Origin of the sequence: Kitasatospora sp. NPDC008115, from assembly GCF_042957205.1 — a bacterium.
GTDB lineage: Bacteria > Actinomycetota > Actinomycetes > Streptomycetales > Streptomycetaceae > Kitasatospora.
Window position 1 is genome coordinate 1 of record NZ_JBIBHU010000042.1, and the last position, 47,611, is coordinate 47,611.

22 protein-coding genes and 1 pseudogene are annotated in these 47,611 nt (G+C 74.3%); 17 read left to right on the forward strand and 6 right to left on the reverse strand.

The window, feature by feature from the left end:
* Positions 1 to 3: 3 nt before the first annotated feature.
* The 4 genes from ACFZBX_RS34640 (at position 4) to ACFZBX_RS34655 (ending at position 27,511) form a co-directional block, all read left to right on the forward strand.
* Positions 4 to 23,970: a non-ribosomal peptide synthase/polyketide synthase gene (locus ACFZBX_RS34640; RefSeq protein ID WP_391537780.1), complete on the forward strand. Its 23,967-nt coding sequence runs from the start codon at positions 4 to 6 to the stop codon at positions 23,968 to 23,970.
* 196 nt (positions 23,971 to 24,166) lie between these two features.
* Entirely contained in the window at positions 24,167 to 25,021 is an 855-nt protein-coding gene (gene ddaH / locus ACFZBX_RS34645) for a dimethylargininase (RefSeq protein WP_391537801.1), read from the forward strand.
* A gap of 272 nt (positions 25,022 to 25,293) precedes the next feature.
* A complete protein-coding gene (locus tag ACFZBX_RS34650) occupies positions 25,294 to 26,376 on the forward strand; it encodes a methyltransferase (protein ID WP_391537781.1) in 1,083 nt (360 codons plus the stop codon).
* A 37-nt stretch (positions 26,377 to 26,413) separates the two neighbouring features.
* A complete protein-coding gene (locus ACFZBX_RS34655) occupies positions 26,414 to 27,511 on the forward strand; it encodes a prephenate dehydrogenase (RefSeq protein WP_391537782.1) in 1,098 nt (365 codons plus the stop codon).
* A gap of 49 nt (positions 27,512 to 27,560) precedes the next feature.
* Here ACFZBX_RS34655 and ACFZBX_RS34660 read toward each other — a convergent pair whose 3' ends face one another.
* A complete protein-coding gene (locus ACFZBX_RS34660; RefSeq protein ID WP_391537783.1) occupies positions 27,561 to 28,637 on the reverse strand; it encodes a transcriptional regulator in 1,077 nt (358 codons plus the stop codon).
* 394 nt (positions 28,638 to 29,031) lie between these two features.
* Positions 29,032 to 29,346, reverse strand: coding sequence for a hypothetical protein (locus ACFZBX_RS34665; protein WP_391537784.1), 315 nt, complete (start codon positions 29,344 to 29,346; stop codon positions 29,032 to 29,034).
* A gap of 350 nt (positions 29,347 to 29,696) precedes the next feature.
* Here ACFZBX_RS34665 and ACFZBX_RS34670 point away from each other — a divergent pair, with 350 nt between their 5' ends.
* On the forward strand, positions 29,697 to 30,146 hold the full coding sequence (locus ACFZBX_RS34670; RefSeq protein WP_391537785.1) for a universal stress protein: 450 nt from the start codon (positions 29,697 to 29,699) through the stop codon (positions 30,144 to 30,146).
* Between the two features lie 12 nt (positions 30,147 to 30,158).
* Here the strand turns inward: ACFZBX_RS34670 and ACFZBX_RS34675 are convergent, their stop codons facing one another.
* Positions 30,159 to 31,208 carry a lactonase family protein gene (locus ACFZBX_RS34675; protein ID WP_391537786.1) on the reverse strand — a complete coding sequence of 350 codons (1,050 nt, stop codon included), beginning with the start codon at positions 31,206 to 31,208 and terminating at the stop codon, positions 30,159 to 30,161.
* Between the two features lie 278 nt (positions 31,209 to 31,486).
* Between ACFZBX_RS34675 and ACFZBX_RS34680 the strand changes: the two genes are divergently transcribed.
* From ACFZBX_RS34680 to ACFZBX_RS34695, 4 genes are read left to right on the forward strand one after another with little or no spacing between them, the layout of a single operon-like run.
* Positions 31,487 to 32,536 carry an NAD(P)-dependent alcohol dehydrogenase gene (locus ACFZBX_RS34680; protein ID WP_391537787.1) on the forward strand — a complete coding sequence of 350 codons (1,050 nt, stop codon included), beginning with the start codon at positions 31,487 to 31,489 and terminating at the stop codon, positions 32,534 to 32,536.
* A 42-nt stretch (positions 32,537 to 32,578) separates the two neighbouring features.
* Positions 32,579 to 34,408, forward strand: a complete 1,830-nt coding sequence (locus ACFZBX_RS34685; RefSeq protein WP_391537788.1) for a glycoside hydrolase family 15 protein — start codon at positions 32,579 to 32,581, stop codon at positions 34,406 to 34,408.
* A complete protein-coding gene (locus ACFZBX_RS34690; RefSeq protein ID WP_391537789.1) occupies positions 34,405 to 35,772 on the forward strand; it encodes a glucose-6-phosphate dehydrogenase in 1,368 nt (455 codons plus the stop codon). The genes ACFZBX_RS34685 and ACFZBX_RS34690 overlap by 4 nt, the downstream gene beginning before the upstream one ends.
* 10 nt (positions 35,773 to 35,782) lie before the next feature.
* The gene (locus ACFZBX_RS34695; RefSeq protein ID WP_391537790.1) at positions 35,783 to 36,334 is read left to right on the forward strand and encodes a gluconokinase; all 552 of its coding nucleotides are present in this window, start codon (positions 35,783 to 35,785) and stop codon (positions 36,332 to 36,334) included.
* A gap of 50 nt (positions 36,335 to 36,384) precedes the next feature.
* Here the strand turns inward: ACFZBX_RS34695 and ACFZBX_RS34700 are convergent, their stop codons facing one another.
* Positions 36,385 to 36,840: an SsgA family sporulation/cell division regulator gene (locus ACFZBX_RS34700; protein WP_391537791.1), complete on the reverse strand. Its 456-nt coding sequence runs from the start codon at positions 36,838 to 36,840 to the stop codon at positions 36,385 to 36,387.
* Positions 36,841 to 37,156: 316 nt separating this feature from the next.
* Here ACFZBX_RS34700 and ACFZBX_RS34705 point away from each other — a divergent pair, with 316 nt between their 5' ends.
* The 4 genes from ACFZBX_RS34705 (at position 37,157) to ACFZBX_RS34720 (ending at position 41,217) form a co-directional block, all read left to right on the forward strand.
* Positions 37,157 to 38,404, forward strand: a complete 1,248-nt coding sequence (locus ACFZBX_RS34705; protein ID WP_391537792.1) for a PucR family transcriptional regulator — start codon at positions 37,157 to 37,159, stop codon at positions 38,402 to 38,404.
* Between the two features lie 217 nt (positions 38,405 to 38,621).
* A complete protein-coding gene (locus tag ACFZBX_RS34710) occupies positions 38,622 to 39,452 on the forward strand; it encodes an alpha/beta fold hydrolase (RefSeq protein ID WP_391537793.1) in 831 nt (276 codons plus the stop codon).
* A 122-nt stretch (positions 39,453 to 39,574) separates the two neighbouring features.
* Positions 39,575 to 40,423, forward strand: a complete 849-nt coding sequence (locus ACFZBX_RS34715) for a helix-turn-helix domain-containing protein (protein ID WP_391537794.1) — start codon at positions 39,575 to 39,577, stop codon at positions 40,421 to 40,423.
* Positions 40,424 to 40,512: 89 nt separating this feature from the next.
* Positions 40,513 to 41,217, forward strand: coding sequence for an alpha/beta fold hydrolase (locus ACFZBX_RS34720; protein ID WP_391537795.1), 705 nt, complete (start codon positions 40,513 to 40,515; stop codon positions 41,215 to 41,217).
* Between the two features lie 80 nt (positions 41,218 to 41,297).
* Here ACFZBX_RS34720 and ACFZBX_RS34725 read toward each other — a convergent pair whose 3' ends face one another.
* Together ACFZBX_RS34725 and ACFZBX_RS34730 are read right to left on the reverse strand one after the other, a co-directional pair.
* Positions 41,298 to 42,134, reverse strand: coding sequence for an alpha/beta fold hydrolase (locus ACFZBX_RS34725; RefSeq protein WP_391537796.1), 837 nt, complete (start codon positions 42,132 to 42,134; stop codon positions 41,298 to 41,300).
* Between the two features lie 99 nt (positions 42,135 to 42,233).
* Complete coding sequence (locus ACFZBX_RS34730; protein ID WP_391537797.1) at positions 42,234 to 42,896, reverse strand: hydrolase; 663 nt, start codon at positions 42,894 to 42,896, stop codon at positions 42,234 to 42,236.
* A gap of 159 nt (positions 42,897 to 43,055) precedes the next feature.
* On the opposite strand from ACFZBX_RS34730, the gene ACFZBX_RS34735 reads away from it, so the two are divergent.
* The 4 genes and pseudogenes from ACFZBX_RS34735 (at position 43,056) to ACFZBX_RS34750 (ending at position 46,718) form a co-directional block, all read left to right on the forward strand.
* Positions 43,056 to 43,541, forward strand: coding sequence for a GNAT family N-acetyltransferase (locus ACFZBX_RS34735; RefSeq protein WP_391537798.1), 486 nt, complete (start codon positions 43,056 to 43,058; stop codon positions 43,539 to 43,541).
* Between the two features lie 17 nt (positions 43,542 to 43,558).
* Positions 43,559 to 43,762, forward strand: coding sequence for a hypothetical protein (locus ACFZBX_RS34740; protein WP_391537799.1), 204 nt, complete (start codon positions 43,559 to 43,561; stop codon positions 43,760 to 43,762).
* A gap of 133 nt (positions 43,763 to 43,895) precedes the next feature.
* Positions 43,896 to 44,158: pseudogene (locus ACFZBX_RS34745) on the forward strand (hypothetical protein); the annotation flags it as partial.
* Between the two features lie 205 nt (positions 44,159 to 44,363).
* Positions 44,364 to 46,718: an ATP-binding protein gene (locus ACFZBX_RS34750; RefSeq protein WP_391537800.1), complete on the forward strand. Its 2,355-nt coding sequence runs from the start codon at positions 44,364 to 44,366 to the stop codon at positions 46,716 to 46,718.
* Positions 46,719 to 47,611: the final 893 nt, after the last annotated feature.

The following is a 47,611-nucleotide window of genomic DNA, read 5'->3' on the forward strand; positions in this document are numbered from 1 at the left end:
ATTGTGAATACGCGGGTTTATGTGTTGGATGATGCGCTTGTTCCGGTGCCGGTGGGTGTGACGGGTGAGTTGTATGTGTCGGGTGTGGGGTTGGCGCGGGGGTATTTGGGTCGTCAGGGTTTGACGGCGGAGCGTTTTGTGGCGTGTCCGTTCGAGTCCGGTGAGCGGATGTATCGGACGGGGGACCGGGTTTCCTGGGATGCGGAGGGGAATCTGGCGTTTGCGGGGCGTGTGGACGATCAGGTGAAGATCCGCGGGTTCCGGGTGGAGCTCGGTGAGATCGAGGCCGTTTTGGCGGCGCAGGCTGCTGTCTCCCAGGTGGCGGTGGTGGTGCGGGAGGACGTGCCGGGGGACAAGCGTCTGGTGGCGTACCTGGTCGCGGACGGCGAGGTCGATGTCGATGGTCTGCGTGCGGTGGCGGGGCAGCGGCTGCCGGGGTACATGGTGCCGTCGGCGTTCGTCGTTCTGGACGTGCTGCCGTTGACGGTGAACGGGAAGCTGGACCGCAAGGCGCTGCCGGCGCCGACGTATGAGACGGGTGGCGGGCGCGCCCCGGCGGATGCTCGTGAGGAGCTGGTCTGCCGGGCGTTCGCGGAGGTCCTGGGTCTGCCGGTGGTCGGTGTGGACGACGACTTCTTCGCCCTGGGCGGCCACTCCCTGCTGGTCGTCTCCCTGGTGGAGCGGCTCCGCGCCCACGGCATGTCCGTCCCCGTCCGCGCGCTGTTCGCGACCCCCACGCCCGCCGGGCTCGCCGCCGAAGCGGGCGCGGCCCGCATCGTGGTGCCGCCGAACCCGATCCCGGCCGGTGGCGTGGACGAGCTGACGCCGGAGCTGCTGCCGCTGGTCGACCTGACCGAGGCCGAGATCGCCCGTGTCGCGGCGGCCGTCCCCGGCGGTGCGGCGAACGTGGCGGACGTGTACCCGCTGGCGCCCCTCCAGGAGGGCATGTTCTTCCACCACCTGATGGCGGACCGCGAGGGCACCGACGTCTACGTCACGCCCACGCTCCTTGAGTTCGAGTCCCGCGAGCGGCTGGACGCCTTCCTCGATGCACTGCGCTGGGTGGTCGCCCGGCACGACGTCTACCGGACCGCCATCGTCTGGGACGGCCTGCGCGAGCCCGTCCAGGTCGTGCTCCGCGAGGCCGAACTGCCGGTCACCGAGGTCGAGCCGGACCCGTCCGGCGCGCCGGTGGGCGAGCAGCTGGAGGCCGCCGCCGGTTCCTGGATGGACCTCGACCGGGCACCGCTGATGAGCGCGCACGTCGCCGCCGATCCGGGTGCGGACCGCTGGCTGGCGCTGCTGCGCATCCACCACCTCGTCCAGGACCACACCGCCCTGGAGATCCTGCTGGACGAGATCCGGGCGTTCCTCGCCGGCCGGACGGCGGAGCTGCCGGAGCCGCTGCCGTTCCGCGAGTTTGTCGCCCAGGCCCGCCTCGGCGTCTCCCGCGAGGAGCACGAGCGCCACTTCGCCGCCCTGCTGGGCGACGTCGACGAGACCACCGCGCCGTACGGGATCCTCGACGTGCACGGCGACGGCACCCGGGTCGCCCAGGCCCACCTGCGGGTCGACGGGGACCTCGCGGACCGCGTCAAGGACGTGGCGCGGGCGAAGGGCGTCAGCCCGGCCACCCTCTTCCACCTGGCCTGGGCCCGGGTCCTCGGCATGCTGTCCGGCCGCGACGACGTGGTGTTCGGCACCGTCCTGTTCGGCCGGATGGACGCCGGCGCGGGCTCCGACCGGGTGCCCGGCCTGTTCATCAACACCCTGCCCGTGCGCGCCCGCCTGAACGGGCCGCTGGTCGGCGAGGCGCTGGAGTCCATGCGCGGCCAGCTCGCCGAGCTGCTGGTGCACGAGCACGCCCCGCTCGCGCTGGCCCAGCAGGTCAGCGGGCTGCCGGGCGGCAGCCCGCTGTTCACCTCGCTCTTCAACTACCGCTACAACCAGACCGTTCCGCGCGAGTCGGGCTCGGCGCTGAGCGGCATCCGGCTGCGCTCGGTGCGCGATGTGACCAACTACCCGCTGGTGGTGTCGGTCGACGTCGACGGCACCGGCTTCGCGACCACGGTGGACGCGGTCTCGCCCGCCGACCCGGCCCAGGTGGCCGGTCTGCTGCACACCTGCCTGGACGCGCTGGTCGGCGCCCTCCGGGAGGACACCGGCGCCCGCCTGGCGGCCCTGAACCTCCTGGAGCCGGCCGAGCGCCACCGGGTGGTGCGCGAGTGGAACGACACCGCCGCCGCGCTGCCCGAGCTGTCGCTGCCGGAGGCGTTCGCCGCGCAGGTGGCCCGTACGCCGGAGGCCGTCGCCCTGGTCGGTGGTGAACTGTCGCTCTCTTATCGTGAGTTGGACGAGCGGGTTGACCGGCTGGCGTCGGTGCTGGTGGAGCGCGGTGTCGGTGTGGAGTCGCCGGTTGCCGTGGTGATGGAGCGCTCGGCCGAGTTGGTGGTCGTGCTGCTGGCGGTGCTGAAGGCCGGTGGTGCGTTCGTGCCGGTGGATGTGGCGTGGCCGTCGGCGCGGGTGGAGGCCGTGCTCGCGGACGCCCGCCCGGTGTGCGTGGTGACGACGCGGGACCGGGTGTCGGAGCTTCCGGCCGGTGTCCCGGTGGTGCTCGCGGACGCGGTGCCGGACGGTGCGGTCAAGTCCATTGCGCCGCTTGCCGGTTCGATCGACCGGGCGGCGTACGTGATGTACACCTCCGGCTCGACCGGCGTCCCGAAGGGCGTTGTCACGACGCAGCGGGACCTCGTCGCGCTGGCGCTGGACCGCTGCTGGGGTGCGTCGGCGGACATGCGGGTGCTGTTCCACGCCCCGCACGCCTTCGACGCGTCGTCCTACGAGCTGTGGGTGCCGCTGCTCTCCGGCGGGACCGTCGTCGTGGCCGAGCCGGCCGCGCTGGACGCCGCCGCACTGGCCGCCCTCGTCGCCCGCCACGGGCTGACGCACGTCCATGTGACGGCCGGCCTGCTGCGGGCTCTCGCCGAGCAGGCCCCGGAGTGCTTCAAGGGCCTCCGCGAGGTCCTGACCGGCGGTGACGTCGTCCCGGCGGCGTCCGTGCGGCGCCTGCTGGAGCACAACGAAGGCCTCGTCGTCCGACACCTCTACGGCCCGACCGAGGTGACGCTCTGCGCCACCCAGCACGAGGTCCGCGCCGCCGTCGGCGAGGTGCTGCCGATCGGCCGTCCGCTGGACAACACCCGCGCCTACGTCCTCGACGACGCCCTCACCCCGGTGCCCGTCGGCGTGACCGGCGAACTGTACGTCGCCGGTGCCGGGTTGGCCCGCGGCTACGCCGACCGGCCCGCCCTCACGGCGGAGCGCTTCATCGCCGACCCGTTCGGCTCCGGCGAGCGCCTCTACCGCACCGGCGACCGGGCCCGCTGGACCGCCGACGGCCGGCTCGTCTTCGCCGGCCGGGCGGACGCCCAGCTGAAGATCCACGGCCTGCGCGTCGAGCCCGGCGAGATCGAGGCCGTCCTGCTCGGCCACCCCGAGGTCGCCCAGGCCGCCGTGCTGCTCCGCGAGGACACCCCGGACGACGGGCGCCTGGTCGCCTACCTCGTCGGCCCGGCCGGCGGCCCGGACGTGGACGCCGTCCGCGCGCACGCCGCCGACCACCTGCCCGCCGCCGTGGTCCCGTCCGCGTTCGTGACGCTGGACGCGCTGCCGCTGACCGTCAACGGCAAGCTCGACCGCGCCGCGCTGCCCGCCCCGGCGGACGGCGCGCCCGCCGACCGCCGCCCCGCCGACGCGCGCGAGGAGCTGCTCTGCGCCGAGTTCGCGAGCATCCTCGGCGTCGAGCAGGTCAAGCCGGAGGACAACTACTTCCTCCTCGGCGGCCACTCGCTGCTGGCCACTCGTCTGGTGAGCCGGCTGCGCACCGTCCTCGGCGTGGAGATGCCGATCCGGGCGCTGTTCGAGAACCCGACCCCGGCCGCCCTGGCCGGCTGGCTCGTCGAGGCCGAGGCCGAGGCGGCGCCGAGCCGCGCCGGTCTGGTCGCCCGGCCGCGCCCGGAGCGCGTTCCGCTCTCCTTCGCCCAGCAGCGCCTCTGGTTCCTCGGCCGGCTGGAGGGTCCGAGCGCCACCTACAACACGCCCATGGCGCTCCGCCTCTCGGGCGGGCTGGACCGCGACGCGCTGGCCGCCGCCCTGCGTGATGTGGTCGGCCGCCACGAGGTGCTGCGCACCGTCTTCCCGATGGCCGACGGCCGCCCGTTCCAGCGGGTGCTCTCCCTGGAGGAGTCCGGCTTCGCGCTGACGGTCGCCGAGGTGGCGGCGGAGCAGTTGGAGGCCGAGGTGGCCCGCGCGGCCGGCCACGCCTTCGACTTCGCCGTCGAGGTACCGGTCCGGGCCTGGCTGTTCACCGAGGCGCCGCAGGAGCACGTCCTCGTCCTGGTGGTGCACCACATCGCCACCGACGGCTGGTCGACGGGCACCCTCGCCCGTGACGTCGCCCACGCCTACACCGCCCGGACCAGGGGCGAGTCCCCGTCGTGGGCACCGCTGCCCGTCCAGTACGCGGACTACGCGCTCTGGCAGCGCGAACTGCTGGGCGAGGAGAGCGACCCGGGCAGCGTGCTGTCCCGGCAACTGGCCTACTGGCGGCGGACCCTGACCGGTGCGCCGGAGGAGCTGGAGCTGCCCGCCGACCGGCCGCGGCCCGCGGTCGCCGGCCACCGCGGCCACCTGGCGGAGTTCAACGTCCCGGCCGAGGTGCACGCGCGGCTGGTGGAGCTGGCGCAGGCCGAGGGCGTGACGCTGTTCATGGCCGTCCAGGCCGCGCTCGCCGTGCTGCTCTCCAAGCTCGGCGCGGGCACCGACGTCCCGATCGGCACCACCATCGCGGGGCGCACCGACCAGGCGCTGGACGAGCTGGTCGGCTTCTTCGTCAACACCCTGGTGATGCGCACCGACCTGTCCGGCGACCCGACCTTCGGTGAGCTGCTGGCCCGGGTGCGGGAGACCAGCCTGGGCGCCTTCGCCCACCAGGACGTGCCGTTCGAACGGCTGGTCGAGGAGCTGGCCCCCACCCGCTCCACGGCGCGCCACCCGCTGTTCCAGGTGATGCTGGCCCTCCAGAACAACGCCACGGCCTCCTTCGAGCTGCCCGGCGTGCGGGTCGGCGGTGTGCACGCCGCCGGTACCGCGGCCAAGTTCGACCTGGACGTGGACGTCCGCGAGGTGCTGGACGCCGAGGGTCGTCCGGCCGGGCTGCGCGGCGCGGTGATCGCTTCGGCGGACCTGTTCGACCCGCGGTCGGCGGAGCGGATCTCGCGGCTGCTGACCACGGTGCTCACGGTGCTGGCCGAGGACACCGGCCGGCGGCTGAGCACGGTGTCGCTGCTGGACGACGCCGAGCGGCGGACGGTGCTGACCGAGTGGAACGAGCCGCCGGTCGACGCCCCCGCCGCGACGATCCCCGAGCTGTTCGAGGCCCGGGCCGCCCGGACGCCGGACGCCGTCGCCCTCACCGGCGAGGGCGTGCGGCTGACGTACGCGGAACTCGACGCGCGGGCCGACCGCCTGGCGCGGCGCCTGGCCGGCGCGGGCGTGGGCCCCGAGTCGCTGGTAGGCGTGGCGATGGAGCGCTCCGTCGAGCTGGTGGTGGCCCTGCTGGCCGTGCTCAAGGCCGGCGGCGCCTACCTGCCGGTCGACCCGGACTACCCGGCCGAGCGGATCGCGTTCATCCTGGCGGACGCGGCCGCGTCCTGCGTGCTCACCACGACCGCCGGCGCCGCCGTGGTGCCGGACGGCGTGCCCGTCCTGCTGGTGGACGGCCCGCAGCAGGCCGAGGGCGAGGCCGAGGGGCCGGCCGAGCGCCCGGCCCCGGCGCTGACCCCGGCGCTGACCCCGGACCACCCCGCCTACGTGATCTACACCTCGGGCTCCACCGGCCGCCCCAAGGGCGTCGTGGTGCCGCACCGCAACGTGGCGGCGCTGCTCGCCGCGACCGGGGAGCGGTTCGGCTTCGACGAGCGGGACGTCTGGACCTGGTTCCACTCCTTCGCGTTCGACTTCTCGGTCTGGGAGATCTGGGCCGCCCTGCTGACCGGCGGGCGGGTGGTGGTCGTCCCGTTCGCGGTGTCACGCTCCCCGGAGGAGTTCCTGGAGCTGCTGGACCGCGAGCGGGTCACCGTCCTCAACCAGACCCCGTCGGCGTTCTACCAGCTGATGGCGGCCGAGGAGCGCCGGCCCGGGGCGGGCGCGGCGCTGCGGACCGTGGTGTTCGGCGGCGAGGCGCTCGACCCGGCCCGGCTGGCCGAGTGGTGGGCCCGCCGGCCGGAGGGCGGGCCGCGGCTGGTCAACATGTACGGGATCACCGAGACCACCGTGCACGTCACCTACCAGGCGCTGGACGCGGACGACTGCGCCGACGGCAGCGTGATCGGGCGCGGCGTCCCCGGCCTGCGGGTGTACGTCCTGGACGAGTGGCTGAACCCGGTGCCCGCCGGGGTGGCCGGTGAGATGTACGTGGCCGGTGAGCAGCTGGCGCGCGGCTACCTGGGCCGTCCGGGCCTGTCGGCGGAGCGCTTCGTCGCCAACCCGTTCGGGTCGGGCGGCGAGCGCGTGTACCGCACCGGCGACCGGGCCCGCTGGGACGCGCAGGGCCGGCTGGTCTTCGTGGGCCGCTCGGACGCGCAGGTGAAGATCCGCGGCTTCCGTGTGGAGCCGGGCGAGGTGGAGGCGGTCGTCGCCGGTCACCCGCAGGTGGCCCAGGCGGCCGTGGTGGTCCGCGAGGACACCCCGGGGGACAAGCGCCTGGTCGCGTACCTCGTCCCCGGCGAGGGCCTGGACGTGGACGCGGTGCGCCAGTACGCGGCCGGGCACCTGCCGCAGCACATGGTGCCGTCGGCGTTCGTGGTGCTGGAGGCGCTGCCGCTGACGGTGAACGGCAAGCTGGACCGCAAGGCCCTGCCGGCGCCCAGCTACGAGGCGGGCGCGGGCCGGGCTCCGGCGGACGCCCGCGAGGAGCTGATCTGCCAGGCGTTCGCCGAGGTCCTCGGCCTGCCGCTGGTCGGCGTGGACGACGACTTCTTCGCGCTCGGCGGCCACTCCCTGCTGGTGGTCTCCCTGGTGGAGTGGCTGCGCTCGCGCGGCGTCGGCGTCTCGGTGCGCGCGCTGTTCGCGACCCCGACCCCGGCGGGTCTGGCGGCCGTCGCGGGCCCGGCCGAGGTCGTGGTGCCCCCGAACGGCATTCCCGAGGGCGCCACCGCCCTGACCCCGGCGATGCTGCCGCTGGTCGACCTCACCGAGGACGAACTCGCCACGGTCGTCGCCGCCGTCCCGGGCGGCGCGGCGAACATCGCGGACGTCTACCCGCTGGCCCCCCTCCAGGAGGGCCTGTTCTTCCACCACCTGATGGCCGGCCAGGACGCCGGTGACGCCTATGTGCTGCCGATGGTGCTCGGCTTCGACGACCGGGAGCGCCTGGACGCGTTCCTGGACGGTCTGCGCTGGGTGACGGGCCGGCACGACGTCTACCGCACGGCGATCCTCTGGGAGGGCCTGCGCGAGCCCGTCCAGGTGGTCGCCCGGCACGCCGAACTGCCGGTCACCGAGGTCGTGTTGGACCCGTCCGGCGCCGAGCCCACCGAGCAGCTGCTGGCCGCCGCCGGTTCCCGGATCGCCCTGGACCGGGCGCCGCTGCTGAGCGTGCACACCGCGGCCGAGGCCGAGGGCGGGCGCTGGCTGGCCCTGGTGCGCATCCACCACCTGGTGCAGGACCACACGACGCTGGAGGTGCTGCTCGGCGAACTGCGGGCGTACCTGGCGGGCCGGACGGCGGAGCTGCCCGAGCCGCTGCCGTTCCGCGAGTTCGTCGCCCAGGCCCGCCTCGGCGTGCCGCGCGAGGAGCACGAGCGCTACTTCGCGGAGCTGCTCGGCGACGTCGACGAGACCACGGCCCCGTACGGGCTGACGGATGTGCACGGCGACGGCGCCGACGGCGTCCAGGCGCACCTGGCGGTGGACGAGGAGCTGTCCGGCCGGGTCCGGGAGGCCGCGCGCTCGCTGGGCGTCAGCCCGGCCACCGTGTTCCACCTGGCCTGGGCCCGAGTGCTGGCGGCCGTCTCGGGCCGTGACGACGTGGTGTTCGGCACCGTGCTGTTCGGCCGGATGAGCGCCGGCACCGGCGCCGACCGGGTGCCCGGCCTGTTCATCAACACCCTGCCGGTCCGGGTGCGGCTCGGCGACGGCACGGTGGCCGGGGCGCTGGAGTCGATGCGCGGCCAACTGGCCGAGCTGCTGGTGCACGAGCACGCCCCGCTCTCGCTCGCCCAGGCCGCCAGTGGCGTGCCGGGCGGCGGCCCGCTGTTCAGCTCGCTCTTCAACTTCCGGCACAACCAGGCCGCCCCCGCCTCCGGTGAGGGCATCCAGGGCATCCGGACGATGTTCTCCCGCGAGCACACCAACTACCCGCTGGACGTCGCCGTCGACGTCGACGGCCCCCGCTTCGTGATCTCGGTGGACGCGGTGGCGCCGGCCGACCCGGAGCGGGTCTGCCGGATGGTGCGGACCTGCCTGGAGGGCCTGGTCGAGGCCCTGGAACTGGCCCCGCAGACCCCGCTGGGAGCGGTCGGGGTGCTGGACGACGCCGAGCGCGCCCTGGTGGTGCGCGAGAGCGCCGACGCCGTGGTGCCGGAGCTGTCGGTGCCCGGGCAGGTCACGGCCCAGGCGGCCCGGACGCCCGACGCGGTGGCCGTGGTGTGCGACGGGACCGAGCTCTCCTACGCGGAGCTGGACGCGTGGTCGGACCGCCTGGCGGGCCGGCTGCGCGAGGCCGGGGTCGGCGCCGAGTCGGTGGTGGCGCTCTGCCTGCCGCGCGGTGTGGAACTGGTCGCCGCGGTGCTGGGCGTCTGGAAGGCCGGGGCGGCCTACGTCCCGCTCGACGCCGAGTACCCGGTGGAGCGGCTGGCCTTCGTCCTGGCCGACAGCGGCGCCCGCGTGCTGCTGGGCCACCGCGAGCTGGTGGCCGGCCTGAGCGCCGAGCGGGTGGTCCTCCTGGACGACCCGGCGGTGGCGGCCGGGATCGAGGCCGCGCCGCGCCTGGCACCGGCCCCGGTGCTGCCGGAGCAGCTGGCGTACGTCATCTACACCTCCGGTTCCACCGGCCGCCCCAAGGGCGTGGCCGGCACCCACGGCGCCCTCGCGGCCATGAACGCCGCGATCACCCCGGTGATGGCCGTCGGCCCGGACGTCCCGGTGCTCCAGTTCGCCTCGTTCAGCTTCGACGCCTCGGTGCTGGACCTCGCGGTCACCCTCACCTCCGGCGCCACCCTCGTGGTCGCCGCCCCCGAGGAGCGCACCGACGGCGAGCTGCTGACGCGGCTGGTCCGGGACCGCGCGGTGACCACCACCAGCGTGGTGCCCTCCCTGCTGGCGACGCTGGACCCGTCCGGCATGACCGGCGTCTCCACCGTGCTGGTGGGCGCCGAGCCGATCAGCGCCCGCCAGGTCGAGGAGTGGGCTCCCGGCCGCCGGCTGGTGAACACCTACGGCCCGACCGAGGCCACCGTCATGGTGACCACCGGCCTGATCGGGCCGGGCGGCGACGAGATCCCGATGGGCGCGCCCAACCCCGGCACCCGGGCCTTCGTCCTGGACGACGCGCTGCGGCCGGTCCCGGTGGGCGTGGCCGGCGAGCTGTACCTCGCCGGGGCCCAGCTGGCCCGCGGCTACCTGGGCCGTCCGGGCCTGTCGGCGGAGCGGTTCGTGGCGAACCCGCTCGGGTCGGCCGGCGAGCGCATGTACCGCACCGGCGACCGCGCCCGCTGGACGCTCGACGGGCAGCTCGTCTTCGCGGGGCGCGCGGACGCGCAGGTGAAGATCCGCGGCTTCCGCGTCGAACCCGGTGAGGTGGAGGCGGTCGTCGCCGGTCACCCGCGGGTCGCGCAGGCGGCCGTGGTGGTCCGCGAGGACACCCCCGGCGACAAGCGCCTCGTCGCCTACGTCGTCCCCGCCGACGGCCTGGACCTGGACGCCCTGCGCGCCCACGTCTCCGAGCGCCTGCCCGCCTACATGGTCCCCTCGGCGTTCATGCTCCTGGAGGCGCTGCCGCTGACCGTCAACGGCAAGCTGGACCGCAAGGCGCTGCCCGCGCCCGGCTACGAGGCCGGCGCGGGCCGGGGCTCGGCCACCGCCCAGGAGGAACTGCTCTGCGGCGTGTTCGCCGATGTCCTCGGCCACCCGGCCGTCGGCATGGACGACGACTTCTTCGTCCTCGGCGGCCACTCGCTGCTGGCGACCCGCCTGGTGAGCCGGCTGCGCACCGTCCTCGGCGTGGAGATGCCGATCCGGGCGCTGTTCGAGAACCCGACCCCGGCCGGCCTGGCCGGCTGGCTCGCCGAGGCCGAGGCCGCGCCCGGGCGCACCGCCCTGACCCCGCGCCCCCGCCCCGAGCGGGTGCCGCTCTCCTTCGCCCAGCAGCGCCTCTGGTTCCTCGGGCGGCTGGAGGGGCCGAGCGCCACCTACAACATCCCGGTCGCCCTGCGGATCGAGGGCGGGCTGGACCGGGCGGCGCTGGCCGCCGCCCTGCGGGACGTGGTCGGCCGGCACGAGGTGCTGCGCACCGTCTACCCGGCGGCCGACGGCCGCCCGTACCAGCGGGTGCTGCCCCCGGAGGAGTCCGGCTTCGAGCTGACCGTCGCCGAGGTGGCGGCGGAGGACCTGGCGGCCGAGGTGGCCCGCGCGGCCGGTTACGCCTTCGACTTCGCCGTCGAGGCGCCGGCCCGGGCCTGGCTGTTCGCGGTCTCGCCGCAGGAGCACGTCCTCGTCCTGGTGGTGCACCACATCGCCACCGACGGCTGGTCGATGGGCCCGCTGGCCCGCGACCTGACCACCGCCTACACCGCCCGGCTGGACGGCGAGGCCCCGCAGTGGGCGCCGCTGCCCGTCCAGTACGCGGACTACGCGCTCTGGCAGCGCGAACTGCTCGGCTCCGAGGACGACCCGGAGAGCCTGATCGCACGCCAGGCCGGCCACTGGCGCCGGGCCCTCGCCGGAGCGCCGGAGGAACTGGTGCTCCCCGCCGACCACGCGCGGCCGGCCGTCGCCTCGCACCGCGGCCACGTCGTGCCGCTGGAGATCCCGGCGGACCTGCACCGCGCGCTCCAGGAGATGGCCCGCCGGCGCGGATTGACGCTGTTCATGACCGTCCAGGCCGCGCTCGCCGTCCTGCTCTCCAGGCTCGGCGCGGGCACCGACATCCCGATCGGCACCACCATCGCCGGGCGCACCGACCAGGCCGTGGAGGACCTCGTCGGGTTCTTCGTCAACACCCTGGTGATGCGCACCGACCTGTCCGGTGACCCGACCCTGGCCGAGGTCCTGGACCGGGTCCGCCGCAGCGGCCTGGAGGCCTACGCCCACCAGGACGTGCCGTTCGAGCGGCTGGTCGAGGAGCTCTCCCCGGCCCGCTCGCTGGCCCGGCACCCGCTGTTCCAGGTCATGCTGACGGTGCACAACACCGCCCCGGCGGGCGACACCCGGCCGCTCGGGCTGCCCGGGCTGCGCACCGCCCCGCTGGCCGCCGGCGGCACGGCCGCCAAGTTCGACCTCGACGTGAGCCTCGGCGAGACCTTCGACGGCCACGGCGCCCCGGCCGGGCTGCTGGGCTCGATCGTCGCCGCCTCGGACCTCTTCGACCCGGCCACCACCCGGCGGATCGCGGACGCCCTGGTGCGGGTGCTGCGCGCCGTCGTCACCGAGCAGTCCCTGCCGGTCGGCCAGGTGGACGTGCTGGGCGCCGAGGAGCGCCGGCTGCTCCTGGAGGAGTGGAACGACACCGCCGCCGCCGCCCCCGGGCCGCTGCTGCCCGCCCTGATCGAGGCCCGGGCCGCGCTGACGCCCGACGCCGTGGCGGTGCTGGGCGACGGGAGCGAACTGTCGTACGCCGAGCTGAACGCCCGGGCCAACCGCCTGGCGCGTCTGCTGACGGCCCGCGGGGCCGGCCCGGAGTCGCTGGTCGCGGTCTGCCTCGACCGCTCCACCGAGTTGCCGGTCGCCCTGCTGGCCGTCCTCAAGACGGGCGCCGCCTACCTGCCGCTCGACCCGGGCTACCCGGCCGAGCGCATCGGCTACATGCTGGACGACGCCCGCCCCGCCCTGGTGCTGACCGTCGCCCCGGTGCTCGCCCGGACGGCCGGCCTGCCGGCCGGGGGCCCGGCCGTCCTGGTGCTGGACGACGCCGGCACCGCCGCCGAACTGGCGGCGGCCGACGGCGCCGACCTGGCCGGGGCCGAGCGCCACGGCCCGCTGCTGCCCGCGCACCCCGCCTACGTCATCTACACCTCCGGCTCCACCGGGCGCCCCAAGGGCGTCGTGGTGCCGCACGGCGGCGTGGCGAACTTCCTGGCCGCGATGGACCGCAGGACCGGTTTCGGTCCCGCGGACCGCCTGCTCGCGGTCACCACCGTGGCCTTCGACATCCACGTCCTGGAGCTGTACCTGCCGCTGGTGGCCGGAGCCGCCGTGGTGATCGCCGGGGACGCCGTGACCCGTGACCCGGGCGCGGTGGCCGAGCTGGTCACGCGCCACGGCGTGACGGCCGTGCAGGCCACCCCGGCGCTCTGGCAGGGGCTGCTGCGCGAGCACACCGACGCCGTCCGCGGCCTGCGCATGCTGGTCGGCGGCGAGGCGCTCCCCGCGGTGCTCGCCGCCCGGATGACGGCGGCCGGCGCCTCGGTGACCAACCTCTACGGGCCGACCGAGGCGACCGTCTGGGCCGCCGTGGCCGACCTGGACCGCGAGCGCACCGGCCCGGTGCCGATCGGCCGCCCGCTGGACAACACCCGGGCGTTGGTCCTGGACGAGGGGCTGCGCCCGGTGCCGATCGGCGTCGCGGGAGAGCTGTACCTGGCCGGCGCCCAGCTGGCCCGCGGCTACCAGGGCCGTCCTGACCTCACCGCGGAGCGCTTCGTCGCCGACCCCTTCGGGCACGGCGAGCGCCTGTACCGCACCGGCGACGTGGTGCGCCGGCGGGCAGACGGCGACCTGGAGTTCCTCGGCCGCGCCGACGACCAGGTGAAGCTGCGCGGCTTCCGGATCGAGCTCGGCGAGGTGGAGGCCGTCCTGGCCGCCCGCGCCGAGGTCGCCCAGGCGGCCGCGGTGGTCCGCGAGGACGTGCCCGGGGACAAGCGCCTGGTGGCCTACCTGGTCCCCGCCGGGGACCTGGACGTCGACGCGCTGCGCGCCGCCGCCGCGCAGCGGCTGCCCGCCTACATGGTGCCCTCGGCCTTCGTCGTCCTGGAGGCGCTGCCGCTGACCGCCAACGGCAAGCTGGACCGCAAGGCGCTGCCGGCGCCCAGCTACGAGGCGGGTGCGGGCCGGGCTCCGGCGGATGCCCGCGAGGAGCTGATCTGCCAGGCCTTCGCCGAGGTCCTCGGCCTGCCGCTGGTCGGCGTGGAGGACGACTTCTTCGCCCTCGGCGGCCACTCCCTGCTGGCGGTCGCGCTGGTCGACCGGCTGCGCGAGTACGGCGTGCCGGTGTCCGTGCGGGCGCTGTTCACCACGGCCACCCCGGTCGGCCTGGCCGCCGCCGCGGGAACGGGTTCCGTCCTGGTCCCGGCCAACCCGATCCCCGCCGGGGGCGCGGCCGAACTGACCCCGGCGATGCTGCCGCTGGTCGACCTGACGGAGGACGAACTGGCCGCCGTCGTCGCCGCCGTCCCCGGCGGAGCGGCGAACATCGCGGACGTCTACCCGCTGGCCCCCCTCCAGGAGGGCCTGTTCTTCCACCACCTGATGGCGGACCGGGAGGGCGGCGACGCCTATGTGCTGCCGAACCTCCTCGGGTTCGACGACCGGGCGCGGCTCGACGGGTTCCTCGACGCGCTGCGCTGGGCGGTGGCCCGGCACGACGTCTACCGGACCGCGATCGTGGGGGACGGTCTGCGCGAGCCCGTGCAGGTCGTCCTGCGAGCGGCCGAACTGCCGGTCACCGAGGTCGTGTTGGACCCGGCCGGCCCGTCGGCGGGCGAGCAGCTGGAGGCCGCCGCCGGCGCCTGGCTGCCGCTGGACCGGGCGCCGCTGCTGAGCGTCCACATCGCGGCCGAGCCCGGCGGCGACCGCTGGTCGGCCCTGCTGCGGATCCACCACCTGGTCCAGGACCACACCGCCCTGGAGGTGCTGCTCGACGAGCTGCGGGCGTTCCTGTCCGGGCGCGCCGACGAGCTGCCCGACCCGCTGCCGTTCCGCGAGTTCGTCGCCCAGGCCCGCCTCGGCGTCTCCCGCGAGGAGCACGAGCGCCACTTCGCCGCCCTGCTCGCCGGCGTCGAGGACACCACCGCGCCGTACGGGCTGCTCGACGTCCACGGCGACGGTGCGAGTGTCGAGCAGGCACGGCTCTGGGCGGACGACGCCCTCGCCGCGCGGCTGCGCGAGGTGGCGCGGACGCTGGGCGTCAGCCCGGCCACCGTCTTCCACCTGGCGTGGGCGAGGGTGCTCGGCGCCGTCTCCGGCCGCCAGGACGTGGTGTTCGGCACCGTGCTGCTCGGCCGGATGAGCGCCGGCAGCGGTGCGGGCCGGGTGATGGGCCCCTTCCTCAACACCCTGCCGGTCCGGGTGGACCTCGCCGGGCAGGCGGTCGGCGAGGCCGTCGACGGCCTGCGGCGCCAGCTCGCCGAACTGCTGGCGCACGAGCACGCCCCGCTCGCGCTCGCCCAGCAGGCCGCCGGCCTGCCGGGCGGCACCCCGCTGTTCACCTCGATCCTCAACTACCGGCACAGCGGCCCCGCCGGCCCGCGCACCGAGGACGCACGCACCGAGGACGCACCCGCCGAGGACGCGTTCGGCGGCATCCGCCGGGTGATGTCCCGCGAGCGGACCAACTACCCGGTGACGGTGTCCGTCGACGACTTCGGCGACCGCTTCCTGATCACCGCCGACGTCTCGGCGCCGGCCGACCCCGGCCGGCTCGGCGACCTGCTGCACACCGCGCTGGAAGGCCTGGTCACCGCCCTGGAGCGGAACCCCGGCAGCCGGCTCACCGCGGTGGACGTGCTCGCTCCGGCCGAACGCCGGGCCCTGCTGACGGACCGCAACCGGACCGGTCGCGGCCTCGCGCCGGCCACCCTGCCGGAGCTCTTCGCCGCCCAGGCCGCCCGCACCCCGGACGCGCCCGCGCTGGCCGGCGCCGGCACCACGCTCGGCTACGCCGAACTGGACACCCGGGCCAACCGGCTGGCCCGGCTGCTCATCGGCCGGGGCATCGGCCCGGAGTCGGTGGTCGCGGTGCTGATGGACCGCTCCCCGGAGCTGGTCGTCACCCTGCTGGCCGTCACCAAGGCCGGCGGCGCCTACCTGCCGCTGGATCCGGCCCACCCCGCCGAGCGGCTCGCCCTGATGCTCGACGACGCCCGGCCGGTCCACCTGCTGACCTCGGCCGCGCACACCGCCGCCGTCCCGACGGCGGCGGGCCTGCCGGTGACCGTGCTGGACGCACCCGACACCGCCGCCGAACTGGCCGGCCACGACGGGCGGCCCGTCACCGACGCCGAGCGCACCGCCCGGCTGCGCCCGGCCCACCCGGCGTACGTCGTCTACACCTCCGGCTCGACCGGGCGCCCGAAGGGCACCGTGGTCCCGCACCGGGCCGTCGACCGCCTGGTCCGCGAGGCCGGCTTCCTCGACCTCGGCACCGAGGACGTGGTCGCCCAGCTCGCCTCCGTCTCCTTCGACGCGGCGACCCTGGAGATCTGGGGGGCCCTGCTGAACGGCGCCACCCTGGCCGTCGCCCCGGCCGGCCCGCTGCCGGTCGCCGAGCTGAGCCGCTTCCTCACCGGGCACCGGGTCACCGTGCTCTGGCTGACCGCCGGCCTCTTCCACGAGGTCGTGGACACCGACCTCGACGCGCTCGCGGGCCTGCGGGTGCTGCTGGCCGGTGGCGACGTGCTCTCCCCGGCGCACTGCCGGGCCGTCCTGGAGCGGCTGCCCTCGGTCCGCCTGCTCAACGGGTACGGACCCACCGAGAACACCACCTTCACCACCGTGCACGCCGTCACGGCCGCCGACCTGGCGGACGGCGGCAGCGTGCCGATCGGCGCCCCGATCGCGGAGACCCGGGTGTACGTCCTCGACGACGCGCTCGCCCCGGTGCCCGTCGGCGCCGTCGGCGAGCTGTACACGGCGGGCGCGGGCCTGGCCCGCGGGTACGCCGGGCGCGCCGCGCTGACGGCGGAACGCTTCGTCGCCGACCCGTTCGGCTCCGGCGAGCGGCTGTACCGCACGGGCGACCGCGTCCGCTGGACCGCCGACGGGCAGCTCGTCTTCGCCGGGCGTGCGGACGCCCAGGTGAAGATCCGCGGCTTCCGCGTGGAGCCGGGCGAGGTGGAGGCCGTCCTGGCCGCCCGCGCCGAGGTCGCCCAGGCGGCCGTGGTGGTGCGCGAGGACGTGCCGGGGGACAAGCGCCTGGTGGCGTACCTGGTCCCCGGCGAAGGCCTGGACGTGGACGCCGTCCGCGCCCACGTCTCCGAGCGCCTGCCCGCCTACCTGGTCCCGTCCGCGTTCGTGCTGCTGGACGCGCTGCCGCTGACCGTCAACGGCAAGCTCGACCGGCGCGCGCTGCCGGCGCCCGAGTACGTCACGGGCGCGGGCCGCGCCCCGGCGAACGCGCGTGAGGAGCTGCTCTGCCGGGCCTTCGCCGAGGTGCTGGGCCTGCCGCTGGTCGGTGTCGACGACGACTTCTTCGCGCTGGGCGGCCACTCCCTGCTGGCCACGCGCCTGGTGAGCCGGGTGCGGTCGGTGCTCGGGGCGGAGCTGTCCATCCGGGCACTGTTCGACGCCCCGACGCCCGCCGGGGTCGCAGCGCACCTGCTGAAGGCCGACCCGGGCCGGGCCGGCCTCGTCGCCCGGCCGCGCCCGGAGCGGGTTCCGCTCTCCTTCGCCCAGCAGCGCCTCTGGTTCCTCGGCCGGCTGGAGGGTCCCAGCGCCACCTACAACACGCCCGTGGCGCTCCGCCTCTCGGGCGGGCTGGACCGGGAGGCGCTGGCTGCCGCGCTGCGTGACGTGGTCGGCCGGCACGAGGTGCTGCGCACCGTGTTCCCGATGGCCGACGGCCGTCCGTTCCAGCGGGTGCTGTCCCTGGAGGAGTCCGGCGTCGCGCTGACGGTCGCCGAGGTGGCGCCCGGGCAGTTGGAGGCCGAGGTGGCCGGCGCGGCGGGTCACGCCTTCGACCTCGAAGCCGAAGCCCCCATCCGTGCCCGGCTGTTCGCCGTGTCGCCGCAGGAGCACGTGCTGGTCCTGGTGGTGCACCACATCGCCACCGACGGCTGGTCGATGGGCCCGCTGGCCCGGGACCTGTCCGCCGCCTACACGGCCCGGTGCGAGGGCCGGGCGCCGGAGTGGACCGCGCTGCCGGTGCAGTACGCGGACTACGCGCTGTGGCAGCGCGAGCTGCTGGGCTCGGAGGACGACCGCGAGAGCCTGGTCGCGCGCCAGGTGGAGTACTGGCGGGCGAGCCTGGAGGACGCGCCGGAGGAGCTGGCGCTGCCGCTCGACCACGCGCGTCCGGCGGTCGCCTCGCACCGCGGCCACGTCGTCCCGCTGGAGATCCCGGCGGACGTCCACCGGGGCCTCCAGGAGACCGCCCGGCAGCGCGGACTGACGCTGTTCATGACCGTCCAGACCGCGCTCGCCGTCCTGCTCTCCAAGCTCGGCGCGGGCAGCGACATCCCGATCGGCACGGCCGTCGCGGGCCGTACCGACCAGGCGTTGGACGAGCTCGTCGGCTTCTTCGTGAACACGCTGGTGCTGCGTACCGACCTGTCCGGGAACCCGACGCTGGCCGACCTGCTCGGCCGCGTCCGGGAGACCAGCCTGGAGGCCTTCGCCCACCAGGACGTGCCGTTCGAGCGCCTGGTGGAGGAGCTGGCCCCGGCCCGCTCGCTGGCCCGGCACCCGCTGTTCCAGGTCATGCTCACCGTGCAGAACACCGCCTCGGCCACCGACGCGCCGACCGGAGGCATGCCCGGACTGCACGCCGCCCCGCTGACGGCGGGCGGCATGGCGGCCAAGTTCGACCTCGACGTGACGCTCGGCGAGACCTTCGACGGCCAGGGCGCCCCGGCCGGCCTCAGCGGCTCGCTGACCGTGGCGGCGGACCTCTTCGACCGGGCGACGGCGGAGCGGTTCGTGGAGCGTCTGGTGCTGGTCATGCGGTCGATCACCGAGACCCCCGACGCCCCGGTGTCGGCGGTGGAGGTGCTGGACGCGGCGGAGCGCGCGCTGGTGGTGGGGGAGTGGAACGACACGGCTGCCGCGCTGCCCGAGCTGTCGGTGTCGGAGGTGTTCGCGGCGCAGGTCGCGCGCACGCCGGAGGCCGTGGCGCTGGTGGGTGGTGAACTGTCGCTCTCTTATCGTGAGTTGGACGAGCGGGTTGACCGGCTGGCGTCGGTGCTGGTGGAGCGCGGTGTCGGTGTGGAGTCGCCGGTTGCCGTGGTGATGGAGCGCTCGGCCGAGTTGGTGGTCGTGCTGCTGGCGGTGCTGAAGGCCGGTGGTGCGTTCGTGCCGGTGGATGTGGCGTGGCCGTCGGCGCGGGTGGAAGCGGTCCTCGCGGACGCTGCTCCGGTGTGCGTCGTCACCACGCGGGACCGGGTGTCGGAGCTTCCGGCCGGTGTGCCGGTGGTGCTCGCGGACGCGGTTCCGGGCGGTGCGGTCAAGTCCATTGCGCCGCTTGCCGGTTCGATCGACCGGGCGGCGTACGTGATGTACACCTCCGGTTCGACCGGCGTCCCGAAGGGTGTCGTGACCACGCAGCGGGACCTTGTCGCGCTGGCGCTGGACGGGTGCTGGGGTGCGTCGGCGGACATGCGGGTGCTGTTCCACGCTCCGCACGCCTTCGATGCTTCGTCCTACGAGTTGTGGGTGCCGCTGCTGTCCGGCGGGACCGTCGTCGTGGCTGAGCCGGTGGCGATGGACGCCGCCGTGCTGCGGGAGTCGGTCGCCCGGCACGGGCTGACCCACGTCCACGTGACGGCCGGCCTGCTGCGTGTCCTGGCTGATCAGGACCCGGAGTGCTTCAAGGGTGTCCGCGAGGTCCTGACGGGCGGCGATGTCGTCCCGGCGGCGTCCGTGCGGCGCCTGCTGGAGCACAACGAAGGCCTGGTCGTCCGGCACCTGTACGGGCCGACCGAGGTGACGCTCTGCGCGACCCAGCACGAGGTCCGCGACGCTGTCGGCGACGTGCTGCCGATCGGCCGCCCGCTGGACAACACCCGTGCCTACGTCCTGGACGACGCGCTCGCCCCGGTCCCGGTCGGCGTGACCGGCGAACTGTACGTCGCCGGTGTCGGGTTGGCGCGTGGCTACGCCCACCAGGCCGTCCTGACGGCGGAACGTTTCATCGCCGATCCCTTCGGTTCGGGTGAGCGGCTGTACCGCACCGGCGACCGTGTCCGCTGGACCGCCGACGGGCAACTCGTCTTCGCAGGCCGCGCCGATGCGCAGGTGAAGATCCGCGGCTTCCGCGTCGAACCGGGCGAGGTGGAGGCGGTCGTCGCCGGTCACCCGCGGGTCGCGCAGGCGGCCGTGGTGGTCCGCGAGGACACCCCCGGCGACAAGCGCCTCGTCGCCTACGTCGTCCCCGCCGACGGCCTGGACCTGGACGCCCTGCGCGCCCACGTCTCCGAGCGCCTGCCCGCCTACATGGTCCCGTCCGCGTTCCTCCTCCTGGAGACGCTGCCGCTGACCGTCAACGGCAAGCTGGACCGCAAGGCCCTGCCCGCGCCCAGCTACGAGGCCGGCACCGGCCGCGCCCCGGCGGACGCCCGCGAGGAGCTGATCTGCCAGGCCTTCGCCGAGGTCCTCGGCCTGCCGCTGGTCGGCGTGGACGACGACTTCTTCGCCCTCGGCGGCCACTCCCTGCTCGCCGTCTCCCTGGTGGAACGCCTGCGCTCGCGCAACGTCGGCGTCTCGGTGCGCGCGCTGTTCGCCACCCCGACCCCCGCCGGCCTGGCGGCGGTCGCGGGAACGGCGCAGGTCGTCGTGCCCCCGAACGCCATCCCGGAGGGCGCCACCGCCCTGACCCCGGCGATGCTCCCGCTGGTCGACCTCACCGATGACGAGTTGGCCACCGTCGTCGCCGCCGTCCCCGGTGGCGCGGCGAACATCGCCGACGTCTACCCGCTCGCCCCCCTCCAGGAAGGCCTGTTCTTCCACCACCTGATAGCCGACCGGGACAGCGGCGACTTCTACGTGCTGCCGACCGTCCTGGACTTCGACGACCGGGCCCGGCTGGACGAGTTCCTGGACGCGCTGCGCTGGGTGGTCGCCCGGCACGACGTCTACCGCACGGCGATCCTCTGGGAGGGCCTGCGCGAGCCCGTGCAGGTCGTCCTCCGTGAGGCCGAACTGCCCATCACCGAAATCGAGTTGGACGGTTCGGAGGGTCACCTCCCGGACCGGCTGATGGCCGCGGCCGGCGGCTGGCTGGAGCTGGACCGGGCGCCGCTGCTGAGCGCCCATGTCGCGGCCGAGCCGGGCACGGGCCGGTGGCTGGCGCTGCTGCGCATCCACCACCTCGTCCAGGACCACACGGCCCTGGAGATCCTGATGGACGAGCTGCGGGCGTTCCTCTCCGGCCGCGCCGACGAGCTGCCCGACCCGCTGCCGTTCCGCGAGTTCGTCGCCCAGGCCCGCCTCGGCGTGCCGCGCGAGGAGCACGAGCGCCACTTCGCCGAGCTGCTCGGCGACGTCGACGAGACCACCGCCCCGTACGGGCTGATGGACGTGCACGGCGACGGGACGGCGGGGGCGCGGGCGCACCTGCCGGTGGACGACGCGCTCTCGGCGCGGGTCACCGAGGCGGCGCGCGCCCAGGGGGTCAGTCCCGCCACGCTGTTCCACCTGGTGTGGGCGCGGGTGCTGGGGGCGCTGTCCGGCCGCGACGACGTCGTCTTCGGCACGATCCTGTTCGGCCGGATGAACGCCGGTACGGGCGCGGACCGGGTTCTCGGCCCGTTCATCAACACGCTGCCGGTCCGGGTCCGCCTGGACGACGGCACCGTGGGCGAGGCGCTGGCCGGGCTGCGCGAGCAGCTGGCCGACCTGATGGTGCACGAGCACGCCCCGCTCACCCTGGCCCAGGCGGCCAGCGGTGTGCCCGGCGGCAGCCCGCTGTTCACCTCGCTCTTCAACTACCGGCACAACCAGGCGGCCCCCGCCCCGTCGCCGTCCCAGTCCCAGTCCCCGTCGTCCGAGGACGGCCCGGCGGCACCGGCGGCGGCCATGACGGGAGTCAGGACGGTCTTCCGCCGCGAGCACACCAACTTCCCGCTGGACATCGCCATCGACTCCGACGGCGCGCGGTTCGGGATCTCGGTGGACGCGGTGGCGCCGGCCGACCCGGAGCGGGTCTGCCGGATGGTGCGGGCCTGCCTGGAGGGCCTGGTCGAGGCCCTGGAGCTGGCCCCGCAGACCCCGCTGGGCGCGGTCGGGGTGCTGGACGCGGCCGAGCGCGCCCTGGTGGTGCGCGACAGTGCCGACGCCGCGGTGCCGGAGCTGTCGGTACCCGAGCTGTTCGCGGCCCAGGCAGCCCGGACGCCCGACGCGCCCGCGGTGGTCTGCGACGGGACCGAGCTCTCCTACGCGGAGCTGGACGCGTGGTCGGACCGCCTGGCCGGCTGGTTGCGGGAGAGCGGCGTCGGCCCGGAGTCGGTCGTCGGGCTCTGCCTGCCGCGCGGTGTGGAGATGGTCGCCGCCGTGCTGGGCGTCTGGAAGGCCGGGGCGGCCTACGTCCCGCTCGACCCGGAGTACCCGGTGGAGCGGCTGGAGTTCGTGCTGGCCGACAGCGGCGCCCGCCTGGTGCTGGGCCACCGCGAGCTGGTGGCCGGTCTGAACGCCGAGCGGGTGGTCCACCTGGACGACCCGGCGGTGGCGGCCGGGATCGAGGCCGCGCCGCGCCTGGCGCCGGCCCCGGTGCTGCCGGGGCAGCTGGCCTACGTCATCTACACCTCCGGCTCCACCGGCCGCCCCAAGGGCGTCGCCCTCACCCACGACGGCCTCACCGGCCTGATCGCGGCGATGACCCCGGTGGCGGCCACCGGCCCCGGCCAACGGGTGATGCAGTTCACCGCCTTCAGCTTCGACGCCTCGGTGCTGGACATGGCGGTGACGCTGACCTCGGGCGCCGCCCTGGTGGTGGCCACCGCGGAGCAGCGCACCGACCCCGCCCGGCTGACGCGGATGATGCGCGAGCAGGAGGTGACCACGACCATCGTCGTCCCGACGCTGCTGTCCGCGCTGGACCCGGCGGAGCTGACCGGGCTGTCCAACCTGCTGGTCGGTGCCGAGCCGATCAGCGCCCGGCAGGTCGAGGACTGGGCGCCGGGCCGCCGGCTGGTGAACACCTACGGCCCGACCGAGGCCACCGTCATGGTGACCACCGGCCCGATCGGTCCCGACGGCGGGGACATCCCGATGGGCGCCCCCAACCCGGGCACCCGCGCCTTCGTCCTGGACGACGCGCTGCGCCCGGTCCCGGTGGGCGTGGCCGGCGAGCTGTACCTCGCGGGGGCGCAGCTGGCCCGCGGCTACGTGGGCCGGGCGGACCTGACGGCGGAGCGCTTCGTCGCCGACCCGTTCGGCTCCGGCGGGCGGATGTACCGCACCGGCGACCGTGTCCGCTGGACCGCCGACGGGCAGCTCGTCTTCGCGGGCCGCGCGGACGCCCAGGTCAAGATCCGCGGCTTCCGCGTGGAGCCGGGCGAGGTGGAGGCGGTGATCGCCGGTCACCCGCAGGTCGCCCAGGCCGCCGTGGTGGTCCGCGAGGACACCCCGGGGGACAAGCGCCTGGTGGCCTACCTCGTCCCCGGCGACGGCGGCCCGACCGTCGCCGAGGTCCGCGCCCACGCCGCCGAGCGGCTCCCGGCGTACATGGTCCCGTCCGCGTTCGTGCTGCTGGACGTGCTGCCGCTGACCGTGAACGGCAAGCTCGACCGGCGGGCGCTGCCGGCGCCGGAGTACGCCACCGGCACGGACCGCGCGGCCCGCGGGTCGGTGGGCGTGCTGGAGGAGCTGATGTGCGAGGCCTTCGCCGAGGTGCTGGGCCTGGCCACGGTCGGTGTGCACGACGACTTCTTCGCCCTGGGCGGCCACTCGCTGCTGGTGGTCGCGCTGGTGGAGAAGCTGCGCTCGCGCGGCGTCTCGGTCGCGGTCCGGGACGTGATGGGCAGCCCGACGGTGTCCGGACTGATGAACACCCTCAGCCTGTCGTCGGTCCAGGACTCGCTGGGTACGCTGTTCCCGATCCGGACCGGCGGTGAGCGTCCGCCGATCTTCTGCGTGCACCCCGGCGGCGGCCTGAGCTGGTGCTATCTGCCGCTGGCCCGGTACCTGCCCGAGGAGTACCCGCTGTACGGCCTCCAGGCCCGCGGCCTGGACGGGGTGACGCCGCTGGCGTCCTCGGTCCGGGAGATGGCGGCGGACTACATCGCGCAGATGCGCGCGGTGCAGCCCACCGGCCCGTACCACCTGCTGGGCTTCTCCTTCGGCGGCGTGCCGGCGCACGAGATCGCCGTCCAGCTCCAGGAGGAGGGCGAGGAGGTGGGGTCGCTGATCCTGCTGGACGCCTACCCGCCGGAGCCGGGTCCCGAGGAGGAGCTCGACGAGGCGGAGGCCGAGGCGGCGGCGCAGGCCGGGCCGGGACTCTGGGCGGAGATCATCAAGGCCGAGTTCGGGCACGTGCTCAGCGGGTTCTCGGACGAGGAGATCGCGATCCTCACCAGGCTGTTCCAGAACAACCTGGACATCCGGGACGAGCACGCGCTCGGCCGGTTCGAGGGTGACGCGCTGCTGGTCGTCGCGACCGAGGGCAAGCCCGAGGGCGTCTCCAACTCCGCGCGCTGGGAGGGCTACGTGTCCGGGGAGGTCGCCGAGGCGCCCGTCCCGTCCGCGCACTCCGCGCTGGTCGCACCGGACACCCTGCGCCTGGTCGCGGAGGCCATGGTGGCCTGGCTGAACGCCCGGGGCCACTGAGCGCCGCCCGGCCGCGGCCGGGCGCGGGAGATCCCGGCGGCCCTTCCCGTACCCCCCTCGGGAAGGGCCGCCGGTGTTCCGCCGGGCACGCTTGCCGGGCCGCCGCGGAATTCCCTACCGTGAATGACCGTCACATTTCCCGCCGTTCGGCCCTCCGGACGGCTCCACAGATTCCCGAGGGGATTTCACCTTGCTGATCGACGACCTCACCGAAACGGTCCCCGCCCGGGCGTCCCGGAATGTCCGGACCATGGTTCCGAAGCGCCTGCTGATGTGCCCGCCGAGCCATTTCGACGTCAACTACTCGATCAATCCGTGGATGGTCCCGGAGAAGCCCACCAGCCGGGACCTGGCGGTCGCCCAGTGGGAGCGGCTGCGCGACCTGTACGTCGGTCTCGGCCACACCGTCGAGGTCATCGCACCCGAACAGGGCCTGCCCGACATGGTGTTCGCGGCCAACGGCGCGACCGTGGTGGACGGCCGGGTGCTGGGCGCGCGGTTCCGGCACCTGGAGCGCACCGCCGAGGGGCCGGCCTATCTGCGTTGGTTCGAGGAGAACGGCTTCGATTCCGTCCACTGGCCCGAGTACATCAACGAGGGCGAGGGGGACTACCTGCTCGCCGGGCGGACGATCCTGGCGGGTTCGGGATTCCGGACCGACCGCCGTTCGCACGCCGAGGCGCAGGATTTCTTCGGCCTCCCGGTGATCTCGCTGACCCTGGTCAACCCCCGGCACTACCACCTGGACACCGCGCTCAGCGTGCTTTCGGACGACGAGATCATGTATTACCCGGAGGCGTTCTCGGATTCCAGCCGGCGGGTCCTGGAGGCGCTGTTCCCCGACGCGGTCAGGGCGAGCGCCGAGGACGCGGCGGTGTTCGGGCTGAACGCGTTCTCCGACGGGCGGCACGTGCTGCTGCCGCAGTCGGCGGTGGGGCTGATGGCCCAGCTGCGGGAGCGCGGCTTCGAGCCGATCGGCGTGGACCTGACGGAGCTGCTGAAGGCCGGCGGAAGCGTCAAGTGCTGCACCCTGGAGCTCCGCACCGCCTGACCGCCCGGCCGGCTGCGGGCTCGTTCGACTGCGCCGCCGCTGCAGTTGAACGCCGTTCGCGCAAGCGGTAGTTGATCGCTCATGGGGCCCACGGTACGTTCGGTGGGCGCCAGGCCGCGGCACCTCCTCCCGTGGTCCCGGGAGCCGGTCCTCCACCGCCATGTCCCGCCCGCGACACCCGACGGGGCACCGAGCGGACGACGCGCCCGTCCGCCGTCCTCCCGCCACCGCACGGTTCGTTCACGGATACCTCCCACACCTTCTGGAGAGTCATGGCTATCACCGACGTCGACGTCCACCCCACCGCGGTGGTGCCCGGAGAGGTGAAGGACGTGGTCGACAGCGACGACCCGAGGGCCGTCATCTGGGAGGTGATCCGCGGCCAGTGGCGGTTCTCCGCGCTGTACGCGTTCGTCGACCTCGACCTGGCGCGCCGGCTGAGCGAGCGGCCGATGGGCGTGGCCGAGCTCGCCGGGCTCTGCGCGGTGGACGAGGGCGCGCTGGCCCGGCTGCTGCGCACCAACGCGACCCTCGGCGTGGTGCGCTCGGTCCCGGACGGCGAGGGCGGCACGCGGTACGCGCTGACCGACGCCGGCCGGACGCTGGACGCGGGCGACGAGCGCTCGATGCGCTCGGTGGTGATACCCCAGGGCGCCCCCGACTTCATCGACGCGATGGGCTCGCTCGCGGACGCCGTGCGGACCGGGAAGTCCCCGTTCGGCGCGAAGTTCGGCTCCTTCTACGCCTACCTCGAAAGCCACCCCGAGGCCCGGGAGCACTTCGACGCCCACATGGTGACGCGCTCCCGGGCGATCGCCGCGGCGGTCGTCGAGCGCTACGACTTCGCCGGGACCGGGACCCTCGCCGACATCGGCGGCGGGTCGGGCACCATCCTGGCCACGGTGCTCCGGGCCAACCCGGGACTGCGCGGGGTGCTCTTCGAGCTGGCGTCCGTCCTGGCCGGCGCGCGCGGGTTCCTGGCCGGCGAGCAGGTCGTGGACCGGTGCGAGCTGGTGGCCGGGGACTTCTTCGAGGCGGTCCCGCCGGCCGACGCCTACCTGCTGTCCAACATCGTCCACAACTGGGCCGACGACACCGCCGTCACCATCCTGCGCAACGTCCGTGCGGCGATGCCCGACGACGGCCGGGTGCTGCTGCTGGACATGCTGCTGCCCGACGACGACCGCCCGCACCTCGGCAAGGAGCTGGACATGCGGATGCTGGCCCTGCACCAGGGCGGCCGGGAGCGCACCGAGGCGGAGTACTTCGGCCTGCTGGGCCAGGCCGGCCTGACCGTGCGCCGGGTGGTGGAGCTGCCGTTCGCGCTCAGCCTGATCGAGGCGGTCCCGGCGTGACGGCGGCCGGGACCACGGAGCGGTAGGGGGGACGGCGATGCGATCCGCGCTGGTCGTGGGCACCGGACTGATCGGGACCTCGGTGGCCCTGGCGCTGGTGACCCGGGGCGTGCAGGTGTACCTGTCGGACGTCGACCGGACGGCCGAGCTGACGGCGGCCTCGCTGGGCGCGGGGCTGGCCGAGGAGCCGGCCGGGCCGGTGGACCTGGCCGTGGTGGCGGTGCCGCCCGGAGCGGTCGGCGGGGTGCTCGCCGGCCTCCAGGCCAGGGGGGCGGCGCGGCACTACACCGATGTGGCCAGCGCCAAGTCCGGGCCGGAGCGGGACGCCGTCGCGCTGGGCTGCGACCCGGTGCGCTACGTCGGCGGCCATCCGCTGGCCGGCGGGGAGCGGCCCGGCGCCCTGGGCGCCCGGGCGGACCTCTTCGAGCGCCGCAGCTGGGTGCTGACCCCGAGGCCGGAGGCCGGCACCGAGACCCTCAACACGGTGCTGGAGCTGGTCGCGCTGTGCCGCGCCGTCCCGGTGGTGATGGAGGCGGCCGCGCACGACCGGGTGCTGGCGCTGCTGTCGCACGCGCCGTACGTGGTGGCCAGGCTGCTGGCCGAGCGGGTGCGGCGGGCGGGCCGGGACACCGCGGAGCTGTCCGGTCCGGGGACGGGCGACCTCGCCTGGACGGCGGCGGCCGACCCGGAGCTGTGGGGCGAGGTGCTGCGGGCCAACGCGACGGAGGTCGCCGACGCGGTCGACGAGCTGGCGGCGGACCTGCGGGAGGCGGCGGCCGGCCTGCGCGGCCTGGCGGCGCCGGGTGAGCCGGGTGCGCCGGGGGCCTCCGGGCGCGAGGACGGCGGGATGATGCGCGGGCTGCTGGGGGAGTGGAACGGGGACGGCACGGGCGTCTTCGGCGGGCGCGGCGGTCCGCCGGTGCGGAGCCGGACGCTCGCCGTGCCGATCGGTGACCGGCCCGGCGAACTCGCGCGGCTGTTCGCGGACGTCGCGGGCGCCGGGGCGAACGTCACCGACGTCCGCCTGGAGCACCCGGAGGCGGGGCGGACCGCCCTGGTCCACCTCGCGGTGGCCGAGGCGCAGGCCGGCGCCCTGGGACGCGCGCTCGCGGCGCGCGAGTGGCCGGTGGGGTAGCCGGATGCCGCGGGTGCGGGCACCCGGCCACCCCGGTGGCGGCCCGGGATCAGGAGGCGTCCCGGGCGCCGCCGCGCGCGTGCCCGTCCAGTTCCTGGGCCAGGCCGAGCCAGGAGTCGGCGACCATCCGGGCCATCCTGCTGATGAGCGCCGCGGAGTGCGGAGGGACGGCGGTCGTCAGGCTGTACCAGTCCTCGGAGGTGATCGAGTTCTGCTGGAGCAGCCGCAGCAGCCGGCGCCCCTCCTCCTTGTGGCGCAGCGAGGGGTCCCGCAGCAGCCGCTTCATGATCGCCGTCGCGTCGACCGGCAGCAGGTCGGGCTTGCGTTCCTGGCTCGGGGCCGTGGCCTGCGCGGGGACCTCGGCGCCGCGGGCCGGCTTCTCGGCGGCCAGCCGCACGGGGACCGGGGCCTGGCCCTCCCTGATCCGCCGGCGCACGTCGCTCGCGGTGGCGGGGGAGATCCCGGCGATCCGGGCGACCTCCCGGATGGAGGCGTCCGGCCGGTCCTCCAGGACCTTGGCCGCCTTGTACCGGCGGTCGGCGGCGTCGAGCGGACGGACCTTGCCGTCCATGCCGACCCGGGAGGTCATCGGGGGCAGGCTGTCCGAGGCGGCCCGCCGGATGGTGGCCACCGCCTTGGCGCCAAGACCGGAGGCCCGGGCGATCACCCGGTCGGACATGTTCGGCTGCGAGGCGATGATCCGCGCGGCCGCCGCGCGCCGGTCGGCCTGCGAGAGGGGGAGGCCGTGGGTGACGTTGGTGATGACGGAACAGAGGAAGGCCTCCTCGGGGGTCCCGTCGAAGAACTCGACCTCGATGGTGGTGCGGCCCTGGGCCAGCGCCGCCACCAGGCGGTGCATTCCGTCGATCACCCGGAGGGTGCGCCGGTCCACCAGGATCGGCGGCAGCGGCGTCTCCACGCTCGCGAGCTGTGCGATGTGCTCCTCGTCCATCCCGCCCAGGCGAGGGGAGTCGGCCGGGCGGAGCGAGGCGATCGCGAGTGTGGTGATCTGGTGTTCGCCTCTGGTGGAAGTCAGGGGTTGGTGAGGGATGGGTGACTGGGCGGTGCGGTGAGCGGCGTCCTCCTCGTGGGCGCGGTCGAGCAGCTCGGTGAGCGAATGGATCACAGCGACATACCCCCGTATGTGAGCCTTCAGGAACCTGAATCCGGACGTTCCCCCCGCGGAGGTTCCGGCAGCCGTCTGGTCCCGTGGACGTGATTCATCGCGCTTCCCCCTTCGAGCCGGAGAACGGGGATTCTCCGGCCCACTGGTGTTCATGGACATGACGACACTAGCCCCAAGGACCCCCCACCTGGAGACCCGGGCCAGGTCGCCATGTTCCGACTTCTGAGTAATCGTCACAAAGAGGCCATGCGCATGTCGAGCCGGGAACGGCGAATGCGAACTTCTCATGCGGCGCCCGTGTTCAACCGCCGCGCGGCGGCGGTTGAACACGGTTGAACACCTACCCGCGACCCGAAACCTTGACCGCGGGCCGTGTGGGGAATTCCCGGGGAATTCAGGTGAGGAACGTGTGGGCGCCGGTCGCGACGAGGGCGCACCCGACGACGGCGAGGAGCAGTCCGGTCGCGCGCTGGGCTCCGGGGCGCGGCGGGGCGGGCGCCAACCGGCGCAGCGCGGCGGGCAGTCGGGAGCGCTCCTCCAGGTGGCGGGCGTGACGGCGGGTCACCATGCCGCGGTGGTCGGCGGCCCACAGCAGCCCGAACACCACGGCCGCCAGGCCGAGCACGACGAGGAGCGGACCCGCGAGGGGACTCCGGGAGGCCGTCGCACCCGCGGCCGCCGCGGCCGTCGAGCGGGCCGTGCTCGTCATCGTTCCCCCCGGTCCTGCTTCACCGTTTCAGATGGTTCGGCCAGATTCCATCGGCCAATGCAAAGACGTCTCCAACTGATGCGCCGTCAAGTCTGACGTTCGGGGCGGCGGTCATCAATGCGCACTCCCAACCGCTTCGGGAATTGCGGGCGTTCCACCGGCGGTGCGGCGTTTTCCCGGGCCGTCGGCCGGACCGGGCGGCCTGCCGGCCCCGTCCGGCCGCGGAGCGGGAACGGCATGCCCTCGATCACGCAGAGTGACTAAGCACCCCCGTCCGGCCCTGCCGGACTGCGCGGGTGGGGCGGTCGGCGGGAGGGTTGGGGGTGGGAGTGCCGAGGCGAGGAGGAGGCATGGCGGAGCAGCGCGAGGAGACCGGCCGCATCGTGGTCGGGGTGGACGGGTCGGAGCCGTCGAAGCAGGCGCTCCGCTGGGCGGCGCGGCAGGCGGAGCTCACCGGCGGCGTGGTGGAGGCGGTGATCGCCTGGGAGTACCCGACGTTCCACGGCGCGCGCGGCTGGTTCCCGCCGGCCAGCACCGACGAGGCGGAACTGGCGGGCAAGGCGCGCCGGGAGGCCGCCAGGGCCGTCGAGGAGGCGCTCGGCCCTCGGCCGCCGGTGGAGGTGCGGACCGAGGCGCGCTACGGTTCCCCGGCCGGCGCGCTGATCGAGGCGTCCCGGGACGCCGCGCTGCTCGTGGTCGGCAGCCGGGGGCTGGGCGGCTTCTCCGGGATGCTGCTGGGCTCGGTGGCCCAGCACTGCACCCGGCACGCCACCTGCCCGGTCCTGGTGTTCCGCGACTGACGGCGCGGGCGGTCAGCCGAACAGGACGGTGGACGCCGCCGGGACCGGCAGCGACCCCGCGCGGCGGGGCAGGCCGCTCGCGCCGTCCACGTCGAACCAGGTGACGTCGCCCGAGCGCTCGTTGGCCGCGTAGAGCCGGCTGCCCGACGGGTCGAGCACCAGGTCGCGCGGCCACTCGCCCCCGCACGGCACCGAGGCCACCGCCCGCGCCCGCCCGCCGTCCGCGTCGAGCTCCAGCACCGCGATGGTGTCGGTGCCGCGCACCGCCACCCACAGGTGCCGCCCGTCGTGGGAGACCACCGGGGCCGACGGGAACGCCGGGCCCTCGGCGCCGTCGGGGAACAGCCCGGCCTCGCCGACCGGCTCCAGCACCCCGTCCGCCGCGTCCCAGCGGCACACGACCACGGTCGGGCGCAGCTCGCCGAGCACGTACGCGTAGCGCCCCGAGGGGTGGAAGGCGAGGTGGCGCGGGCCGGTCCCGGGCGGCAGCGCGGCCTGCCCGTGCAGGGTCAGCCCGCCGGTGGCCGGGTCCAGGGCGCAGATCCGCACCGCGTCGGTGCCGAGGTCGACATTGAGCACCCAGCGGCCGGACGGGTCGGGCAGCACCTGGTGGGCGTGCGGGGCGAGCTGGCGCTCGCGGTTCGGGCCGCTTCCCTCGTTGCCCAGCACGCTGCTCGGCGCCTGCGGGGTCCCGTCGGCGGCGAGCGGCAGCGCGCTGACACTGCCGGAGCCGTAGTTGGCGGTCAGCAGGTGGCCCCGGGCGAGGGCGAGGTGGGTGGGCTCGTCGCCGCGCACCGGCACGGGCGCGCCGAGCGGGCGGGGCAGCGGGCCGGCGGCGTCGTAGGCGGCGACCGCCCCCGGCAGGGTCTCCGAGACGGCGTAGAGCACCGGGCCGCCCTCCGCGTGGCCGAGGGCGAGGTAGGAGGGGTTCGCGACGGCGTCCACGGCGCCGGTCTCGGTCAGCGCCCCCGTCTCCCCGTCCACCGCCGCCACGACGATCCCGCGCCCGCCCGCCGAGGTGAACGACCCGATGAAGGCCCGCCCCGCGCCCTTGTCCGCCACAGCACCCTCCGTCGTCCGCCGTCCGTCGCAAGCGCTCCGACGCTAGCAGGCGGCCCCGTCCGGCGGACCGGCACGGTGGCGGTCGGCCCGGGCGGCCCGGGGATTTCACCGGAACGCACCGCCGCCGCGGCGGCCGGGTCGCGCACCGGCACGGTTGCGGTGACCGTGGGAGGAGCAGCGCGGGCGGCCGGTCGGCCGATCGCCCGGCGCCCGGCGCAGGAGGGGCGATTCCCGACCGCACCGCCGCCGTGGCGGTGCGACAGCAGGAGGGACCAGAAGTGAAGGCCTTCGTGATGAAGGAGATCGGGCGGGTGGGCTTCCTGGAGAAGCCGGTACCGGAGCTCGGTCCGGGCGACGCCCTGGTGCGCACCACCCGGGCCCTGATCTGCACGTCCGACACCCACACCGTCAAGGGCGGCATCGGCCCCCGGCAGGACCTCACCCTCGGGCACGAGGCGGTCGGCGTCGTGGAGGCCGTCGGCGACCTGGTGAGGGACTTCCGGCCCGGCGACCGCGTGCTGGTCGGCGCCATCACTCCCGACTGGGGCGACCCGGCCTCGCAGAACGGCTTCCCCTCGCAGTCCGGCGCGCCGCTCGGCGGCTTCAAGTTCGCCAACCTCAAGGACGGCGTCTTCGCCGAGTACTTCCACGTGAACGAGGCCGACGCCAACCTCGCGAGGATCCCCGACGGCATCAGCGACGAGGCCGCCGTCTACTGCGCCGACATGCTCTCCACCGGCTTCATGGGCGCCGAGAACGGCAACATCCCGATGGGCGGCACGGTCGCCGTCCTGGCCCAGGGCCCGGTCGGCCTGATGGTGACCGCGGGCGCCCGGCTGCTCGGCGCCGGGCTGGTCATCGGCATCGAGTCGGTGCCCGGCCGGCAGAAGCTCGCCCGGATGTACGGCGCGGACGAGATCGTCGACTTCACCAAGGAGGACGTCGTCGAGCGCGTCCTCGAACTGACCGACGGGCAGGGCGTCGACACCGCCGTCGAGGCGCTCGGCGCGGAGACCACCTTCCAGACCTGCGTCAAGGTCACCAAGCCCGGCGGCACGATCTCCAACACCGGCTACTTCGGCGAGGGCGAGTTCGTCGGCATCCCGCGCGTCGAGTGGGGCGTCGGCATGGCCGACAAGACCATCACCACCGGGCTCTGCCCCGGCGGCCGGCTGCGGATGGAACGGCTGCTGCGGATCCTGGCGGCCAAGCGCCTCGACCCCACCCGCATGACGACCCACGAGTTCCGCTTCGACGAGATGGAACGGGCCTTCGAGGTCGCGGACAAGAAACTGGAGGACGTCGTGAAGGTGCTGATCGCCTTCTAGCCGTACCTCCCCGTTCCCCCGGCGCTGCGGAAGCGAGGCGGCATGCACGACCCCGATCCACCGTTCCGGCCGGTCCGCCGGCGGCAGGGCTACCTGCCGCTGGAGGACCTCGGCCTCATCGGGGACGGCACCACCGCCGCCCTGGTCGGCCTGGACGGCTCCATCCCCTGGCTCTGCCTGCCCCGGTTCGACGCCGAGCCGCTGTTCTGCGCCCTGCTCGACCGCACCCGGGGCGGGCATTTCACCCTGGCGCCGGAGGACCTGGTCGAGGCCCGGCAGCGCTACGAGCCGGACACCGGCGTCCTGGTCACCGAACTGCGCTCCCGCACCGGCCTGGTGCGCGTCACCGACGCGCTGGCGCTGCGCTCGGGCGCCGACCTCACCGACAACGCCCCCGCCGCCCGCTCCGAACTCGTGCGCTCCGCCGTGGTGCTGGACGGCCACGTCCGGCTGCGGGCGGAACTGGAGCCGCGCGGCGGAGCACGCACCCGGGCACTGTTCAGCGGACTTGAGGTGCGCCCGCTGCGGCGCCCGGGCCTGCGCCTGCACCTGCGCTCCAACCGCCCGCTCGACGGCCTGCACAGCACCCACGACCTGCGCCACGGCGACCGGCTCGACCTAGTGCTCTCCTGGGGCCGCTTCCACCGCCACCACCGGGTCGACACCGACGCCATGCTCACCGGCACCGCCGACGCCTGGCGCCGCTGGATGCGCCACTTCGACTACGACGGCCCCCAGGAGCCCCTGGTACGGCGCGCCGCCGTCACCCTCAAGCTCTGCGACGACTGGGCCAACGGCTCCCTGGTCGCCGCGCCCACCTCCTCGCTGCCCGCCCCGATCGGCGGCATCCGCAACTGGGACTACCGCTACAGCTGGATCCGCGACGCCGCGTTCGCCGTCTTCGCGCTGCGCCGCATCGGCTTCCGCGGCGAGGCCGACGCCTTCCTCGGCTGGGTGCTCGACGCCTTCGAGGACAGCGGCCGGCCCCGCATCATGTACGACCTGCGCGGCGGCCCCGTCCCGGACGAGGCCGAGGACGCCGAACTGGAGGGCTACCAGCGCTCCGCCCCGGTGCGCTGGGGCAACGGCGCCGCCGACCAGCGCCAGCACGACGTCTACGGCGAGATCCTGGACTGCGCCGACCAGTGGCTGCGGTCCGGCGGCGAGATCCAGCCCGCCCTCTGGGCCGGCCTGGCCAGCCTCGCCGACGCGGCCGAACAGGCCTGGCGCGAGCCCGACCAGGGCATCTGGGAGGTCCGCAGCGAGGGCCGGGTGTTCACCTACTCCGCCGGGCTCTGCCAGGTGGCCCTGGACCGCGCCGCCCAGATCGGCGAACGGCTCGGCCTGCCGATCAGGACCGCCCGCTGGCGCGCCTCGGCCGACCACCTGAGCCGGCTGATCCTGGAGCAGTCCTGGGACGAGGACGCCAAGACCCTCAGCGCTCACCTGGACGGCGGCGGCGTGCTGGACGCCAGCCTGCTCGCGCTCCCGCTGCGCCACGTGGTGCCGATCGACCACCCGCGGATGGTGGCCACCGCCACCGCCGTCGCCGAGCGGCTGTCCGCCGGCGACGGCCTGCTCTACCGCTACCTGCACGAGGATTCCCCCGACGGCCTGGCCGGCGACGAGGGCGCCTTCGTGCTGTGCAGCTTCTGGCTGGTCGACAACCTCATCGGCCAGGGCCGGATGGAGGAGGCCGAGGAGCTGTACGCCTCGCTGTGCTCCCGGGCCAGCCCGCTGGGGCTGATGTCGGAGCAGATCAACCCGTCCACAGGAGAGTTCATGGGCAACTTCCCCCAGGCGTTCAGCCACATCGGGATCACCGCCAGCGGCGTGAACCTGGCCCGTGCGAAGGCGGGGGTGCGCAGATGATCGAGCGGCTCGCCGTCTTCGGCGCGACCGGCGACCTCACCGCGCGCTTCCTGCTGCCGGCGCTGGCCGCCCTGCGGGCCGGCGGACACCTCGGCGGCCGTCTGGCCCTGACCGGCGCCAGCCGGGAGGACTGGTCCACCGAACGGTACCGGGAATGGGCCGCCGAACAGCTCGACCGCCACGGCGAGGACTCCCCGGCCGACGCCAGGGCGGCCGTCGTCGCCTCCGCCCGCTACCTGCGGGCCGACGTCACCAGCCCCGACGACGTCGCCGCGGTGGTCGCCGGGGACGGGCCCGTCGCCGTCTACCTCGCCCTGCCCCCCGCGCTGTTCCCCGCCGTGGTCTCCGCCCTGCACCGGGCCGGCCTGCCCGCGGGCAGCCGGATCGTGCTGGAGAAGCCGTTCGGTGAGGACCTCGCCGGCGCCCAGGAGCTGAACCGGCTGCTGGCCGAGCTGCTGCCGGAGCAGGCGGTGTTCCGGGTCGACCACTTCCTCGCCATGACCACCGTCCAGAACGTCCTCGGCAGCCGGCTGGCCAACCGGGTGCTGGAGCCGATCTGGAACAGCACCCACATCGCCGAGATCGACATCGTCTGGGACGAGACCCTCGCCCTGGAGGGCCGGGCCGGCTACTACGACCACGTCGGCGCCCTCAAGGACATGATCCAGAACCACCTGCTGCAACTGCTCTGCCTGGTGGCCATGGAACCGCCGATCACCCTCGGCGAGCGCGACCTGCGCGACCGCAAGGTGGACGTGCTGCGCTCCGTTCGGCCGCTGACCGGCAACGACGTGCTGCACCGCACCCGCCGCGCCCGCTACCTGCCGGGCCGGATCGGCGAGCGCGCCGTCCCCGCGTACGCCGACGAGGAGGGTGTCGACCCGAAGCGCGGCACCGAGACCTTCGCCGAGGTGGAGCTCGAACTGGACAGCTGGCGCTGGGCCGGCACCAGGTTCCGGCTGCGCAGCGGCAAGGCGCTCGGCGCCGACCGCAAGGAGGTCGCGGTGCACTTCCGCCCGGTGCCGCACCTGCCGTTCGGCCACGGCGGGGAGGCCCGGCCCAATGTGCTGCGCTTCGAGCTGGAGCCGGAGGGCCTCGCCCTCGACCTGACCGGCATCGGCACCCGGGCCCATGAGCTGGCCCCGCTCGAGCTGACCGCGCGGATGGAGCCCGCCGAGCTGCCCGCCTACGGCCGGCTGCTGCTGGACGTGCTGACCGGCGACCCGGCGCTGTCCATCCGCGGCGACGAGGCCGAGGAGGCGTGGCGGGTCCTCGAACCGGTGCTGTCCGCGTGGGAGCGGGACGAGGTGCCGCTGGAGGAGTACGCGGCCGGCTCGGAGGGGCCGGCCCCGCGGTTCCCGTAGGCGCGGCGCGATGGAGGAGAGCACCCCGGTGACCCCCGGAGGCGAGCGCCGTGCCCCGTGCGTCGTGGTCATCGGGGTCTCCGGCACCGGCAAGACCACGGTGGCCAGGTTGCTCGCCGACCGGCTGCACGCCCCCTTCGCCGACGCCGACGACTTCCACCGCCCGGCCGACATCGCCCGGATGGCGGCCGGAGTGCCGCTCGACGACACGGTGCGTAGGCCCTGGCTGGAGGCGGTCGGCCGCTGGCTGCACGAGCGCGACGAGGCGGGCACCGGCTGCGTGATCGCCTGCTCCGCCCTCAAGCGCCGCTACCGCGACATCCTGCGGGCGGCCTGCCCGGGCGCGTTCTTCCTGCACCTGACGGCCGGCCACGACCTGCTGGCCGAGCGGATCGGCCGCCGCTCGGGCCACTTCATGCCGGAGTCGCTGCTCGACTCGCAGCTCGCCACCCTGGAGCCGCTGGAACCGGACGAGCGGGGCGCCACCCTGTACGTCGGGCAGGCGCCGGAGGCGATCGCCGACGCGGCGGCGGAGCTGCTGCCGCGCGGTCCGGGCGGGTGAGGTCGGCCCGTCAGCCCGTCAGCCCGTCAGCCCGTCAGCCCGTCGGCCCGTCAGCCCGTCAGGCCGCTCAGCCCGGCGTCCCAGTCGATCAGGGACCCCTCGGTTCCCCGGGGGACCAGCGCGAAGCTCTCCCGGCGCAGCCAGCGCCGCAGCTGCCGGGCCGGCAGGTCGACGAGCACGGAGCCGTCCTGCCCCTGGAGCATGATCCGCAGCGAGGCGCGGCCGTGGCAGGTGCAGGGCGGCCAGATCCGGACGTCGCCGGTGCCGGCGGGCCGCTGCAGGCCCTCCCACAGCAGCTCGCGGCCGAACCGCCAGGTGCCCGCCTCGGCGGCGGCGCCGAGGAATTCGAGGGAGACCGCGAACGGGTCGTCGCGGTGGTAGGCGAAGCGCACGGGGATGCCGAGGGACTGGTCCTCGCCGAGCACGATCCGGGCGTCGAGCACGACGTCGGTACCGGCGGCCTCCGGGCAGGGCTGCGGGCTGGGGAGCGGGTGGTGCGCGGGCATGTCGTCTCCTGGGTCGGGTTCGGGCCGGGCACGGCACCGATGTGTGCGGGGCCTCGGGCCCTGGGAGCTGCCGACGGACAGGGGAGAGGCGGATCGCCGCCCACGCTAGGAGGCGGGGCCGGGGGAGATGTTCCGGCGGTGCACCGCGGCATGACGATCTGCGCACCGTTCGCCCGACGCGGCGGGACCGGACGAGGGCGTACCGCCCGGTAACCGTCACCGTTTCGGGCACTGAGCGGCCGCTTTCCTCGCTTTGTTGAAGATTTGTCCACCTGCTTTCGCCTCTTGTATGAATGCGGCCGGGAGGTTACTGATCATGAAGAGGTGGATCCAGCGCGCGCGGCCGGCCGGCGACGCGCTGCAGTCGCTGGTGGACGGTCTGGCCGAGGAGCTGGGGCGTTCCGTCGTCCTCGACGACCCGCTGGTGCGGATGATCTGCACCAGCCGTCACTTCGGCGACGAGGACCGGGTGCGCGTGCGCACCCTCCTGCAAGGCGTCGCGGACGACGAGACCATCCGCTACGTGCTCTCCCAGGGCGTGGCGCAGTGGACCAGACCCGGCTATCTGAACGGTCGCGACGACCTGGGCCTGCAACCGCGCTACTGCGTCCCGATCCTCGAACGCGGCCATGTGCTGGGCATCCTCATGGTCGTGGCGAAGGAAGGGGACCTCGCCGCCGTCGACACCGGGGCCATCGACCGGACCGCCCGCGCCGTGGCCACCGAGATGTACGCCGAGCGCCTGGCCTCGGACGCCGTCGAGGAGCGGACCGGCAACCTGGTGACGCGGCTGGTCGGCGCGGACTCCGCGGTGCGCTGCGAGGCACGCCGGCGCCTGCTGGACGACGGCCTGCTGCCCGACGGCCCCCACGTCGTGGTGACCAACGCGGCCGTCTCCGGGGTACGCGGGCCCTCCGGTCAGGTCGAGGTGGCGCTGCGCGGAGCCCTGGAGCCCCACCGGCAGACCCGCACCGCCCACGGCCTGGCGGCGATCGGGCCGGACCGGGCCGTCCTGGTCCAGGTCTTCGACCGCGAGCCGGCCGACGAGGACCTGGAGCTGCAGTCGCGCGGCATCGTCCGCTCGCTGGAGACCTTCCTGGACCAGGGGACGACGACGGTGGTGGGCGTGGGCGGGCGCCGGACCGAACTCGCCGACGCCTGGATCTCCCACGACCAGGCCCGGGTGGCGGTGCGCGCCGCCCGCCGGCTGCCCCGGCTCGGCGGCATCGGCGACTGGGAGAGCCTCGGCGAGTACGCCGTCCTCCTCCAACTGCCCGACGACGCGCTCAACGACTCCCTCGTCCCCAAGCCGCTGCGCCGGCTGCTCGACGGCGGTCCCCACGCCCGCCTGGAGGAGACCCTGCGCTGCTTCCTGGAGAACGCCGGCTCGGTGCCGAGGACGGCGGAGGCCCTGGAGGTCCACCGCACCTCCCTCTACTACCGCCTGCGGCAGATCCAGGAGATCACCGGCCTGGACCTCGACGACGGCGCCCACCGCCTCGTCCTCCACCTGGGGCTGAGGGCGTGGGACCTGCTCCGCGACCCCGCCGGACGACCGGCCTGACCTGCGGCACCGCCGCCGCCCGGTTGCTACAGAGTGAGGACGCCCGGTTGCTACAGAGCGATGAAGCCCCGTCGGACAATCCCTACGTCGGTCGGTGGTCAGCGGGACTCGCGGACGGCGAGAATCATCGCTACGAGCTGCCACTCGTCCCCCGGCACCCGCCGGGAACCGGGCCCCTCGGACGGCCCGCCGACACGAACGGACACGAACGAGCACCATGTACGAACTGACCACCGACGACGGAGTGCGCCTGGCCTACCGTGACAGCGGCGGCGACGGGGTCCCGCTGGTCATGCTCCACGGTTGGGGCCAGACCCAGGAGATGTTCCGCCACCAGCTGGCGGGACTGACCCCGGGCCGGCGCGTCGTCACGGTGGACCTCCGCGGCCACGGCCGCTCGGAGAAACCCCACCACGGCTACCGCGTCGCCCGCCTGGCCCGGGACGTCCTCGGCCTGGCCGACCACCTCGGCCTGGACGCCTTCGACGCGCTCGGCTGGTCGATGGGCGCCTCGGTGTGGTGGAGCTTCATCGACCAGTACGGCACCGGCCGCATCCGCCGGTTCGTCGTCGTCGACCAGCCCGCCGCGGTGGCGGCGGTGCCCTGGACGGCACCGGCCGAGCAGCGCGCGTCCGGCGCCATCTTCGACGTCGCCGGGCTGCTGGAACTCTGCGCCGCGCTGGCCGGCCCCGACGGCGCGCAGGTCCGCGAGGACTTCGTGCGCTCGATGTTCAGCGGCGACACCGACCCGGAACTGCTCGCCTTCGTGACCGGGCAGATCCGCTCCACCCCCGCGTACGCGGGCGTCCCGCTGCTCTTCGACCACTGCGCCCAGGACTGGCGCGACCTCCTGCCCCGCATCGACGTCCCCACCCTGGTGCTCGGCTGCGAGGGGAGCCACGTCGACCCCGCCTCGCAGGCCTTCATCGCCGAGCGGATCCCCGGCGCCGAACTGCACGTCTTCCCGGCGTCCGTCGCGAGCTCGCACTTCCCGTTCCTGGAGAACCCCGGCGCGTTCAACGCCGTCGTGGACAAGTTCCTTTCCTGAACACGGCCCTCTCCTGAGCACAGCCCTCTCCTGAGCACCCACCCCTCTTCTGATCTTCCGAACACCTTCTGAGCCAAACGAACCGGTCGGAGCCTCCCGTGATCCAGTCGGGTCCCTCACCCATGCCCGAAACCGCCCACCACCAGCCCGACCAGGCCGCCGAAGGCGGCGGCGCCGGCTGCATCGACGTCCTCGCGCCGCCCCCCGGCGCCGAACCCGAGGACTGCCTCTACATCGCCCTGCACCTGCACGGCCAGGCCTCGCTGCGCCGCGACGGCGCCAGCACCGTCCTGGAACCCGGCGACCTGCTGATCGGCACCACCCCGCACCCGACGGGCCTGCTGTCCGACCCCGGCTGCCGGATGGTCCGCTTCCGCGTCCCCTGCTTCTACCTCGGCGTGCGGCACGGCGACGTCCGGCGCACCGGCGGGCTGCTGGCCCGCGGCGACGAGGGCATCGGCTCGCTCGCCTCGCAGTTCCTGCGCACCCTCGCCGCCCGGGCGCGGGCCCACGACGCCCGGCCCGGCAACCACCTCGCGCGCAGCGTCTCCGACATCGTCGCCATCCTGGTGACCGAACTGCTCGAACGGGCCGACCCGGACCACCCGACCGCCGCGGCCGGGATCCTGGCCCGGATCCGCGACCACATCGAGGAGAACCTCGCCGACCCGGACCTCTCGCCCGAGTCGATCGCCCGCTCGCAGCACATCTCGGTGCGCTACCTGCACAAGCTCTTCCAGCAGGACGGCACCACCGTCGGCCAGTGGGTGCGCGGACGGCGCCTGGACGCCTGCCGCCGGGAGCTGGAGCGGCCCTCCCGCCGGCAGACCAGCGTCTCCGCCGTCGCCCACCGCTGGGGCTTCGTCAGCCACTCCCACTTCAGCCGCGCCTTCCGCGAGACCTACGGCGTCTCGCCGCGCGAGTGGCAGGCCTACGCCGCGCGCGCCGACGCCCGGCAGCAGGCCTCCTGACCCCCGCTCCACCTCCAGCCCGCCGGCCGGCGGGGTCCGCCCGTCCACCGCGCGGACCCCGTCGGCCCGCAGCCATGTGAAAGGCCGCCATGTCCTCCACCAGACCCACCGTCGTGCTGGTCCACGACGGCTGCTCCGACGCGACCAGCTGGGTCGGCGTCGTCGCCGAACTCCAGCGGCGCGGCCTGACCGTGCTCGCCGCCGCCAATCCGCTGCGCGGCCTCGCCCACGACGCCGGCTACCTGGCCTCCGTGCTCGCCGGGATCGACGGCCCCGTGGTGCTCGTCGGCCACTCCTACGGCGGCGCCGTGATCACCGAGGCCGGGAGCGCCCCCAACGTCGTCGCGCTGGTCTACATCGCCGCCTACCTGCCCGAGGCGGGCGAGAGCTACCAGGCACTCGCGGCCCGCTTCACCCCCTCGCCGCTGATCGCCCGGCTGCGCCGCACCTCGTACGCCACGGGGGCGGCCGAACTCTCGGTTCCCGGCGACTGCTTCGGCCCGCTCGTCGCCGCCGACCTCGACCCGGCGGTGGCGGGGGTGCTCGCCGCGCTGCAACGGCCCGTCGACGAGCGGGTGTTCACCGATGCGCCCACCGCGGCGGCTTGGCGCGCCAAACCGTCCTGGGCCCTGGTGACCGGGGCCGACCGGGCCCTGCCGCCGCCGCTTCAGCGCTTCACGGCCGAACGCGCCGGCGCCACCGTCCTGGAACTGCCCGACGCCTCGCACGCCGTCGCCGTCTCCCGGCCGACGGCGGTCGCCGAGTTCATCCACGACGCCACCCGGCCGGCCTGACCCACAAGCCGCCGCGCCCGGCCCCGTGGTGACGGGGCCGGGCGCGGACGGTCGGGCGTGGACGGTCGGGGCTGTACCGCCTACTTCGCCAGGAAGGCCAGCAGTGCGGCGTTGACCTCCTCGGCGTGGGTCCAGAGCAGGCCGTGCGGCGCGCCCTCGATCTCCACGTAGTCGGCGGAGGGCAGCGCCTCGTGGAACCGGCGCGCGGTGCTCTCGATCGGCAGGGTGCGGTCACCGGTGCCGTGCAGGATCAGCGCCGGCACGTCGATCCGGGCGACGTCGGCGCGGAAGTCGGTGTACCAGGTGGTCGGCGCGGCCGAGGCGGCGAAGGCGCCGCCGCCCGCCGCGACGTTCCAGCTGTTGCGGACCGCCTCCTCGCTGATCCGGGTGCCGAGGTTCTCGTCCAGGTTGTAGAAGTCGTTGAAGAAGCCGGTGTAGAAGGCGAACCGGTCGGCCTTCACGGCGGCCACGACCCCGTCGAAGAACTCCTGCGGCGCGGCGCCGTCCGGGTTCTCCTCGTTCTTCAGCAGCCAGGGCTCCAGTGAGGCGAGGAAGGCGACCTTGGCGATCCGCTCGGAGCCGAACCTGGCGACGTAGCGGGCGGCCTCGCCGGTCCCCATCGAGAAGCCGACCAGCACGGCGTCCCGGACGTCCAGGGTCTCCAGGACGGTGTGCAGGTCGGCGGTGAAGGTGTCGTAGTCGTAGCCGGTGGTCGGCTGCGAGGACCGGCCGAAGCCGCGGCGGTCGTAGGTGATGACCCGGTAGCCGGCGTCCAGCAGGGCGGCGCTCTGCCGCTCCCAGGAGGCGCCGTTCAGCGGGAAGCCGTGGATCAGGACGACCGGCTGCCCGGCGCCGTGGTCCTCGTAGTAGAGCTCGATCGGAGCGGTGTTCTCCTGGCCGACGGTGATGAACGGCATGGTGAAGTCCTTTGTCTCTGGGGGGTGTCGGAAATCGACCGGGCCCTGCCGCACCGATGCGGCAGGGCCCGGTCAGGGGAGTGGCGGCGGTGCGGCCGGTCAGCCGGCGGCGTGCGGGTTGATCATCGACTGGGCGTAGAAGACACCGAGGCCGTAGGCGCCGGCGCGCTCCTTGACCAGGTCGGTCACCGCGACGTAGGTCTCGCCGCGGGCCCAGTCGCGCTGGAGCTCCAGCAGCACCTGCACCCAGGTGACCGGCACGGCGCCGGCGGCGGTCATCCGCTGGATGGCGTGCTCGTGCGCCAGCGGGCTGACACCACCGGAGGCGTCGGCGACGACGTACACCTCGTAGCCCTGGTCCAGCGCCGACAGCGCCGGCAGGACCAGGCAGACCTCGGTCCACAGGCCCGACAGGATGATCTTCTTACGGCCGGTCGCCTTGACCGCCTCGACCAGCGCCTCGTCCTCCCAGGCGTTCATGGAGGTGCGGTCGATGACCTCCTGGTCCGGGAAGACCTCGCGCAGCTGCGGGAGGATCGGGCCGGAGAAGGACTCGGCGGCGACGGTGGACAGGACCACCGGCACGTCGAAGATCCTCGCGGCCTTGGCGAGGCCGACGGTGGAGTTGATGATCGCGGTGCGGTCGCCGCTACCGGTGCCGAAGAACATCTGCGGCTGGTGGTCGACGAACAGCATCATCGAGTTCTCGGGGGTCAGCAGGTCCGGGCTCGGGGCGGCGTGGACCGAAGCGATGTCAACCATGAGTCTTCTCTTTCATTCTCAGCACAGGGAATTGACGTAACGTCAGACGCTCTCCCGGTTCCCCGGGGCGCTTACGGGAACGACGCTACGGCCGGACCCCCGGCCCTTCTGCTCGCTCTGCGTCCCACCGCTGTCCCGACAGCGCATAGCCTGTGCCGCATGGAGATCCGCACCGCCACCGACGAGGACTGGCCGAGCATCTACCCCTTCTACTCCGCGATCATGGCCGAGGGCAGGACCTACGCCTTCCCCGAGCGGCAGACCCTCGACGAGGCGAAGCCCTGGTGGATGGAACAGCCCCCGGGCCGCACGGTCGTCGCCGTCCTGGACGGCCGCATCGTCGGCTCCGCCAAGATGGGCCCCAACAAGCCCGGCCGCGGCTCCCACATCGGCACCGCCTCCTTCCTCGTCGACCCCGCCCACCACGGCCACGGCATCGGCCGCGCCCTCGGCACCCACGTCATCGACTGGCACCGCACCGAGGGCTACCACGCCATCCAGTTCAACGCCGTGGTCGAAACCAACACCCCCGCCGTCCACCTCTGGCAGTCCCTCGGCTTCGAAATCATCGGCACCGTCCCCGAGGTCTTCGACCACCCCGACCACGGCTACGTCGGCCAGCACGTCATGTTCCGCCGCCTCTGATTCCTGAAACAACCACCATGAACACGAATCTCCCGGACGGCTGGACGATCGAGCGGGTCCGTTCGGTGTCGGGTGACGCCGAAGCCGAAGCACTCACGCTCGAACGACTCGTCGTCGTCGGCCGGCCCGACGCCATCCTCTCCTTCCACGACCTGTGCCTCGCCCGAGCCGACGGCGAGTGGTACATGGGCCAACTCGACACCGATGGCTCCCTCGTCTGATGGTCCTCCTACGGCGACGACCTGACCGAAGCCATCCACGCCCTGTGACCCACCCGGGCCGCCGGTTGACGATGAGTCAGCCCAGTCCGTACGGTGAGTAGCCGACCACTCGCACGACCGCCTTGGGGGCGTGATGCGCCAGCCATGGAACGCCGACCCCGCCGCCGCCCTGACCCGGCGCCTCGGCAAGTCTCCGTCCGAGCTGGGCACCACCGGAGGCCGCGACGGCTGCCCCGACATCTGGGAACTCGACAACGGCGACATCGCCGTCATCGGCCGCGACCTGACCGCCACCTACCGCGCCACCCTCCCGCCCGACGCAACCATCGGCGAGGGCGAGCGCCTGGTGATCGCCCCCGCGCCACCGACCTCTCCGCGAAGGCGGACCTCCCGGATGTCTGCTCTCCTCGGCGACCTGCCGGGCGACCGGCTTCCTCGCGACGAGTACCGAGCGGACTTCCGCCGACGGGGCTTCGCGGTCGACGGTTACGCCGACTTCATGGCCGGCGAGGTGGACGGACCGCGGGTGGAGCGCTGAGCCTTGGCACACGAGACACCTGAGGGGACACCGGGCCACGCACGCTCTTCCGTCTCCTCATCGATGTCCGGCTCCGCCGGTAACGTCGTGCAGGCCAGGGACATCCAGGGGCCCGTGCACATCCACGCACCACCACCGCCGCCCGCCAGGCACGGCGAGGCCGTCCCATGGCAGCTGCCCACGGACGTTCGCGGTTTCGTCAACCGGTCGGCGGAACAGCAGGCCATGCACCACCTGCTGGCGGAGCAGGCGTGCGGGCCGCAGATCCTGGTGCTCACCGGTACGGCCGGTGTCGGCAAGACCTCCCTCGCCCTGCACTGGGCGCACGCGGTCCGTGAACAGTTCCCCGGCGGCCAGCTGTACGCGAACCTGCATGGCTACGACCCGCAGGAGCCCACCGCCCCCGCCCAGGTGCTCGAACGGTTCCTGCGCGCCCTCGACGTGCCCGCCGCGGCGATCCCCAGCGACCTCGAAGCGCTGGCGTCCAGCTACCGCTCGCTGGTGGCCGGCCGTCGGATGCTGATCGTGCTCGACAACGCCTCCCGCGCGGCCCAGGTCCGCCCGCTGCTGCCCGGTGCCCCCGGCTGCCTGGTGGTGGTCACCAGCCGCCACCGTCTGCCCGGCCTCGGTGTGCGGGAGGGCGCGCGGCACCTGACCCTGGAGGTGCTCGCGGAGCACGACGCCGTCGAACTCCTGCGCACGGTGACCTCGGACTACCGCAGTGAGGACGACCCCGCCGAGCTCGTGCAACTGGCCCGGCTCTGCGCGCGCCTGCCACTGGCCCTGCGCATCGCGGCCGAACGCGCCGCCGGTCGGCCGCGAATGCTCCTGGACGACCTGATCCAGGACCTGCGGGACGAATCCAGCCTCTGGGACGCGCTCTCCAGCGAGGACGAGGAGGAATCCGGTGCCGTCCGCTCCGTCTTCGCCTGGTCCTACCGCGCGCTGCCGCCCGATGCCGCACGGCTGTTCCGCATGCTCGGCCTCCACCCCACCGGGGAGTTCAGCGCCGCTGCCGCCGCCGCGCTCGTCGCAACCGGGGTCAGGCCGGCACGCCGCCTGCTGGACGGGCTCGTCGCAAACCACATGGTCGAACAGACCGGCGCGGACCGTTTCCGGTTCCACGACCTGCTGCGCGCCTACGCCGTGGACCAGGCGCGCGGTGAGCAGGAGCCGCAGGAGAGCGAGCGCGCCGTCCGACGGGTCCTCGCCTGGTACCTGCACACGGCGGACGCGGCACAGGCCCGTGCCGCGCCCCACGAGCCCCGAGTACCGCTCACCCTGCTCGAACCGGACGTGGAGCCGGCAGCCTTCGACGACGAGGCCTCCGCGATTCGGTGGTTCGAGACGGAACGGGAGAACCTCGCCGCCGCCGTCCGGACCGGGGCTGCCCTGGGCCTGGACGGATACGTCCACCGGTTGGCAACCGTCCTCCGCGCCTTCTACATGGTGCGCAACCACTTCCAGGACTGGTTCGACACTTCGCGGCTCGGGCTGGACGCCGCCCGGCGAGAAGGGGACCGGCACGCGCAGGCGGAGCTGCACGAGAGCCTGGGCATGGCGTACACCCAGTCCGGCCGACCAGACCAGGCGGTCGACCAGTACCAAGCGGCGCTGGCCTTCCGACGCGAGCTCGGCGATCCCGCAGGGGAGGCCCTGACACTCAACGGGCTCGGGCTGCTGTGGCTGCGCCGACGTCGACTCACGGACGCGCAGGAGGCGTTCGAGCGGGCCGCGGCATTGTTCCGGGCACTTGAGGACACCTACTGGGAGCCGCATACGGCGGTCAACCTCGCCGAGACCGAGGCCGCGCTCGGCAGGCTCACCGAGGCCGAGCGGCTGGTCCGGGCCGGTCTGGAGGCCTTCCGCGAGCGGGCCGACCGCTGGGCCGAAGGGAACGCGCTGCGCGTCCTCAGCCTGATCCAGCTCGCGGGCGGGCGGGCGGCCGAGGCGCTGGACAGCGCTCAGAGGGCGGTGGACCTCGCGCTGGACCTCGTCAGCGCCGTCGCGGAGGGCTACTGGCTGACCCAACTCGGACACGTCCAGCGCGCCGTCGGCCGACCCGCCGATGCCCTCACTTCCTACCACCGGGCCGCCGTGCTCCAGCACGGCCTCGGCGACCGTAGCCGTGAGGCACAAGCCTGGGACGGGACCGGCCGCGCCTACCTCGACCTCGGCCGGCCCCAGGAAGCGACCGGGTTCCACCGCCGAGCCGCCGCCGTCCACCGCGAGTTGGGTGACCGGTGGCAGGCGGCCAACGCCCTCTGCCACCTGGCCGCCGCGTTGGAGAGCGGCGAGGACCCGGGCACCGTCCAGCAGTACCGGCGTGAGGCGCTCACACTGCTCGACGAGTTCACCGATCCGGCCGCCGTTCGCCTGCGCGGCCGCTTGACGGCCACCCTCGGCACGGACGCCTGATTCAGCCTGCGGGGCGCCGCGTAGCCATCCGTGGCGGACCTTGTGCGCAGTCCTCGAACTGGGTGGGGATTGTGTGAGGGGTGCGGGTCACACGCACAAGTGAATATCGGCCAATCCGGGTGCGGAGGGTCCGGTTCTCCCGCTGTGCTGGGCACGTCTGGTCAGGCGAGGCGACGGTGTCCATTGGCCGATGAGAGTAGGGGACCGTGGAACGAACACGACAGCGGGCGAGGTGCACCGCAGCGGTCGCGGTAGTGGTGATGGCGGGCATCGGTGGCTGTGCCGCACCTGCGGCGCCGGTCCCGGAGGCGCCGAGGGCCGTCCGCGTCTCGACGCCGGCCGATTCGTCCGAGGCCCTGCCCAGTACCGGGGCGAGCCCACTGCTCCCCGTGGCCGGGGCCGCCGCCGCGCTCTTCGTGGGCGTCGGCGGCGTCCTGGTCGTCCTCTGGCGCGACCGTCGGAGCGGGGTCCCCGCGCCGCCGCCCTCCCCACGTCCGGGGCGAGGAGAGCTGTGACCAGCGACGACTTGCCCCTGCCGCGGGGGAGGGGTAGTGTTTTCTAGTCGCTCGACAGGGAGCACCGGACACGCATCGGCGCGGACGGTCCCGGAGCGGCCAATCCTCTGGAAATACCTACGCTGCCCCTGCTCGGGGATTATTTGGCGTGTGCATTTTCGGGGATTGCGGCCGGATTCGCTTTTCGGAGCGGAGGTCGGCTAGAGTTTGAAACGTCGGACGGGGCGTCAAGCCACAGAAGACGCCAGCGAGTTGGATGAAGGAAGCGCCGGAAAACGGAGCGGAAAACGTCTGATAAGCTGGAAACACGAAAGAACGAAGCGCCCGGAGGGCCGGTGTGAAAGCCGCCTGAAGGAAGCGTCCGTTCCTTGAGAACTC

Bases quoted from the DNA above. Each gene is read 5' to 3' on its own strand.
- ACFZBX_RS34650 (WP_391537781.1), top strand. From the start codon at position 25,294: ATGGCTATCACCGACGTCGACGTCCACCCCACCGCGGTGGTGCCCGGA.
- ACFZBX_RS34655 (WP_391537782.1), top strand. From the start codon at position 26,414: ATGCGATCCGCGCTGGTCGTGGGCACCGGACTGATCGGGACCTCGGTG.
- ACFZBX_RS34665 (WP_391537784.1), bottom strand. From the start codon at position 29,346: ATGACGAGCACGGCCCGCTCGACGGCCGCGGCGGCCGCGGGTGCGACG.
- ACFZBX_RS34670 (WP_391537785.1), top strand. From the start codon at position 29,697: ATGGCGGAGCAGCGCGAGGAGACCGGCCGCATCGTGGTCGGGGTGGAC.
- ACFZBX_RS34685 (WP_391537788.1), top strand. From the start codon at position 32,579: ATGCACGACCCCGATCCACCGTTCCGGCCGGTCCGCCGGCGGCAGGGC.
- ACFZBX_RS34690 (WP_391537789.1), top strand. From the start codon at position 34,405: ATGATCGAGCGGCTCGCCGTCTTCGGCGCGACCGGCGACCTCACCGCG.
- ACFZBX_RS34695 (WP_391537790.1), top strand. From the start codon at position 35,783: ATGGAGGAGAGCACCCCGGTGACCCCCGGAGGCGAGCGCCGTGCCCCG.
- ACFZBX_RS34700 (WP_391537791.1), bottom strand. From the start codon at position 36,840: ATGCCCGCGCACCACCCGCTCCCCAGCCCGCAGCCCTGCCCGGAGGCC.
- ACFZBX_RS34705 (WP_391537792.1), top strand. From the start codon at position 37,157: ATGAAGAGGTGGATCCAGCGCGCGCGGCCGGCCGGCGACGCGCTGCAG.
- ACFZBX_RS34710 (WP_391537793.1), top strand. From the start codon at position 38,622: ATGTACGAACTGACCACCGACGACGGAGTGCGCCTGGCCTACCGTGAC.
- ACFZBX_RS34715 (WP_391537794.1), top strand. From the start codon at position 39,575: ATGCCCGAAACCGCCCACCACCAGCCCGACCAGGCCGCCGAAGGCGGC.
- ACFZBX_RS34720 (WP_391537795.1), top strand. From the start codon at position 40,513: ATGTCCTCCACCAGACCCACCGTCGTGCTGGTCCACGACGGCTGCTCC.
- ACFZBX_RS34725 (WP_391537796.1), bottom strand. From the start codon at position 42,134: ATGCCGTTCATCACCGTCGGCCAGGAGAACACCGCTCCGATCGAGCTC.
- ACFZBX_RS34730 (WP_391537797.1), bottom strand. From the start codon at position 42,896: ATGGTTGACATCGCTTCGGTCCACGCCGCCCCGAGCCCGGACCTGCTG.
- ACFZBX_RS34735 (WP_391537798.1), top strand. From the start codon at position 43,056: ATGGAGATCCGCACCGCCACCGACGAGGACTGGCCGAGCATCTACCCC.
- ACFZBX_RS34740 (WP_391537799.1), top strand. From the start codon at position 43,559: ATGAACACGAATCTCCCGGACGGCTGGACGATCGAGCGGGTCCGTTCG.
- ACFZBX_RS34750 (WP_391537800.1), top strand. From the start codon at position 44,364: ATGTCCGGCTCCGCCGGTAACGTCGTGCAGGCCAGGGACATCCAGGGG.